We start from the raw sequence: 55,646 nt of genomic DNA, 5'->3' as shown, positions 1-55,646 counted from the left end.
CCATCGGCAACCTCGTGGAACAGCGGCTTGGTTGACAAAAACTCGGCCGACAATCCGTGCACCGCAAAGGCTTCCGCCGGCATGTCCCGTTCGGGATTGATGTAGACGTGATACGTCTGCCCGGTCGGCATGCGGTTGAACATCTCGACGCAGCCGATTTCAACCAGGCGATCGCCGCGAAGCGGATCGAGGCCGGTGGTTTCAGTGTCGAGGACGATTTCGCGCATGGTCTGAGAAGCCGTGTGAGGCGGCGAATCAGGCTCGCCGCTGCGGCATCTTAACGACCTCGGCCAGGATGTGCGCGATCTGCGCGCGCACCGGTTCAAGTCCGTGTGAGGTATCCACCACGAAATCGGCCCGCTTGCGCTTCTCGGCGTCGGGCGTTTGCTTGGCGATGATCGCGTCGAGTTTTGCCTCGTCCATTGTGCCCCGCGCCAGCACCCGCTCGCGCTGGAGTTCCGGCGAAGTCGAAACCACGACCACCGCATCGACCCGCTTCTCGCCGCCGGTTTCGAACAGGAGTGGGATGTCCAGCACGACGACCGGCGCTTTTGCTGCCTCTGCGTCGGCAAAGAATTTCTGCCGGGAGGCGCCGAGCATGGGATGAACGATCTGCTCAAGCTGCTTGATCGCCGCGGGATCGTGCACGACGCGCCCCGACAGCTTTGGCCGATCGACCTTGCCGTTCACGGTGGTGCCGGGGAAGGCGGCTTCGATCGCCGGCGCGGCCTCGCCCTCATAGAGCTGATGGACGGCGGCATCGGCGTCGTAGACGGGAACGCCGGCCTCCGCGAACAATTTTGCGGTGGTGGATTTGCCCATCCCGATCGAGCCGGTCAGTCCCAGGATCCGCATCAGCGCCCAGCCATGTCTATCATCTACACCGCAATTAGTTGTTCGCGCCGCAGGAACGCAAGCAGCGGCAGCAGCGGCAGGCCGAGAATGGTGAAATGATCGCCCTCGATCCGCGCGAACAGGTGAATGCCGAGGCCTTCGAGCTGATAGGCGCCGACACTGGTGGTTACGGCATCGCCGGCCGCGTCGAGATAGGCTGAAAGCTCGGGCTCGGTCATCGGCCGCATCGTCATGCGGGCAATCGAAACATCCTCGAAGACAATCTTGCCGTCATGCGCAACGGCCACGGCGGAATTCAGCTCGTGACTGTTGCCGGCGAGATCGCGCAATTGCGCCAGCGCCTGGGCGCGGCCGGCCGGCTTGTTGAAGAGGCGGCTGCCAAGAGCCAGCGTCTGGTCCGCCCCGATGACGTAGCTTCCACCGTGATCTGCCGAAACTGCCTTGGCCTTTTCTCGCGCCAGCAGCAGGGCAATCTCGCGCGGATCCGAAAGCCCGCAGGCGGCCTGGATACCGCGCTCATCGATATCGGCGGTAACAGCCTTGAACTTGAGCCCTGCATTGGCCAGCAGCATCTTTCGCGCGCCGCTTTGCGAAGCCAGGATCAACGAAGATTTGCCGAGCCACAGACTCATCGCGAAAACTATTCCCAAGACTATTGAGAAGGCCGATTACGCTGACGGTCACTGTAGAGCTTCATGATCGCCGCCGCGGTTTCCTCGATCGAGCGACGCGTGACGTCGAGCAGCGGCCAGTCGTGCTTGGCACTGAGCTTGCGCGCAAACGCGACCTCCTCGGCGACGGACTGCTTGTCAGTATAGGTGTCGCCGCTGGAATCGGCGCCCATCGAGAGCAGCCGGTTCTGGCGTACCTGGATCAGCCGCTCCGGCGTCGCATGCAGGCTCACCACCAGCGGGCGCGTCAGCGTCTCCAATTGTGCCGGCACCGGAATGCCCGGGACCAGCGGCACGTTGGCGGTGCGGATACCGCGATTGGCGAGATAAATCGACGTCGGCGTCTTCGAAGTCCGGGATACGCCGACGAGAACGACGTCGGCATCCTCGAGACCTTCGACGTGCTGACCGTCGTCATGAATCATCGTGTAGTTCAGCGCGTCGATGCGCTTGAAATACTCCGCATTGAGAACGTGCTGGGCGCCGACGCGGCCCGTCGTCGCAGCACCCAGATACGCCTCGAACAGCTGCATCACCGGGCCGATGATCGACAGGCTCGGAACGTTGATCTCCTTGCATTTGTCCTCGAGCCTGGAGACCAGATCCTTCTCCAGCAGCGTGAACAGCACGATCCCCGGTGCCTCCTCGATCTCGTCGAGCACGCGATCGAGCTGCTTCTGGCTGCGCACCAGCGGATAGACATGCTCGACCGGGGTCACGTTGGCGTATTGGGCCGCAACCGCGCGCGCGACGGTAATCAGCGTCTCGCCGGTGGAGTCGGAGACCAGGTGCAGATGGAAATAATTGTTCGAGGTCGGCACAAAAACCCTTTGTATGGAGACGGTGTGGTTTGTGGATTTCTGTGGACCTTAACCCCTCGGAAAGGGTTGCGCGACACCGGGGGCGGGACAAGTGCCAATTTTGTTCACACCGCTGCCCGTTGGGACAAGTCTGGCGCCCTGCCGACGCGGAAATGGAATTGTGCGGACAACCCTCTTGATAAGCGACCGATCGAGGGGCGCAAGTCATTGACGCTGGCCGCCTTATCGCAAGTCGCCACAGCCGTCCGGGAAATGTTGATAGATGTGAACAAGCGCGCGTGAGCGTGCGGATGGAATTGTGTGAGTCCAATCCACGGTCACATAGACTCAAACCTTAAGAATCTAAGATTCTTAGAGGTAGGAGGAGCGCTGCGGATGGACATGTGTGCAGGTAAGACCTTAACGAGGTGTTACTATCCCCAGCCTCCTCCGAGCTGGGCACCGGAACGCTGAAAATGTCTGAAGACGTCTATCTCTGGATCAAGGCGCTGCATGTGATCGCGGTCATCTCCTGGATGGCCGGCATGCTCTATCTGCCGCGGCTGTTCGTTTATCATTCCGAGACCGAGATCGGCTCGAAGCAGTCCGAAACGTTCAAGGTGATGGAACGCCGGCTTCTCAAGGCGATCATCAACCCCGCCATGATCGTCACGTGGCTGGCCGGGCTTTATCTCGCCTGGGCCGGCCACTGGTTTTCGTTCGGCTGGTTGCACGTAAAACTGGCACTGGTCCTGGCAATGTCGGCGGTCCACGGCTTTTTTTCGCGCTGGTGCAAGGACTTCGCCGCCGACCGACGCCTGCGGAGCCAGAGATTCTATCGGATTATCAACGAAGTACCGACCGTCCTGATGATCCTCATCGTCGTCATGGTGATCGTGAAGCCGTTCTAGGCAAGGATCGTGAACGATCGCTCAGCGCTTCGGCTTGCGGAGTGGGAAGCGATTTTCTATATTGGCGATATCCCACCCAACGCAGGCGGATGTGGTTCTGTCCGAGCTTTCCAGAGCCGGACACCGCATCAGGTTTGAAGCCTCACCGGCACTCTCCTTGCCAGACCTGCGGACCTTACCTTCTCGCGTCCGCAGTTCAGAGCCTCCTCGCACCCCCTCCCTAGGTTACCCCACAGGACCACCCCAATGCGGGAAATCAAACTTCAGGACCTCAAGTCGAAAACGCCGGCCGAGCTCGTCTCGTTCGCGGAAGAGAATGGGGTCGAGAATGCCAGCACCATGCGCAAGCAGGAGCTGCTGTTCGCCATCCTCAAGCAGCTTGCGCTCGCCGAAACCGACATCGTCGGCGAAGGCGTCGTCGAGGTGCTCTCCGATGGTTTCGGCTTCCTCCGCTCGCCCGATGCGAATTATCTGCCGGGTCCGGACGACATCTACGTCTCGCCTTCGCAGATCCGCCGTTTCGGCCTGCGCACCGGCGACACCCTCGAAGGCCACATTCGCAGCCCGAAAGAGGGCGAGCGTTATTTCGCGCTGCTGAAGGTCAACACGCTCAATTTCGAGGACCCGGAAAAGGCCAAGCACAAGGTCAATTTCGACAATCTCACGCCGCTGTTTCCGAATCAGCGTTTCCGCATGGAAATCGACGATCCGACGCGAAAGGACTTGTCTGCAAGGGTGATCGACATCGTCGCACCGATCGGCAAGGGCCAGCGTGCGTTGATCGTTGCGCCGCCGCGCACCGGTAAAACGGTGCTGATGCAGAACATCGCGCACTCGATCGCGCACAATCATCCCGAATGCTATCTGATCGTGCTGCTGATCGACGAACGTCCGGAAGAAGTCACGGACATGCAGCGCTCCGTGAAGGGCGAGGTGGTGTCGTCGACGTTCGACGAGCCGGCAGTGCGCCACGTCCAGGTCGCCGAGATGGTGATCGAAAAGGCCAAGCGCCTGGTCGAGCATGGCCGCGATGTTGTGATCCTGCTCGATTCGATCACACGCCTCGGCCGCGCCTACAACACCGTGGTGCCGTCATCCGGCAAGGTGCTGACTGGCGGTGTCGACGCCAACGCGCTGCAGCGCCCGAAGCGGTTCTTCGGTGCCGCCCGAAACATCGAGGAGGGCGGCTCGCTGACCATCATCGCGACCGCACTGGTCGATACCGGCAGCCGCATGGACGAGGTCATCTTCGAAGAATTCAAGGGCACCGGTAACTCGGAACTGATCCTGGATCGCAAGGTCTCGGACAAGCGGACCTTCCCGGCGATCGACATCTCGCGCTCCGGCACCCGCAAGGAGGAGTTGATCACTGATCCGGTGGTCCTGAAGAAGATGTACGTGCTTCGCCGCATTCTGAACCCGATGGGTACGATGGACGGCATCGACTTCCTGCTCGACAAGCTGCGCTCGACCAAGAGCAATTCGGAGTTCTTCGACTCGATGAACACCTGAGTGCGGTGCAGCATGGAATTGGAGGGCGCCTTCGGGCGCCCTTTTTGTTTGATGCGGCTTTGCTGCAGCAATTGCAGCATAGGAGGCGGCCTCGGCCGGTTCAATTTGGTGTAATAAGTATTTGTTTTTGCTAAGATATATTTTTAGCCGGGATTTTCGATCTGATCCGGCAAAGCCGCCGCAAAAATGCCGTGCGTCTTGTTGCGTTGCAGCACAAATATTTGCTGCGGGAATATTCCGCAGCAAACGAGGTACTCCGGGGTCACCAAACGATATTTGCCTTTTAGCCGGCGGCCGGACAAATAGGCCATGCATCCGCGGGATCAAACCATCTTTGCGCTGTCGTCGGGCAGGCCTCCGAGCGCGATCGCCGTCGTGCGGGTCTCCGGCCCACAGGCCGGCGCCGCGCTGATGGCGCTGGCGGGGAAGCTGCCCGAACCCAGGCTGGCGAGCCGCCGGCAACTCAGCGACGCGGAGGGCGGACCGATCGACGACGCGGTCGTGCTGTGGTTTCCGGGACCGGCCAGCGCGACCGGCGAGGACGTCGCCGAATTCCATGTTCACGGCGGCCGCGCGGTGCTGGCGGCGCTCGTCGGCGCTATTTCTAATATTCCGAATATGCGGGCGGCCGAGCCCGGCGAGTTCACCCGTCGCGCCTTCGAGAACGGCAAGCTCGATCTCACCGAGGCGGAGGGCCTCGACGATCTCATTCACGCCGATACCGACCGCCAGCGTCGCCAGGCACTGCGTCAGTTGCAGGGCTTGCTCGGCAATCGCGCGCGCGGCTGGCGTGAGCGCATCATCGAGGCGTCGGCGCTGATCGAGGCGGGCATCGATTTCTCCGACGAGGGCGACGTGCCCGCCGAGTTGATGGCGCCGGCGGTGAAGGCGATCAAAGCCCTGCATGACGAAATCACAGAAGTCCTTGCGGCACAGGGACATTCTGAACGCCTGCGTGATGGCTTGGTGGTTGCGATCGCAGGTAAACCGAACGTCGGCAAGTCGACCTTGATCAATCAGCTCGCGCGCCGAGAGGTCGCGATCGTCTCGCCGTATGCCGGCACCACGCGCGACGTGATCGAGGTGCAGCTCGATCTCGACGGCTATCCCGTCACGGTGATCGACACCGCCGGCATTCGCGAGACCGACGATCCCGTCGAACAGGAAGGCGTGCGCCGCGCCCGGGCGCGGGCCGAAGACGCCGACCTCGTGCTTTGGCTGGTCGAGGGAAGCCGCACGGTCGATCCGGACGCCATGCGGTCGCTTCGGAAATCCGCGGATGGCAGCGACCGGTCCGGCGGCTCGGTCTGGATCGTGCGCAACAAGATCGATCTCGACGGGGCCGGGGGTGGGGAGGTCACGCGACACGGCGAGTTCGGCATCTCGGCGAGCCGGGGCGACGGCATTCCCGAGCTGGTCGAGGCCCTCGTAAAATTCGCGGCCGATTTCTTTGGAACGAGCGAGGGCGCGTTGGTGACTCGGGCGCGTCAGCGGGATCTGCTGCGCCGGGCATCGGAGAGTTTGGGCCGGAGCCTGGAGCTTGTGGAGGACGGCGAAGAGCTTGCCGCCGAAGAGCTGCGCGCTGCGGCCTACGCACTGGGCCGGCTGCTGGGCCGGGTGGATGTCGAAGACGTCCTAGGCGCGATCTTCCAGAAATTCTGTATTGGAAAGTGACGTTGATTCTCGATTGTGGAACTGGCGCTTTGCTCCACCCTTTGTGTTTCACGTGAAACAACTGCGGGGGCCTGTCTAGACCTGGCGCTCTGGCGCAAGGCCTCTCGCAGTGGTTGCTTGATTTTGTTTCACGTGAAACAGCAGACCGAACAGCGCCTTCTCTACTGTGCATGGGGTTGTTTTCGCCAAATGCAGCTAACCCGGGGCTGTCCTGTTTCACGTGAAACAACCGCCTCACCCCAGTTTTGACTTCCGGGTTCTCTGCCGCTGAGCTAGAAGTCCGCCCATGCGAACAGAGCGAGAGAGTTTCGACGTCATCGTGATTGGCGGCGGCCACGCCGGCTGTGAAGCCGCCGCTGCCGCCGCCCGGGTGGGCGCAACGACCGCTCTGGTGACGCATCGTTTCTCCACCGTCGGCGCGATGTCCTGCAACCCCGCTATTGGCGGTCTCGGCAAGGGCCATCTGGTACGCGAGGTCGATGCGCTCGATGGCCTGATGGGCCGTGTTGGCGACGCCGGCGGCATCCAGTTTCGCGTCCTCAATCGCCGCAAAGGTCCGGCTGTCCGCGGTCCCCGCGCCCAGGCCGATCGGAAGCTCTATGCCGCGGCGATGCAGGCGGCGATCCGGCAGACCGAGGGTCTTTCCGTCATCGAGGGCGAGGCTGACGCGTTGATCGTGGTCGAGGGCCGCGTGACCGGACTGCGCATGGCGGACGGCCGCGAGCTCCGGGCGGGGGCCGTTGTCGTGACCACCGGTACCTTTCTCCGCGGCCTGATCCATCTTGGTGAGAAGAACTGGCCTGCCGGACGGGTCGGCGAGGCGCCCGCGATCGGCCTTTCGGGCTCCTTTGAGCGCGCTGGCTTTACCCTGGGGCGACTCAAAACGGGGACTCCGCCGCGTCTGGACGGCGCCACGATCGACTGGTCCGCGGTCGAAATGCAGCCCGGAGACGAGCCGCCGGAGCCGTTCTCGGTCATGACCGAGCGGATCACGACACCGCAGATCCAGTGCGGGATCACGCGGACCACGTCCGCGACCCATGAGGTCATCCGGGCCAACGTGCACCGCTCCCCGATGTACTCCGGCCAGATCAAGAGCTCGGGACCGCGCTATTGTCCCTCGATCGAGGACAAGATCGTCCGCTTCGGCGACCGCGACGGCCACCAGATCTTCCTGGAGCCGGAAGGTCTCGACGATAGTACGGTCTATCCCAACGGCATTTCGACCTCACTTCCGGAGGAGGTCCAGCTCGCGATCCTCGCCACCATCCCGGGCCTTGAGCGGGTCAGGATGGTCCGTCCGGGCTATGCCATCGAGTACGACCATGTCGATCCCCGCGAGCTCGATCCGACCCTGCAGACCAAGCGTCTGCGCGGCCTGTTCCTGGCCGGACAGATCAACGGCACCACCGGGTACGAGGAAGCTGCCGGCCAGGGTATCGTGGCCGGCCTGAATGCGGCGCTAGCCGCCAGCGGCGCCGCGCTGATGGTGTTCGACCGTGCCGATGGCTATCTCGGCGTGATGATCGACGACCTCGTCACCGGCGGGATCAGCGAGCCCTATCGGATGTTCACCTCCAGGGCCGAGTACCGGCTGACCCTGCGCGCCGACAATGCCGACCAGCGCCTGACGGAAAAGGGGATTGCGCTCGGATGTGTGGGCGCCGCCCGGACGCACCATCACCGCACCAAGATGGACGCTCTCAACGCGGCCCGGACGCTGGCGAAGTCGCTGACCATCACTCCGAACGGAGCGATCAAGCACGGAGTGTCCCTCAACCGGGACGGTCAGCGCCGGTCGGCCTTCGAGCTGATGGCTTATCCGGATATCGGATGGAGCCAGGTCCGTGCAATCTGGCCGGAGCTGTCCGCCATCGATCCTGTTATCGCCACCCACCTCGAGATCGACGCCAAGTACGATGTCTATCTCGAGCGCCAGAGTGCCGATGTCGAAGCCTTCCGGCGGGATGAGGGAATGGTGCTGTCGGAGGTCGATTTCCAGCAGGTCCCCGGCCTCTCCAACGAGGTTCGGGCCAAGCTGGAGAAGGCGAGGCCGTTCACGGTCGGCCAAGCCGGCCGGATCGACGGCATGACGCCGGCGGCGCTGGGCATCTTGGCGGCCTATCTCCGCCGCGAGGCACGGAAGACCTCCAAAGCAATCGCATAGGCGTTTCACGTGAAACAGCGCGGACCGGGCGGGGACAGGCCGCTAGTGCGACGACCCGGAGCGGGTGAGGGCGCCGCTCGTCAATCCGAGCCGGCGCCGCCCAAGCCGAAGATCGACAAGGCCAGCGCCAATGATCGGGCCTTGGACGGCATCATTGCCGCCGACAAGACCGCGGCGCTCAAGCTCGCCTCCGTTTCACGTGAAACCGAGGACCGGCTTGACCGCTACATCGCGCTGCTCCGGGAGTGGCAGGCCAAGACCAATTTGGTCGCGCCCTCGACCTTGCCGCATCTCTGGACCCGGCACATCGCCGACTCGCTTCAGCTTGTCGATCTCGCCCCGTCGGCCAAACGTTGGGCCGACCTCGGCAGTGGCGGCGGTTTTCCCGGCGTCGTGCTCGCCTGCGCCATGGCCGGGACGGCCGGCGCCAGCGTCCACCTCGTCGAGCGAATCGCGAAGAAGGCGGCGTTCCTGCGCGAGGCGATTCGCGTCACCACATCTCCGGGAGTCGTACATCTCGCTGAGATCGGGGATAATGTGGATAGAATCACCGGCCCCGTCGATTGCATCACCGCGCGTGCGCTGGCTCCGCTACATCAACTCATCGGCTTTGCGGAGCCGCTGATGCGCCAGGGCGCCAAGGCGCTATTTCCTAAGGGTCAAGATGTAGAAGCTGAATTGACCGAAGCCGCTAAATATTGGAATATTCAGCCTGTGCTCTACCAAAGCCGCACCGGCGACGGCTGGATCGTGGAGCTGACGTCCGTCGAACGGCGCAAGTGAGACGTTCAGGGGTGGATTGGGGAATTGGCGATGAGCGTGATTGACGAACCGCAGGAGCAAAAGACCGCTGAGGTCCCGCACGGCCACCCGCGCATCCTGGCGCTGGCAAATCAGAAGGGTGGCGTGGGAAAGACAACCACGGCGATCAATCTCGGCACAGCGCTCGCAGCGATTGGCGAGCGTGTCCTGATCGTCGATCTCGATCCGCAGGGCAACGCCTCGACCGGTCTCGGCATCGATCGCCGCAACCGCTCCTGCTCGACTTACGACGTGCTGATCGGCGAAGCGGCCTTGCGCGAGGCGGTGGTGTCGACCGCGGTGCCGCGGCTGCACATCGCCCCCTCGACCATGGATCTCTCCGGCCTCGAGCTCGAACTCGGCACCACGCCCGGCCGCGCCTTCAAGCTGCGCGACGCGATCGGCGCGCTCAACAACAACGTCTCGCCGGATGCCGACTATACCTATGTGCTGATCGACTGTCCGCCTTCGCTCAACCTGCTGACAGTGAACGCGATGGCCGCGTCCGATGCGATCCTGGTGCCGCTGCAGTGCGAGTTCTTCGCGCTCGAAGGTCTGTCGCAATTGCTGCAGACGGTGGAGCAGGTGCGCTCGACGCTCAACCCGAACCTGTCGATCCACGGCATCGTGCTGACCATGTTCGACTCGCGCAACAATCTCTCGAACCAGGTCGTCGCCGACGTCCGTCAGTTCATGGGCGAGAAGGTCTACAAGACCATGATCCCGCGCAACGTGCGCATCTCGGAAGCGCCGTCCTATGGCAAGCCGGTGCTGGTCTACGATCTCAAATGCGTCGGCAGCGAAGCCTATTTGCGGCTTGCCACCGAAGTGATCCAGCGCGAGCGCGAGTTGCGCACGACGCATTGAAGCGACGTTGCTCGTAGGATGGGTAGAGCGCAGCGAAACCCATCACCCTACGCACAAACAGCGATGGGTTTCGCTTCGCTCTACCCATCCTACAAGTTTTGAAATTCAGTTCTGGAGTGCTGCACCGTGAATCCAAGGGAGCTGGCGATGGCCGACGAAGCGCGTTCGCGACTGGGCCGGGGTCTTGCAAGTCTGATCGGTGACGTCGGCGGCGAGGCGCAGCACGTCGACCGTCCGCGCGCGCAGCGCAAGGTGCCGATCGAATTCATCAAGCCCAATCCGCGCAATCCGCGCCGCACGTTTTCGGACGCCGAGCTGAAGGAGCTCAGCGATTCGATTAGGCAGCATGGCGTGATCCAGCCGATCGTGGTGCGTCCGGTGAAGGGCGCGCAGGACCGCTTTGAGATCATCGCCGGCGAGCGGCGCTGGCGCGCCTCGCAGATGGCCGGCCTGCACGAAGTGCCGATCGTGCCAGTCGATATCAGCGACAGCGATGCGCTCGAATTCGCGATCGTCGAAAACGTGCAGCGCGAGGACCTCAACCCGATGGAGGAGGCGCAGGGCTATCACGCGCTCGCCAACGAGTTCAAACGCAGCCAGGACGACATTGCCAAGGTCGTCGGCAAGAGCCGCAGCCACATCGCCAACATGATGCGGCTGACGAAACTGCCGGCCGAGGTGCAGGCCTTGATCGCCACCGGCGAGCTGACGGCCGGCCATGCCCGCGCGCTGATCGGCGTGCCCGACCCGCTTGCTGCGGCCAAGCGCATCGTCGCGGAAGGCCTCAACGTCCGCCAGGCCGAGGCGCTTGCGCATGAAGAGGGCGTGCCTGAGCGCAAGCCGCAGAAGGCGCGCAGCACGGGGGGCAAGGAAAAGGATCCCGACACGGTCGATCTGGAAAAGCGCGTCAGCGATGCGCTCGGTCTCAAGGTCACCGTCAATCACCGCGACCCCGGCGGCTCGGTCCAGATCAGCTACCGCAACCTCGATCAGCTCGACGAGGTGATGAAGCGGCTGGCGAAGGGCGCGCTGTAGGCGCGCCGACCCTCCATCACCGTCACCCCCGCGCAACGGCGTAGCCGTTGTCGCTGGAGGTGGCCGCTTCTTCAGCGGCCCTCGAAGGGCGACGGCCCAGCCGTATCGAGGCCGTTCATCCTTCGAGGCTCTCCGCGTGCCCCGTTGCGCCGCGCGGCTCGCACCTCAGGATGACGGATTTGGCTATCCTGGATTGCTTCGTCGCAAGAGCTCCGCAATGACGTGGAGAGCGGTGGCCTAGCCCCGCCGCTTCGCGTTGGCGGCGATGGCCATCAGCGTGCGCTGGGCGATGGCGGCGGCGAGGGTGGATTGCTTGCGGGTGTCGAGCGCGGCGGTCGCGAGTTGCTCGATCACGGCGGCAAGCCGCGCCACGCTGAAATTGCGCAGCGCCGTTTCGACCGCGGGCTTTCGCGAAAAGTGCAGCCGCGGATAGCCGCTGTCGAGAACCGCGGAGGCCGGCGTGCCGTCGGCGATCGCGAGCGCCGATTTGTGCAGCCACGCGGCCTGGCGCTGCGCGGCGGAGATGATCACGCCTGGATAGGTGCCGGCGATCATTGCTTTGGCGAACTCGGTCTCGACGATGTCGGGCCGGCCGGCGAACGCGCCGTCGACGATGGGATCGAGCTTCAGCTCCGATGCATCGGCGACCACCGCCATCACGTCGTCGAGTGTGATCTCCCCCTTGCCATGCGCATAGAGCGTCAGCTTGCGCAGCTCGTTGCGCGAGGCCTGGCGGTCGCCGCCGAGGAACGACATCAGCGCTGCACGGGCATCCTGCGTGATGCGCAAATTGGCGATGCGCAGCTCGTCCTCCATCAGCTTGGTAAGGTCGCGCTCGGTGTCGGGATAGCAGCCGATCGCCACCGCTGTCTTGGCACGCTCGCAGGCTTTGCGCAGAGGCGATTCCGGGCGCAGCTCGCCGGCCTCGATCACGATGCGGCAATCCTTCACGCTCATCTCAGCCAGCGTGTCGACGCCACTGGCAAAGCTGCGCGAGCCGGCGCGGATGCGGATGGCGCGGCGGCCGCCGAACAGCGGGACCGTCATGGCCTCATCGACGAGCCGCGACGGTTCGGCGGAGAGCTCGTCACCGTCGAGCTTGACGAGCGAGAAGGGATCGTTGGGGTCGTCGACGGCCGAGGCGATCAGTGCATCGGCACGTTCGCGCACGAGGCCGGCGTCGGGACCATAGAGCAGGACGATCGGACGTCCCGCATCGGGCCGGGCGAGGAAGGCGTCGATCTCTTTTCCGCGCAGCGCGACCATGTTGCCCAAGCCTCGTCATTCCGGGGCGCGCGGAGCGCGAGCCCGGAATCTCGATTTACAATCTCTGGATTCCGGGTTCTCGCTTCGCGAACCCCGGAATGACGGGAAATGAATTACGTGCCCGCGGTGAAGAACGAGGCGAGCCGGGTCGTGATGTTCTCGGCGATCTCGTTGGCGGCACGGTCCTCCGCATCGCGATAGGCTCGATTGCGGGCGAAGCGCTGATAGGAGCCGGGCATGTCATAGGATACGCGCGAGAACGTGGTGCCGGTCATCACCGACTTGCCGCTCACGACTTCGATCAGATTGTACTGGCAGTCGATGCCGTAGTTCTCGCTGCTCGGCAGCCCGGTATTGGGATCGACGATCAGGGACGAACGGCTGGATGCGAAGCGGATCTCCAGACGGTGCGTCGGCGGCATGCCCGTGGCGGTGCCGTAGAGCTTGAAAGCCAGGGCGTTGCGGACCTCGACGCCGACGCGGGCCTCGCGGGAGGCGTTCGCCTTGGCGATCGGCGGAAGGTCGACCCCCATCAGCTTCTCGCGCAGGCCGGGGGTTCCGTCGGTACGCTCGGCGTACATCGGCTGGAAGCAGCCGGCCGTCAGCGCCGCCAGTGCGGCGACCGCCAGCAAGCGGGCTGCGATACGGATCCTAGCCGACAACATTCACGATCCTCTTGGGGACGATGATCACCTTGCGGACGGGCTTGCCGTCCAGGGCCAGTTTTACCGCATCGAGGGCCAAAACGGCAGCCTCGATTTCCGGATTCTGGGCCGCTGTTGCAACCGTGACATCACCCCGCTTTTTGCCGTTGACCTGAACCACCAGGGTCACGCTGTCTTCGACCAGCAAATCGCGTTCGATTTGGGGCCAATTGGCCTCCGAAACCAGCCCGCTCTGGCCCAGGACCTGCCAACACTCCTCGGCCAGATGCGGCATCATCGGCGAGAACAGCTGGACCAGGATCTGGCTGGCCTCCCGGATTGCCCAGGCAAGGTCCTCTGGCGGCTCGCCGCGGCGCTGCAGCACCTCCGAAAAGGCATTGGCGAATTCGCGGATATGGGCGAGGCAGACGTTGAAGTGCAATCGCTCGACGCCGGTGGTGACCTTGTCCAGCGCGCCATGGGCGGCCTTGCGTAAGGATGTTGCATCCGGTCCGAATGACGCCGGCCGTGCCGCCGGAGCGGCCTTGCCGAGTTCCACGGAGTCGTTCACCAGCCGCCACAGCCGCTGCACGAAGCGCGAGGCGCCCTGAACGCGCTCGTCGCTCCAGATCACGTCGCGGTCGGGCGGGGAGTCCGACAGCATGAACCAGCGGGCGACGTCGGCGCCGTAGGTCGCGATGATGTCGTCGGGGTCGACCGTGTTTTTCTTCGACTTCGACATCTTCTCGATCGGGCCGATCTGGATGTCTTCGCCTGACGTGAGCAGCGTGGCTCGGCGTCCATTGCCGCCGACCTCGACCTTCACCTCGGCCGGCTGCACATAGGTGCCGTCTGCCTTCTGGTAGGTCTCGTGCACCACCATGCCTTGCGTGAACATGCCGGCGAACGGCTCGTCCAGTGCGATGTGCCCGGTCGCCTTCATCGCGCGGGTGAAGAAGCGGCTGTAGAGCAGATGCAGGATCGCGTGCTCGACGCCGCCGATATACTGGTCGACCGGCAGCATCCGGTTGGCGACCCCGGGCGTCGTCGGCGCGTTCTCGTTCCAGGGATCGGTGAAGCGCGCAAAATACCAGGACGAATCCACGAAGGTGTCCATGGTGTCGGTTTCGCGGGTCGCCTTGCCGCCGCATTGCGGGCAGGCGACGTGCTTCCAGGTCGGATGATGATCGAGCGCGTTACCCGGCTTGTCGAAGGTCGCATCGTCCGGCAGCGTCACCGGCAGGTCGGCATCCGGCACCGGCACCACATCGCATTTCGGGCAGTGGATCACCGGAATCGGGCAACCCCAATAGCGCTGGCGCGAAATGCCCCAGTCGCGCAGGCGGAAATTGACTTGACGCTCGCCGACCGGCGCGTTGCCGCGCAGCTCGCTCTCGAGACGCTTTGCGACTTCCTCCTTGGCCTGATCGATGGTCATGCCGTCGAGGAAGCGCGAATTGATCATGCGGCCGTCACCGTCATAGGCGGTGTCGGTGATGATAAACGATTTCGGATCCTGGCCCTCGGGGCACACCACCGGCGTATTGCCGAGGGCGTACTTGTTGACGAAGTCGAGGTCGCGCTGGTCATGCGCGGGACAGCCGAAGATCGCGCCGGTGCCGTATTCCATCAGCACGAAATTGGCGACATAGACCGGCAGCTTCCAGCTCGGATCGAACGGATGCACCGCGCGGATGCCGGTGTCGAAACCCTGCTTCTCCGCGGTGTCGATGATCTCCTGCGCGGTACCGATCTTCTTGATGTCGGCGATGAACTTCGCAAGCTCAGGGTTCTTCGCAGCCGCGGCTTGAGCCAGCGGATGGTCCGCCGAGATCGCCATGAACTTCGCGCCGAACAGCGTGTCCGGGCGCGTCGTGAAAATCTTCAGCTCGCTTTCGCCGGCCGGCGTGGTCGCCTGGTCCAGCGCGAAGTGGATCAACAGGCCCTCGGACCGGCCGATCCAGTTGCGCTGCATCAGCCGCACCTTGTCGGGCCAGCGGTCGAGCCCATCCAGTGCCGACAGCAGCTCCTGCGCGTACTTCGTGATCTTGAAGACCCACTGGCTCATTTCCCGCTGTTCGACCACGGCGCCCGAGCGCCAGCCGCGGCCGTCGATCACCTGCTCGTTGGCGAGCACGGTCATGTCGACCGGATCCCAGTTGAGCTTGCGCTTCTCGCGCTCGGCGAGGCCCGCGGCGAGCATGTCCAAAAACATCTTCTGCTGATGCTTGTAGTAGCTGGGGTCACAGGTCGCGAATTCGCGCGACCAGTCCAGCGACAGCCCGATCGAGCGGAGCTGCTTCTTCATCGCGGCGATGTTGTCGTAGGTCCAGGCCTTCGGCGCGACCTTGCGCTCGATGGCGGCGTTCTCGGCCGGCAGGCCGAAGGCGTCCCAGCCCATCGGGTGCAGCACGTTGAATCCCTTGGCGCGCATGAAGCGGGCCAGCACGTCGCCGAGCGTATAATTGCGGACATGGCCGATATGGATGCGCCCGGACGGGTAGGGGAACATCTCAAGCACATAATATTTCGGCCGCGGATCGTCGTTCTTCGAGACGAAGATCGCCTGCTGGTCCCAGGCAGCCTGCCAGCGCGGCTCAGCGTCGCGGGCGTTATAGCGTTCGGAGGTCATGGAATCGTTGTGTTTTTCGTGGATTCGGCCGTCTAAAGACGGCGGACTAGGCCATAGAAGTCCTCAAGGGGTCAATGGGTTGCCGCAGGCGGCGGCGCCTCGCAAGGCTGCCCCGCAAAAGTACGGAGCGGCCTGTTCGGATCGGATTAAGGGGTCAGTGCGAGGTTGTCCGCCAACAGCACCCGCCAAGCGATGGATTCAAGCTTCGACAATCCTGATCACGACTACGCCGCGTCCATCGCCGGACGGGCGATGCGGAGCATGGCCGAACAGCGGATTCCGCCGACGCCGACCAATTTCGCGGTCTGGTTCCAGTATTTCGCGGGCAACCATGACGATTTGCGCAACGCAATCGATCTCCTGATCGATCACAACCGTCCCTTCGACGCCAGAACCAACCAGAATCTGTTCGAGACCTATGTCGCGCCCCAGGTGAGTGCCGTCGTCATCGACACATCCGAGCGGCTGCATGGCCTGATGGGCGCCGCGAAGGAGTTTCTGGCGACCGCGATTGCCGACAATCACTCCCAGATGCAGGCGATCAGCGAGGTTGCCGACCAGGGCAAGGCCGGCGTCGATCCGAAGGCGCTGGTCGGTCAGCTCATGAACGAGCTGGCGCGCGCCGCCACAAGAGCGACCCGGCTCGAAGCGGGCTTTGCGGAGAAGACCCGCGAGCTCGACGTGATCCGCGATTCGCTGTCCAAATCTGAGCAGCGCGCCCGCACCGACACGCTGACGGGCCTCGCGAACCGGCGGGCGCTCGACGAATTCCTGCGCAAGGCGCAGTCGACGGCCGACTGGGGCGAGCCGCTCAGCGTGCTCTTGCTCGACATAGACTACTTCAAGTCCTTCAACGACAATTTCGGCCACGGTGTCGGCGACCAGGTGTTGCGCCTGTTGGCCAAGGTGCTGCGCGAAAAAGTGCGCGAGCGGGATCTGCCGGCCCGCTATGGCGGCGAGGAGCTGATTGCGGTGCTACCGGACACCGATCTGGCCACGTGCGCCGACATCGCCGAACGCATCAGGCGCGCGATCGCCGAATGCACGATCACGCGGCGTTCGAGCGGCGAGGTCTTGCCAAGTATCAGTGTCTCGATCGGGGTGGCGCAGTACCGGACCGGCGAGACGCCAACCGACCTCATCGAGCGATGCGACCGTGCGCTCTATCTCGCCAAGGGCGGCGGCCGCAATCGCGTGGTGACGGAGATCGAGCTCGATCGGGCCGGAGCTGCGGGGTAGGCGCTAGCCGGCCAGCATCATGTCCGCCGCGCCGGGGTCGATCGCCTGCACGCCGTGCTCGACGACCTTGTTGCGGCCGCGATGTTTTGCGGCATAGAGCGCGGCGTCGGCGGCTTCGATGAGATCGCCGGGACGCAGGGCATCGTTGGGCTTCGTCGCAGCAACGCCGATCGAAACGGTGACGATCATGTGGGCGGAGGTGATGTGCGGCAGGCACAGCTTGAGCACGGCCGCGCGCACCTGCTCGCCGATCTCGACGGCGCGATTGACGTCGGTGTTCGGCAGCAGCAGGCAAAATTCCTCGCCGCCATAGCGCGCCGCAAAGCCCATCGTGTCGGCGGCGATGCCGGAGAGCGATTCGCCGAGCCTGGTGAGGCAGGAATCGCCTTCGAGATGGCCGTAGGTGTCGTTGAACAGCTTGAAGTGATCGACGTCGATCATCAGCAGCGCGAGCTCGCTGCCATATTGCTGCGCGCGCATCCATTCGAAATCGAGTCGGCTCTGGAAGCCGCGGCGATTGGCGAGGCCCGACAGCATGTCGATCGAGGCCATCACGGTCAGGCGGTCGTTACTCGCGATCAGCTCGCGCTCGCGCTGGCTGAGCTGCGCGGCCATTGCGTTGAACGCGCGGGCCAGCGGCACGAACTCGGCCGGCAGCCGGTTGCGCGCGGCGCGCGCCGACAGGTCGCCTTCGCCGAGGCGCTTGGCCATGTCGGCGAGCATCTCGATCGGCTTGATCACCAGCTTTTCGGCGGCGATCAACGCGCCGAGCAGAACGAATACGACGACGAAAGCGAGCTGGAGATAGGCGGTGCGGATGTCGCGGCTGACCGCCGCGGACACCTTGTCTTCGTCAATGCTGGCAATCAGGCGGGCATTGGTGCCGGCGATGCGGATGTAGCTGACCGCCCGGCGGGAGCCGTCGGCGGCAAGGAAAGAGAGCGAGCCCTCGTCCTGGTTCGACCGCAGCGCCTTGTCGGCGATCGCCGACATCAGCGGCATGTTGTCGAGCGGGCGGCCGATCGCGCTGTGCTGGTCGGCCGGTGCGGCGAGCACGGTGCCGGCGCTGTCGACCAGCACGGCTGTGATGCCGGCGCGGTCGCCGAGATTGCTCATGACCTTCGACATCCAGTCGAGGTTCACGGTCGCAAGCACGACGGCATCCGCGACGCCGCTGAAGGCAGACACCGGATAAACCGCCATCACGGTCGGTGACGGCACCGGCCGCGACAGGATGAAATCGCTCAGCACGAAGCGGCCGGTTTCCTGCGCCTGCTGGAAGTAAGGCCGGTCACTGAGATCGAGGCCGACATACATGTTGTTGGTGGCGCACTGGATACGTCCGTCCTGGCCGGCGATCAACAGTGTGCGGATCCAGGGAAGGTTCGACGGCACGCTCGCGCGCAGTACGTCGCAGCTCTTGCTGATGCCGCCGACGGAGGCGCGGATGAAGGCTTCCGATTTCAGGATGGTCTCGACCGACGAGATCACTTCGCGCTGGGCATCGGCGCTGTGTCTTGCGATGGTGGTGAATTCGGTCGCGGCCTGCGCGATCTGCCGCGCGCGCGTGTCCTCGAGCGAACGGATGCGCTCGAGCATCAAGGGCGCCACCAGAATCACCGCGAGCAACGCAAGCCGCGCCCGGATTCCGAGAACCTGCTTGAGTTTCGCTCGTTTGCGGTTGAAACTGACGTTTGCCATCTTCGCTGCCCACCCATGGGCCAAGGTAAAGCGAAGGGTTCAAAAACTCTTTCTTGAACTCGGTAAAATTGGACTTACCTCCGCCACGATCGCAGCCAATCGACGTCATGACAGAAGCCAATTCCGCGCCGGTAACCGGTCATTCACCAAACGCGCTTGCCGCGGTCGAAGCCGAAATTGCACGCGCCTGCAAGGAAGCGCGGCGCGACCGTGCCTCGGTGACGTTGATCGCGGTGTCCAAGACATTCGCGGCGGATGCAATTAGACCGATAATCGAGGCCGGACAGCACGTATTTGGCGAGAATCGGGTGCAGGAGGCCAAAGGCAAGTGGCCCGCGTTAACGTCCGCTTACTCCGGTCTCGCCTTGCATCTGATTGGGCCACTGCAATCCAACAAGGCGAAAGAGGCGGTCGCGCTGTTCGATGCCATCCATTCGGTTGACCGCCCGAGTATTTGCCAAGCGTTAGCCAAGGAAATCGAATCCCAGAACAAGCATCCGGAACTGTTCGTCCAGATCAATATCGGCGAGGAGCCGCAGAAGGCCGGTGTCACCCCCGCAGAGGCCGATGCGTTCATCGCGAGCTGCCGCGACACCTATGGGCTGACGATCTCCGGGTTGATGTGCATCCCGCCGGTGGACGAACCGCCGGCGGCGCATTTTGCACTCACCGCCAAGATCGCGGCGCGCAACGGATTGACAGGACTCTCGATGGGCATGAGCGCGGATTACGCGACTGCCATCATGTTAGGTGCCACCCATGTGCGCGTGGGGAGCGCGATCTTCGGGCATCGGTGATCGCCGTTAGCGAGACGTGCGTCCGGCAACGGCTCTTGAGTTCGTCATTGCGAGCGTAGCGAAGCAATCCAGACTGTCTCCGCAGAAAGATTCTGGATTGCTTCGCTACGCTCGCAATGACGGCGGAGTGTGAGGCGAGCTATTCGTGCCTCAGCGGCGGCGATCTGATCCCCGTCGGCCAGATAGATTCACCCGATGATGATCTTTGTGCGCGGGCCCAGCCGCCGCAGCAATTGCAGCATTGCCGCCCTGGTCATGGAGACGCAGCCCGCGGTCGGGCCGAAATTGTCGCGGGCGAGATGCAGGAACACCGCGCTGCCGCGGCCGGCGATGCGCGGTCTGGTGTTGTGGTCGATTTCGATGATGAAGTCATAGAGGTGGTCGGCCCGCTTCAGCCGGTCCCCGCCCTGCTCCCGATCGAGCCGGACCGGCTGATTGTAGTGGCGATCTCGGGGGTCCTCGCACCAGGCATCGGTGTCGCCGATTGCCCGCGCCGGCAAGAAGGTCTGCGGCCGGCGGTGCCGGTCGCCGCGCCACCATAATTGTCTGGGACGGAAGCATCCCCTGGGCGTGCCGCCGTCGCCCTCGCGCTTGTTGGCGAGAATGCCGCCCCGCCCCAACGCCACCGGGATCGTCAGCGCGCCGGCCGTCAGCCAGCCCCGGCGCGGATTACCGGCAGCAGGCTTAACGCGGATCGCAGACAGCGGTCCGGCAGCCCGATTCATGATGTAACTAGCTGATGCAGCTTTATTTTTCATGTGAACGTGCGATGTCGAATTCATTACAGGACATTCATCAAAACGCCCTGCTATTCTGGGTTAGAGTGGTTCTGGCTTGTGAATCGGTAACAGCCCACTACTTCAACACGAACAAGAATAATGACGGCGACCCCCTAAACTTCCCTCTCGGCTGGGCGCAGCATGCATGCGCGCTGAGCCGGACTCCAAAAGGATGACCCCCCATGGCCAATGCCCGCAAGATCCTCATCGTGGATGACGATACCGATCTGCGCGACACGTTGGTGGAGCAATTATCGCTGCACGAAGAATTTGAAGCCTCCGCCGTCGATACCGGCGCCAAGGGCGCGAGCGCCGCGAAGGCCAATTCCCCCGATCTCGTTCTGATGGATGTCGGTCTGCCCGACACCGACGGCCGCGAAGTGGTCCGCTCCTTGCGCAAGGGCGGGTTCAAGGCTCCTATCATCATGCTCACCGGCCACGACACCGATTCCGACACGATCCTGGGCCTGGAATCCGGCGCCAACGATTATGTCGCAAAGCCGTTCCGTTTCGCCGTGCTGCTGGCCCGCATCCGCGCCCAGCTCCGCCAGCACGAAGCCAGCGAGGACGCGGTGTTCTCGGTCGGCCCCTACTCCTTCCGTCCCGGCTCGAAGATGCTGACCGCGGCCAATGCGCGCAAGGTCCGGCTCACCGAGAAGGAAACCGCGATCCTCCGCTTCCTCTACCGGGCCGGCCAGATGCCGGTCTCGCGCGAGACCCTTCTCCAGGAGGTCTGGGGCTACAATTCCGGCGTCACCACCCACACGCTGGAAACCCACATCTACCGCCTCCGCCAGAAGATCGAGAAGGACGCCGCCAGCCCGGAGATCCTGGTCACGGAAGCCGGTGGCTACAAGCTGGTGCCGTGATACGCTTCAGGGGCGTGCGAATCGTTTTAGATCGCGCCCCTTGAGCCTCGGGTCTGAATGTCAATCGACGACGACGTAGCGCTTCTCGAGCGTGTCCCGACACTGCGCCTGTTGGGAGACTCGTCGTTGCGCATGCTGGCGATCGGATCCGAGCAGCGTAACTTCGTCCGCGGCGACATCCTGTTCAATCTCGGCGACGATGCCGATGCCGGCTTCGTGGTCCAGCGTGGTGCCTTCCGGGTCGATGACGGCGCCGGCGCCGAGATGATCGCGGGTCCCGGGGCACTGATCGGCGAGCTCGCGCTGGTGGTGCCGATGAAGCGGCCTTCGAGCGCGACCGCACTGGAGCATGCCTCCGTCATCCGCATCGCGCGCAGTCTGTTTCAACGCGTGCTCGAGAGCGATCCCGCCGCGGCCGTTCGCCTCCGCGACGAATTTGCGGTGCGATCCAGCCAGATTGCCAGCGATATATTGATGGCGGGCGCGAAGCTGACGTCCTGAGGGGCCGTAGCTCCATCCGGGCTACGCGCCGGACCGTTACACCTCCAGCGTCACCGTGACAGGCACGTGGTCCGACGGCCGCTCCCAGCTCCGCGCGTCGCGGAGAATCCTGAAATCGCTGACAGCATCCTTCAGCGCGCGCGAGACCCAGATGTGGTCGAGGCGGCGGCCGCGATCGCCGACGGTCCAGTCGGCGGAGCGGTAGCTCCACCACGTATAGACCTTCTCCGACATCGGGATGCGCTCGCGCGCGACGTCGATCCACTCTCCGGCTTCGAGCGCCGCCTTGAGTTTCTCGGTCTCTACAGGCGTATGCGAGACGACTTTCAGAAGCTGCTTGTGCGACCAGACGTCGTTCTCGTGCGGCGCGACATTGAGATCGCCGACCAGGATGTGGCGATCGTCGCCGCGCGGATGCAGCGGCTCGCATGCCTTCATCTCGTCGAGGAAGCGAAGCTTGTGGTCGAACTTCTCGTTCAGCGCGGGATCGGGAATGTCGCCGCCGGCGGGCACGTAGAAATTATGCAGCACCAGCGGCTTTGCGATGTTGGCTTTGTCGCCGAACGACACGGAGATGTGGCGCGAATCCACCTTGTCGCAAAAGGTGCGGATGTCGGTCGACTCGAACGGGATCTTCGAGACGATGGCGACGCCGTGATAGCCCTTCTGCCCGTTCAGCGCGACATGCTCGTAGCCGAGCCGCCTGAAACGCTTCAGCGGAAAGGCGTCGTCGATGCACTTGGTCTCCTGGAGGCACAGCACGTCGGGCCGCGCGCTCTTGAGGAATTTCGCGACCAGCTCGATGCGCAGCCGCACCGAATTGATGTTCCAGGTTGTCAGGGAAAGACGCATGGGATTGATCTAACAAACTCCATCCGTCATGGCCGGGCTTGACCCGGCCATCCACGCCTTTTTGTAGGTCCAGAACGTGGATGCCCGGGACAAGCCCGGGCATGACGATCGATGGAGCAGCGAGCAGGTCTCAACCCGGCGACGGGCCGTAATTGGTGAAATCGATCTTGAACATGTTGGGATCGAGCTTCTTGCTCGAATCCAGATTGTAGACCGCGATCGTGGTGTCGTAGCCCTGCGGGTCGGTGACGGTCCACTGCTTCAGCTGGCCGTCCTTGGCGCCGAACATCAGCAGCAGGCGGCTGGTGCCGACCAATGCCTGCTTCTCCTCGATGGTGACGCTGACGAAGACGTCATCGGCCGAGACGTTGACGACGTTGGTGTCCTTCATCAGGTCGATGCGGTCGGACAAGAGGAAGCGCAGCGGCGTCTGCGACAGCGGATAGACGTCCTGCGTCGCCAGCTTGCGATCGCGCACCACCAGGGACGATCCGTCGGCGACAATGTCGATCGGGCTCGGCGCGTCATATTCGAAGCGCACCTTGCCGGGCTTCTGGATGTAGAAGTCGCCTTGCGTCTTGCTGCCGTCGGGGCCGACCTGGACGAAATTCCCGACCAGCGTCGACAGCGACGAGAGATAAGCGCTGACCTTGGCGGCCTGCGCCTTTTGATTGGCATCGAAGGTCTGGAAGATGCTGCTCGGCACGTTGCGGCGCGGATCCGGGATGACCGGATTCGGCGGCGCCTGCGTTGCGCCGGTGACAGCGGGCCCGCCGCCGGCCGAACCGCCATCGCGGCCCTTCGGCGCGGGTTTTGGCACGGGCACGGTCTGCGCGAATGACGTCACGGTCACCATCGCGGCGGTGACGAGAAGCACGCCGACCACGCGCGCGCTACGCGCGGCGATGGTGGCAGCGAATCGAATGTCCGGATGTCTGATCAACGCGTCGTCCTAACGTGGCTGGGCGCCTTTTAGCGTGATTTCGGGCAAAAGCAGATATCGATTCTGCGTGAAATGATAGGTCGGGGCCCCCTCGCCTCACATATGGCTGTCTTCTTCCTCGACCAGGATCTCGCGCTTGCCGGCGTGATTGGCGGGGCCGACGATGCCTTCCAGTTCCATGCGCTCCATCAGCGATGCGGCGCGGTTGTAACCGATTTGCAGGCGGCGCTGGATATAGCTGGTCGAGGCCTTGCGGTCGCGTTTGACGATGGCAACGGCCTGTTGGAATAGATCGCCGCCGCCATCTGCACCCATGCCGCTGGCGTCGAACACGGCGCCGCCGTCCTCGTCCTCGGTGGGCTCCTCGGCAGTGACTGCTTCGAGATATTCCGGCTGACCCTGCGTCTTGAGGTGACGCACCACCTTCTCGACTTCCTCGTCCGATGCAAAAGGACCGTGCACGCGGCTGATGCGGCCGCCGCCCGCCATGTAGAGCATGTCGCCCTGGCCGAGCAGCTGCTCGGCGCCCATCTCACCCAGAATGGTGCGGCTGTCGATCTTGGACGTGACCTGGAAGGCGATGCGGGTCGGGAAGTTCGCCTTGATGGTGCCGGTGATGACGTCGACCGACGGACGCTGGGTCGCGAGGATCACGTGCAGGCCGGCGGCGCGCGCCATCTGTGCGAGGCGCTGCACCGCGCCTTCGATGTCCTTGCCGGCGACCATCATCAGGTCGGCCATTTCGTCGACGATGATGACAATGTAGGGCAGCGGGTCGAGCGAGAGCTTCTCTTCCTCGTAGATCGCCTTGCCGGTCTCCTTGTCGAAACCCGTGTGCACCGTGCGCGTCGGCTCCTCGCCCTTGGCTTTCAACTCGAGTAGGCGCGTGTTGTAGCCGTCGATGTTGCGCACGCCGAGCTTGGCCATGTTCTTGTAGCGCTCTTCCATCTCGCGCACCGCCCATTTCAGCGCGACCACCGCCTTCTTCGGATCGGTCACGACGGGCGTGAGCAGATGGGGAATGCCGTCATAGACGGAGAGCTCGAGCATCTTCGGATCGACCATGATCAGCCGGCACTGGTCCGGGCGCAGCCTGTAGACCAGGCTGAGGATCATGGTGTTGATCGCGACCGACTTGCCCGAGCCGGTGGTGCCGGCGATCAGCATGTGCGGCGTGCGCGCGAGGTCGATGATGACGGGATCGCCGCCGATGGTCTTGCCGAGGCAGAGCGGCAGCTTTGCAACCGTGTCGGTCGCTTCCTTTGCAATCAGCAGCTCGCGCAAATAGACCTTCTCGCGATGCGCGTTCGGCAGCTCGATGCCGATGGCGTTGCGGCCGGGCACGACGGCGACGCGTGCCGACAGCGCGCTCATCGAGCGGGCGATGTCGTCGGCCAGCCCGATCACGCGCGACGACTTGATGCCCGGCGCCGGCTCCAGCTCGTACAGCGTGACGACGGGGCCGGGATTGGATTTCACGATCTCGCCGCGCACGCCGAAGTCCTGCAGCACGCCTTCAAGCGCGCGCGAATTGGCTTCCAGCTCGTCCTTGCTGAGCGGCTGGCGATCGCCGGCCTTGGGTGCGGCCAGCACGGAGACGGACGGAAGCTCGAACTTGTCGGAGGATTTTTTGGAAGCGGCCCTCGGTGCGGCCTTCTTGCGCGGCGCGCGCGCGGCCGGCTCCTCCTCTTCCTCCTCCTCATCTTCCTGGGGCTCGTCCTCGTCGTCCTCGTCCTGGGACTGCGGCGAGATCGACGGCGCGGCGCGGCCGCCGCCGAGATTCGGTTCCTGGCGGCTGAATGAAACGGCCTTGGTCTTCGGTCCGCTCGAGACCAACGAGCGGTAGGCGGCACCACACAGCCAGATCAGCCGTGCCTTGGTGCTCATCAGCGCATGGAACAGCCAGCCCAGCGACACCGAGCCGCGATCGTTCTCCTCATCCTGGTCGAGCGGCTTGTCGTCGTCGATCTCGGAGAGCTCGTCGTCATGCTCGCGTGCGCCAAGACCGCAGGCGATCAGGAAGGTCGCCGCCATCGCGGCAAACAGGATCGTGCCCAGCACAATGCGATAGATCGTGCCGGCCGGTCCGAAAATCACGGCGGGCGCACGCACCAGGGCATCGCCGACCACGCCGCCGAGGCCGGTCGGCAGCGGCCAGGCGCCGCCATGCGGCCAGCAGCTGACAAAACCCGCGGCGATCACCGTGCAGAGAATCCAGGAGCCGAGCCGCAGCGCTTCGCGGTCGAACGGGCGATGGGTCATCATGCGCCAGCCCCAGACCGCGACGGTCAGCACCAGCATGATCGCGCCGAGCCCGAGGATCTGCATCGCAAGGTCGGCGCCGATCGCGCCGGCATAGCCGAGAATGTTGCGGATCGGCCGCGAGGTCGCGTGGCTGAGACTGGGATCCTGCACCGACCACGTCATCAGAGCAGCCGAGGCGACACCCGACAGCGCGACCAGGCCGAGACCTGCGAGCTCGCGCACGCGCCGCGTCGCAGCCTCGCGAATCGATGGCGGCAGATGACCGACCAGGGGAATGACACGTTCGATTGCCGACATGCTCATGGGCCCCGCCTAACCCAGAGTTTCGACCAGGCGGTGCAGCGCCTGCGCCGTGGCTTCGCCATCCTGCACCAGCGCGAGGCGAATATAGCCTGCGCCGGGATTGAAGCCGTCGGGCTGGAGCCGCGCCAAAAAGCTGCCGGGCACCACGCGCACGCCTGCTTCGGTGAAGAGTTTCAGACACACAGACACGTCGTCGCCGAGCGCGGAGGTGTCGAGCCAGACGCAGAAGCCGGCGTCGGGCCGGCGATAGCCGTAGCGGTTGCCGATGATCTGGTCGGCGAGATCGAACTTGGTCCGGTAGAGCTTGCGGTTCTCCTCGACATGCGTCTCGTCGCCATAGGCGACGGTCGCGACATGCTGGAGCGGCACCGGCACCTGCGGCGCCGCGATGTTGCGCAGCTCAAGGAACATGCCGATGAACTTCTTGTCGCCGGCGGCGAAGCCGACGCGCAGGCCCGGCAGGTTGGAGCGTTTCGACAGCGATTGGAACGCAACCACGCGGGTGAAGTCGGGGCCGGCGCATTCCAGCGCGCTGCCCGGGGCCTCGCGGGTGTAGATCTCGGAATAGCATTCGTCGCTGAGGATCACGAAGCCGTAGCGATCGGCGAGCTGTTTCAGGCGCTTGAAATAGTCGGGTGAAGCGACCGAGCCCTGCGGATTGGCGGGCGAGGCCAGATAGAACGCCACCGTGCGCGCCAGCGTCGCCTCGTCGATGGCATCGAGATCGGGCAGAAAACCGTTCTTGACGGTGGTCGGCAGATAGACCGGCTCGCAGGCGGCCGCGCGGGCGCCGGCGCCATAGACCGGATAGAACGGGTTCGGCATCAGGATCGCAGGCTTGCCGGGCCGCGGGCCGACATAGCGCGCCGCCGCGATCGCGGCGAGGAACAGCCCCTCGCGGCTGCCGTTGAGCACGAGAATCTCGTTCTCGGGATCGAGGGCGCGCGGCAGCTTGAAGCGCGATGACAGCCAGGCGCCCGCAGCTTTCCGGAACGGGTCGGTGCCCTTGTTGGCGGGGTAACGGCCGAAATCGGCGATGTGCTTGGCCAGCACAGGGCCGACGAAATCAGGCACGGGATGCTGGGGCTCACCGACGGCAAGCGTAATCAAGGGCTTACCCGGCTGATGGGGGGCCAGCAGTTCGTTCAGCCGGACGAAGGGCGAGCGTTCGCTATCGGGGCTTCCACCTTCCTGCGGTGCACGGGATGAAGCGGTCATGGCCATTCTGGGCGCCAGCACTCTTGGAACAGCCGGTCGCACGAAAGCGCCGGCGGGAAGCGGTTCAGTTCACCATAGATAGGGCGAGGTTAAGACGCGATTAACCATCGGCCGGCCGGCCCGTCCAGAGTGGGAATTATGAGGTCGGATAACAACGGGTGCGTGGCGCACCCGAGGCTCGTCATGGCCGGGCTTGTCCCGCCTGCCCGGGCCTTCGCCTCGCCGAAGCGGCTTCGGCCGCGCAGGCGGGACAAGCCTGGGCATGACGCGCTTCGTGACTAGGCGTGCCTAGCGTCCCGGCAGCTTGTCGAACGTCGCGATGCCCGCGGGGATCGCGTGAAATTCCTGCTTGTCGCAGGTGTAGATCGCCATTTGCGGATGGAACTGTTTTGGCTCGTCCAGCGTGCCGACCTTCAGGACCGCAGCGGGCAGGCCCGGAACTTTCGTGACTAGATGGGTGCCGCACTCGGCGCAGAATTCGCGCGTGACGGCGCGTTCGAGGTCCTTGCGCTTGAACTGCTTGGGTTGCCCGGTGATGTAGCTGAAGCCGGCCGCGGGCATCGCGATGAACGTGTTGGGCGCGCCGCCCGAGATGTACTGGCACTCGCGGCAATGACACTGGGCCTGCATCATCGGGTCGCCCTCGGCGACATAGCGCACTTGACCGCAATAGCATCCGCCTTCCAAACGCATGACGACCTCCCGATTGTTGTTCTTGTGGTCGATATTTCTGCGCGGACGGTGCGGAATGGCAATCCTTTTCTTTGGTAACGGCGGTCAAAAGAAAGGGGCTCCAACTTGCGCTGGAGCCCCTCAACGGTCAGGGCATTGCCGGGTATGTGCCCGAACCGTAGTTGTGGACGCGGTCCCCGAGGAGATCGCGCCCGGGAGGAGACCTACATGTTGTAGGCGCGCTCGGTGTGCTCGGTGATGTCGAGACCTTCACGCTCGGTTTCGACATTGGCGCGGAGGCCAACGATCACATCGACGACCTTGTAGAGGATCGCCGAACCGACGCCCGACCACACCAGCGTGGTACCGACAGCCTTGAGCTGGGCGAGCACCTGCACCGCGAAGTCGTAATCGGCGACCTTCGGCGGGATCGCGGTGTAGTCGACGATGCCAGCGCCGCCGAGAGCGGGGTTGACGAGAATGCCGGTGCCGATGGCGCCGACAATGCCGCCGACGCAGTGCACGCCGAACACGTCGAGGCTGTCATCGTAGCCGAGCGCGTTCTTCACGACGGTGCAGAAGAACAGGCAGACTACGCCGACGATCAGGCCGAGGACGATCGCGCCCATCACGCCGGCGAAGCCGGCGGCAGGCGTCACGGCCACGAGGCCCGCGACAGCGCCGGAGATGACGCCGAGCACCGACGGGTGACCCTTGATGATCCACTCCGCGAACATCCACGACAGCGCGGCGGCTGCGGTGGCGACGAAGGAGTTGGTCATGGCGAGGGCTGCACCGCCGTTGGCTTCGAGGTTGGAGCCGGCGTTGAAGCCGAACCAGCCGACCCAGAGCAGCGAGGCGCCGATCATCGACATGGTCAGCGAGTGCGGAGCCATCAGCTCCTTGCCGTAGCCGACGCGCTTGCCGATCAGGAGAGCGCCGACGAGACCTGCGATGCCGGCGTTGATGTGCACCACGGTGCCGCCCGCAAAGTCGATCGCGCCCATCTTGAAGATCCAGCCGGCGTCGGCGTTGATCTCGTCGAGCTTGGCTTGAGCCGCAGTCTTCGCTGCTCCGTCAGCCGCCGCAGCCAGAGCCTTGGCCGCATCCTGGATCATGTCCGGGCCGGGCCAGTACCAGACCATGTGCGCGATCGGGAAGTAGATCAGCGTGACCCAGAGCGGAACGAACAATGCGACCGCCGCGAACTTCATGCGTTCGGCAAAGGCGCCGACGATGAGGGCGGGCGTGATCGCCGCGAAGGTCATCTGGAAGCACATGTAGATGAGCTCCGAGATGTTGGCGTCGACCGAGAAGGTCGCGGCCTTCGAGTCGGTGGTGACGCCCATCATGAACGCCTTGGAGAAGCCGCCGATGAAGTCGGAACCGCCGGTGAAGGCAAGGCTGTAGCCGTACACGGCCCAGATCACGGTGACGACGCAGACGGTGTAGAACACCTGCATCAGAACCGAGAGCATGTTCTTGGAACGGACGAGGCCGCCGTAGAACAGCGCGAGGCCGGGGATCGTCATCAACAGCACGAGCACTGTCGATGTCAGCATCCAGGCGTTGTCTCCCTTGTTGACCGTTGGCTCGGCATAGGCCGCGGTCGCAGCGAACATGCCGACTGCGAGAGCCGCCAATCCCGCGCCATAGGGACGCTTAAACGTCATTTTATTCACTCCTGATTGGTAAATGTTGAGCGCGAAATCAAAGGGCCGCGGCATCGGCCTCGCCGGTGCGGATGCGAACCGCATGGTCGAGGTTGATGACGAAGATCTTGCCGTCGCCGATCTGCCCGGTTTTCGCGGCGGACGTGATGGCTTCGATGGTCTTGTCGACCTGGTCGGAGGCGACAGCGACCTCGATCTTGATCTTGGGCAGGAAGCTCACGGCATATTCCGCACCGCGATAGATTTCCGTATGGCCTTTCTGGCGGCCATATCCCTTGACTTCCGTCACCGTAAGACCGTGAACGCCGATGGCGGTCAGGGCGTCACGGACTTCTTCCAGCTTGAATGGCTTGATAATCGCCATAACAATTTTCATGGGTCCTATCCCCGCTTGGCCCGGTCCGGACGTGGCCGGGCGTTTCTCGACTGGTTCGCCACGAGGGAGAGTTCACTACGCGGGCACAGCCAGGACCCTTAGAATCAAATGCCGTGCCAGATCGGGCGGCTTGCCTAACGGACTATGAAAACGGGTGTTTTCGCGTTTGACGCGTATTGCGCCGCAGTGCGCCATTACGTCGCGCTCAAAACGTGGTCACATATGCTCAAAGCGCAGGCACACCAGACTGCCGACACAATGCTGCTCACGTGTCGGGCAGCAAAACGGTATCCAATTACGGAGCGGGCCACTTCGTGCGACGAAATATCGGGGTCCTTCGCGTCTCTGCCCACGAGATACGCGCCGCCGATCATTCAGCCTGAGCAGAACGAGGCTCGGCCGGTATCCGGCTGAAGGTCGCTGTTGCAGGCATCACGCGGCGTCGCGCTCTGCAAAAACCCTGTCGATCAGCCCCCATTCGACCCCCTGCTGCGCGGTCATGAAGTGGTCGCGATCCAGGGTCCGTTCCACCTCTGCTTCAGAGCGCCGGCAATGCTGCGCATAGAGCCGGATGATGCGCCGCTTGGTTTCCTGCATTTCGGTGGCATGGATCAGGATGTCGGAGGCCTGGCCTTGAAAGCCGCCGAGCGGCTGATGCACGTGAAGGCTTGCATTGGGCAGCGCGGCGCGGTGACCGGGCTCGCCGGCCATCAGCAGGAAGGATCCCATCGAGCGCGCGGTGCCCATGCACAGCGTGTGGACCGGCGCCTTGATGAATTGCATCGTGTCGTACATCGCAAGGCCGCTGGTGACCACGCCGCCATAGGAATTGATGTAGAGATTGATCGGCTTTTGCGGATTCTCAGCCTCCAGGAACAGGAGCTGCGCGCAGACCAGTCCGGACATCGCATCATTGACCTCGCCATTGAGGAAGATGATGCGCTCGCGCAGCAGCCGCGAGTAGATGTCGAAGGACCGTTCGCCGCGCGCGGATTGTTCGACGACCATAGGGACGAGCTGAAGCATGTCGCGCATCGGCGACCTCCATGTCTGCCTGTGATGAAGTCTGTTTGCTGTTAAGCCGCTAGCATCAGGCAGCGATTGGTATTGGCAGCTTGCGGTAGCGCTACGTCGCAGGCCCGCTGGATGATGCGAACGCGGGTGCCGCCGTCCTCGTTCGGTTCGATCCGGAAGATAACGTGGCTTTCGCGATACGGCGGTTCGGAATCGCGAAGGCGGTAGCGCACCTCTTCGCCCGCAATCGACGATTCAGGTTCGGCGCCCGCAAGATCGCAATCCGGCAACCAACGTTCGCGCAGGGCCGGAATGGTCACGGCGCGCCAGACCTTTGCTGGCGGCGCATCGAGTTCATATTCGAGCACCAAGGCCGGGTCGGGATGATCAGGCTTCCCTGCGTCGCTCATTGATCCATATCCTTCAACAAACCGGCAAGCGCTTCCATGCGCTTCGGCCAGTAGGCGCGGTAGCGCGCAAGCCATGTCCCGATGGTGGCGATCCCGTCCGGGTCGACCTCGTAATTCACAAAACGGCCCTGCCGCTGCTCGCGCACCAGCCCTGCCGCGCGCAGCACCGCAAGATGCTGCGACATCGCCGGTTGGCTGATCTCGAGTCCGTCGCGCAAGGCGCTGGCATTCAAGCTTCCGCCAGCGAGCTTTTCAAAGACCTTTCGGCGCGTCGGGTCGGCCAGCGCCTTGAAGATGTCGGCCTCGATCATGGCAATACATAAGCACGTGCTTATGTGCTGCGCAAGCCCCTACTGCAACGCCTCGCCGTGCTGCGAAATATCAAGCCCTTCGAGTTCGTGCTCGCGGGATACGCGCAAGGGCACGAACAGCGCGACCAGCTTGAGCAGGATGAAGCTCACACCGGCCGACCAGACGAAGGTGACGGCAACCCCGTAGAGCTGGATCAGGAGTTGCTGCGGATGGCCCTCGATCAGCCCGGCGGTGCCGCCGATCGCGCTGGTGGCGAACACGCCGGCCAGCAGCGTACCGGTCAGGCCGCCGATGCCGTGGACGCCGAACACGTCGAGCGAATCGTCATAGTCGAAGCGATGCTTCAGCCAGGTGCAGGCCCAGTAGCAGACCGCCCCGGCGATGATGCCGATCACGATGCCATGCCACGGCGCGACGAAGCCGGAGGCCGGCGTGATGGTGCCGAGGCCGGCGACCGCGCCGGAGATCATGCCGAGCACCGAAGGCTTGCGCCGGGTCGACCATTCGATTGCGCCCCAGGTCAGCGCGCCGGAGCAGGCCGCAAGATGCGTTGCGATGATGGCCAGCACCGCGCGCGAATTGGCAGCGCCCGCCGAGCCGCCGTTAAAGCCGAACCAGCCGACCCACAACAGCCCGGTGCCCATCACCGCAAGCGACAGGTCGAACGGCGAGAGATTCTCGGTGCCGTAGCCATGCCGGCGTCCCATCACCTTGGCTGCGACGAGGCCGGCGGTGCCGGCCGACAGATGCACGACGAGGCCACCGGCAAAATCCAGCACGCCCATGCCGGCGAGGAAGCCGCCGCCCCACACCCAATGCGCCAGCGGAATGTAGACGAACATGAACCAGGCGACCGAGAACACGAGATAGGCGGAGAACCGCATCCGGTCGGCGACCGAGCCCGCGACCAGCGCCACCGTGATGATCGCGAACGTCATCTGGTACAGCATGAACAGCGCTTCCGGGATCGTCTTCGCCGCCGGGTTGACGCTGTCCATGGTCATGCCGGCGAGGAACCAGCGATCGAGCGTGCCGATCCACGGACCATCGCCGACGAAGCACAGCGAATAGCCGAACGCGACCCAGAGAATCGAGATCATCGTCACCGCGGCAAGGCTCTGCGCCATGGTGGCGAGCACGTTCTTCTTGCGCACCATGCCGGAATAGAACAGCGCAAGGCCCGGGATCGTCATCATCAGCACCAGCGCGGTGGCGACGATCATCCAGGCGGTGTCGGCGGTGCTGATCTCGGAGCTGGCGGCATGCGCCGGCGAAGCCATGATCAACGCAAATCCGAGCGGCGCAGCCATACAGGCCGCGCGGCGCAACAATCCCGCCATGTCGTTTCCCCCAGCAGTGATGACGTCGCACGCTGTGGCGTCGTTGCCCGGTGCGATCGAACAAATCGAAGAAGTCTTAGAGCGCGTCGCTGTCGGTTTCGCCGGTGCGGATACGCAGCGCGTGGTCGATCGGCGTGACGAAGATCTTGCCGTCGCCGATCTGCCCGGTGCGCGCGGTTGCGGTGATCACAGCGACCGCCTTGTCGGCGACGTCGGAGGCGACCGCGATCTCGATCCTCAGCTTCGGCAGGAAGTTCACGACATATTCGGCGCCGCGATAGATCTCGGTGTGGCCCTTCTGGCGGCCATAGCCCTTCACCTCGGTCACGGTCATGCCGTGGACGCCGATCGCCGTCAGCGCCTGGCGGACTTCATCGAGCTTGAAGGGTTTGATGATCGCGACGACGAGTTTCATGGTCAGGCCTATTCCCCGGCTGCGCCGCACCGGTATGTCCCCGGCGCAGCGTCAATCTGGCATCTTTCCGGGCAAATGGCATAAAAATGTTGCAGGTTGAAGCGGAAAAACGTTTGGCCGTGTGAACGGCCGCCTCTGTACAGGGCAGCCGTTCATCCTCCACAATGCATTTTTGGCATGGATGCGCTGAACCGAAGCGTCCCGGCCGGGACAAAAGTATGTTTGAGGGGGGACGGTCCATGGCGAGTTGGTTCTACGCATCCGAGGGCAAGCAGCAGGGGCCCTATCCGGAAGGGCAATTTCGCGACCTGGTCGCGCAAGGAATTGTGCGCCCGGATACGCTGGTGTGGACCGAGGGCATGGCCGGCTGGCAGAAGGCCGCCGAAATCCCTGGCCTGATCGGCGGCGGCGCACCCCCGATGATGCCGGGCGGCGGGCCGCCGATGATGAGTGGCGGTGGTTATGCCGGCGGCTACGCCGGTGGTGCCGGAGGCAGCGGAGGATCGCTGGCCGTCGATTTCGGCATCCTCGAGTTCACCTGGCGCACGCTCGTGCTGGTGATCGGCTCGTGCTTCGTCATTCCGGTGCCGTGGCTGTTCGTCTGGTACACGAAATGGATCGTGCCCTGCGTGAAGGTGCCCGGCCGGCCCAATCTCAGCTTCACCGGCAATGCGATGACGCTGGTGCCCTGGTTCTTCGGCTTCATCGTACTGGCGATCGTCCTCGGCTTCATCGGCAGCCAGTTGCTGAGCAATTTGCTGTTCATCGTCCAGATCGTGCTCTACTGGCTGCTGATCAAATGGATGGTCGCGAACCTTGCCTCCAACGGGCAGCCGCTGGGTCTCAACTTCTCCGGCTCGGTCTGGGCCTATATCGGCTGGAACCTGCTGTTTGCGATCTCGATCATCACGATCATCGGCTGGGCCTGGGTCGCCGCGGCCCAGATGCGCTGGTTCTGCCGCAGCATCGAAGGCACGCGGCGTGAAATCGTGTTCAACGGCAGCGGTCTCGGCATTCTCTGGCGCGGCATCGTCGCCGGTCTCCTGTTCAGCCTGATTATCCCGATTCCCTGGGTGTATCGCTGGATCATGAACTGGTTCGCCTCGCAGACCGAACTCGCTCCGCGCGGCTCCGTCGGAGCGTGATCGATCCAGAGACCTCGAGCGCGATGAACTCGCGCTTGAGGATCTAGGACTTGCGCTCGCGTACGGAGCCTTCCTGCGCGACGGAGGCCACCAGCGTGCCGTCGGGCTTGAAGATGGAGCCGCGGGTCAGGCCGCGGCCGCTTTGTGCGCTCGGCGAATCCTGCGCGTAGAGCAGCCATTCGTCGGCGCGGAACGGGCGGTGAAACCACATCGCGTGGTCGAGGCTCGCCGGCATCATGCGCTTGTCGAACAGCGTGCGGCCGTAGCGCGCCATGATGGCGTCGAGCAGCGAGAAGTCCGATGCGTAGGCGAGCGCGCACATATGCAGCGCGGGATCATCAGGCAGTTTCGCTGCGGTCCTGATCCAGACGTGAATGCGGCCATCCTCGATCTTCTGGCCGAAATAGCGGCCGAGCTCGACCGGGCGCAGCTCGATGGGGCGGTCGGATTCATAGTAGCGGCGGATGAATTCCGGCATCTCGCGGAACATCGGCTGCTTCGCCACCTCTTCCGCCGTGAGTTTTTCCGGCGGCGGCACATCGGGCATCTTGTCCTGATGGTCGAACGCGGTCTCCTCGTCGGCGTGGAACGACACCATGATCGAGAAGATCGCGTTGCCGTGCTGGATCGCGGTGACGCGCCGGGTCGAATAGCTCTTGCCGTCGCGCAGGCGCTCGACCTGGTAGATGATCGGGATCTGCGGATCGCCCGGCAGGATGAAATAGCAATGCAGCGAATGCGGCAGCCGGCCCTCGACGGTACGACAGGCCGCAACCATGGCCTGCCCGATCACCTGGCCGCCGAACACCCGCTGCCAGCTCGTCTTCGGGCTGTTGCCGCGGAATAGATTCACCTCGAGCTGTTCGAGGTCGAGGATCGAGATCAGGTCGATCAGGCTTTTGGACATGCTGGTGCTTTCAAAATGCCTTGTCATTCCGAGGCGCACGGAGTGCGAACCCGGAATCTCGAGCTGACGACCTCTGGATTCCGGGTTCGCGCTCGCGCGCGCCCCGGAATGACGGAATGAGGCCGTTCCGCCCTTGTTTCACCACCCTGTTTCGCCCACCTCAAGTCTGCTAGCAAGACCAAGAAAAGGCGAAGTATTAGCCGGGAATTTGGATATGTCGGGACAGGGTAGCATTGTCATTGGCGGCGGCGCGTTTGCGGGCCTGGCGCTGGCCCTGGCGCTGCGCCAGGGTCTCGGGCCCGAGATCCCCGTCGTCGTCGCCGATCCCGCGCTCGGCACACGGCCGAGCCGCGACCCGCGCGCGACCGCGATCGTGGCGGCCTGCCGCCGCCTGTTCGAGGCGATCGGCGCCTGGGACGACGTCAGGGCCGAGTCGCAGCCGATCCTCGATATGGTCGTGACCGACTCGAAGCTGGAGGACGCCACCCGTCCGGTGTTCCTGAACTTTGCCGGCGACGTCGCGCCTGGCGAGCCCTTTGCCCACATGGTCGAGAACCGCCGCCTGATCGATGCGCTGGTGGTGCTTGCCGAGGCCGAGGGCATCGATCTACGCGCCACCACGGTCGCCTCCTACGACGCGCGTTCCGACGGCATCGGCGTGACGCTCGGCGACGGCAGCGTGGTCGCCGCGAGTCTTCTGGTCGCTGCCGATGGCGCGAAGTCGAAGCTGCGCGAGCGCGCCGGCATAGCCACCCATGGCTGGGAATACGACCAGTCCGGCATCGTCGTCACCGTCGGCCATGAGCGCGATCACCAAGGCCGCGCCGAAGAGCACTTTTTGCCCGCAGGTCCCTTCGCCATCCTGCCGCTCTCGGGCAAGCGCTCCTCGCTGGTCTGGACCGAGCGCCGCAGCGAGGCCGCGCGCATCGTTGCGCTGAGCGAGGACGAATTTCACGGCGAGCTCGAGCGGCGCTTCGGCCTGCATCTCGGCGAGGTGAAGGCGCTCGACAAGCCGCGCGCGTTCCCGCTGTCCTATTTCGTCGCGCGCTCCTTCATCGCCGAGCGTCTCGCGCTGGTCGGCGATTCCGCGCATGTCATTCACCCCATTGCGGGCCAGGGCCTCAACATGGGCCTGAAGGATGTCGCAGCATTGGCCGAGGTCGTCGTGGATGCCGCGCGGCTCGGCATGGATCTCGGCGGCGCCGACGTGCTCGAGCGCTACCAGCGCTGGCGCCGCTTCGACACCATGGCGATGGGTGTTGCCACCAACTCGCTGAACTTCCTGTTCTCAAACCAGTCGACGTTGCTCCGCACCGTCCGCGACATCGGCCTCGGCCTCGTCGACCGCGCCCCGCCGCTGAAGAACCTCTTCATCCGCCAGGCTGCGGGGCTGACCGGCGAGATACCGCGCTTGTTGAAGGGCGAGGCGTTGTAGCGGGAGATTGCGCGCTGGTGCTTCGTAGCCCGGATGGAGCGGAAGCGTAATCCGGGGCCGCTGCCTCATCAGTTCCAGAAGTCCCGGATTGTGCTGCGCTCCATCCGGGCTACAAGATCCTCAATCGATCTTGCGCGCCTCTTCCGGCAGCATGATCGGGATGCCGTCGCGGATCGGATAAGCGAGCTTGGCGCTGCGCGAGATCAGTTCCTGCCGTGCGGAATCGAACTCCAGCGGGCCCTTGGTCAGCGGGCAGACCAAGATCTCCAGCAGCTTGGGATCAACGCTGTTTTCGGGGCGTTCGGTGGGCGCGTTCATGGTGGTCTCCGACAGTCCGATCGCTCTAGCACAGAAAATGATGCCCGCCCATCGTCGCCGTTCAGGCGGAAACCATCCGCAAGATCTCGTCGAGCAGGTCCCGGAGCCGGGCCGCCGGCACCGGCGTGCCCGACAGGGCAAAGCCGAGAAACGTCCAGTACAGGATCTGCGCACGCGTCTGCGCCGTCGCCGGCTCGAGCCCCCGCTGTGCCAGCAGCGTCTCGATATAGTCGATCCTGCGGCGGTCGATCGCGCGGACCGCGCCTTGCGCGGCCGCATCGAACGCCGCCCAGTTGCGCACCGCGCGCTCGAGGTCGAGCCGCGCGCCAAACGAGCGCCGCAGCAGCGCCTGCAGCGGTTCGTCATCGGCGGCCTCGACGTCAGCGATGATCTGCTCGGCGGCGATCTCGCGCCAGCGTTTCAGCACGGCCGCGTGGAAGGCGCCGAGATCGGCGAAATGCCAGTAGAAGCTGCCGCGCGAGACGCCCATCGCCCTTGCGAGGGGATCGGCCTTCAGGGCCGTGAAGCCGCTCTTGGCGAGCGCCTTCAGGCCTGCCCTGATCCAGTGGTCGGCGGAGAGCTGTTCGGTCATTGAGGCTTCCAAAATCAGACCATACAGTAGTGTATTGACAGGCGGCGGGCCAGTCCCTATCTCACCATACATAAATGTATGAAGGTGACGATGCGGGATATTCTGCTCCAGTGCGCCGGCGTCCTGACCATCGTCGTGGCTCTCATCCATGGCATTCTCGGCGAGACCAAGGTCTTTGTCCGCGCCCGCATCGAGCCGGAACGGCTGCGCACCCTGATCCGGCTGGTCTGGCAGGCCTCGACCGTTGCCTGGATCGGCGGCGGTGTGCTCCTGATCGCGGCGCCCTGGATGGAATCGGAGCCGGCGCGCCACTGGATCGTCGTCACCACGGCCGGTGTGTTCGGCTTCTCCGCGTGCGCCAACGCATGGGCCACGCGCGGCCGGCATTTCGGCTGGATGGCGCTCAGTGCGGTCGTCGCGATGGCGGTTGCGGGCTACTAGCAACGCCTCCAGCCGTGAGGCGTAAGGCCGCAGTGGCTATCCAAACACGTTCTGCACACCGAGCGGGCTGATGTTTTTCGCATCGTTAGAACGACTCTAAGGCCTGTTGGCCCCGAACCGGATTGACTTCGTCATCGCCTTTGCTTCCTTCGGTCTCACTTCGCGCCACGTGCGCACACGACAGAGGAGGAGACGTTCGTGAAGGTCATTCGTGTTGTTGCAATTGCACTGACGGTCGGCATTGGTATGAGCTCGGCGGCCATGGCCGACGGGTTCAAGGACTGCACCAAGCTCGACAAGGCGTCGTGGAAGCCGGCCGCCGAAGCCGAAGCCAAGGCCAAGGCGCTGGGTTACGAAGTGCGGCGCTCCAAGATCGAAGGCTCGTGCTATGAGGTCTACGGCGTCAAGGAAGGCAAGCTCTACGAGCTGTTCTACAGCCCGGAAGATCTCAGCCTGAAGAAGACGGTTGCCAAGTAAGGCTTGTTGCCAAGTAAGACTTGAGGATAGTCACGGCTTGATCAACGAAGCGGTGCCAGAAGCGCGCGGGGCGTCCGACAGGGCCCCCGCGGATCGAACGGCTTCGCGGACGGTCGCGGTCTGGGACCTCCCGCTACGCCTCTGGCACTGGGCTTTCGCGGCCAGCATTCTTGCCGCCTGGTTCACCCCCACCGTCTACGACAGCCTGCATCGCATCCTTGGCTATACGGTGCTCGCGCTCCTGGCGTTCCGCCTGGTCTGGGGCTTTTGGGGAAGCCGCTATTCGCGCTTCCGCATGGTCGGCGTCAGGCTGCGTGCCGCGCCAAGTTATCTCTGGAATCTGCGCCGCGGCATGACGGGGCGCTATATCGGACTCAATCCGGCCGGCACCTTGATGCTGGTGGCGCTGTTGCTGGCGATCGCCGTCTCGACGATCACGGGCGCGATGTCGGTGACCGTGACCTTCTTCGGCGTTTGGTGGGTCGAGGACACCCACCACTATTCATCGGACGCGGTCATCATCCTGGTCGTGCTGCACGTACTGGGCGTGCTGCTGATGGGGATTCTCCAGCGCGAGAACCTGATCCGCGCCATGATCACCGGACGCAAGCGCATCCGCAGGCACCTCTAAGCAGCAGCGGGCTACTCGAACTGACAGAGCCTCGGGCTCGCCGAACCGTCGTGCCACGGGAAATAAGCCCTGCCCGCACAGGCTACCTCTATACGGCGCCAACTTTCGAGATCGGGTTTACTTCCCGGTAAGTACGCAACCGAACATTGCACAAAATTAACGCAGCGAAAGGCCCATCCGGTCAATCGTCGAGAATATTGACGAGGGAGCGATTTCGATGTTCCGCGTTTTTACCTGTCTCACGGCAGAGCACGATTGGCGGCTTGTCTTGCTCGCCGGTCTGGTTTGCTTCGCTGCGAGTATTACGGCGATCAGCATCTTTCATCGCGCGATCGCATCGCGAGCATGGGCGCGGCTGATCTGGATCGCGATTGCCGGCGCCGCCATCGGATATGGAATCTGGGCAACGCATTTTGTTGCAATGCTCGCCTACGAGCCCGGCGTCCCAACTGGTTACGGCATCGCTCTTACGGCTCTGTCGCTCGTTGCGGCGATGATCCTGACCTCCAGCGGTTTTGGCGTTGCAGTCAGCAATTTCGGCCGGTGGCGTGCGGCTGCCGGCGGCGGCATCATTGGCGCCGGTATTGCGAGCATGCACTATCTGGGCATGTGGGCCCTCGAAGTGCCGGGTCGCGTGACCTGGTCGCCAGGGCTGGTGTTCATCTCGGTCGTCCTCGGCATGGTTCTGGGTTACGCTGCCCTCGCGGTCGCCCTGGGTCGCAAGGACAAGCGGGCGGCCTTGGTCGCGGCGCTCCTGCTGACTCTCGCAATCGTGTCGCATCATTTTACAGCCATGGGGGCCGTGCAGATCGTCCCAGACCCGACGCTGAACAGCGATGCCTCATTGCTTTCTCCTGCCTTCCTCGCCGTGGCAATTGCGGGGGTAGCTCTGTCGGTGCTCGGGATGAGCCTTGTCGGCGTGTTGGCGGATCGCCGGCTTGCGACCAGAACCAGCAGATTCGAGGAGATCATCAGCGAGCTTTCGCTGGCCAGGCAACAGGTCGAGGATTCGCAAAGGGAAATACGGGACCAGAAAATCAGGCTGGACACGGCCATTAACAACATGGTCGAGGCGCTTTGCATGTTCGATGCAGAGAAGCGACTTGTCGTCTGCAACGAGCGCTACGCCCTGCTCTATCGGCTGCCGGCGGAGCTGCTGCGCACCGGGACGCCGCACACCGATATCATCAGGCATCGTGTTGTGAACGGCATCCTCAAGGGCGACGCCAGCGAGGGCGCTGCCGATCGATTCATCTCGAAACTGGGCGCGTTGCCGTTTGACGCCGTCTCGAGCAGAATCGACGAGTTTGCGGATGGCCGCCTGATCTGCGTCACGCGGCAGCCAATGGCCGACGGCGGGTGGGTGGCCACGCATCTTGATGTTACGGAGCAACGCCGGTCCGAGGCCAAAATCATCCATATGGCGCAACACGATGCGCTGACCGACTTGCCAAATCGGGTGCTGCTCAGAGAGCGGATGGAGCATGCCATTGCAGTGACGCGCAATGGCGGTCTTGATCTTGCCGTGCTCATGCTTGACCTCGATCGCTTCAAGGAAGTCAACGACACGCTTGGACATCCGGCGGGCGATGCCCTGCTGCGCGCCGTCGCGGTGCGTTTGCGCGAATGCACCACGGAAACCGCGTTGATCGCTCGACTGGGCGGCGACGAGTTCGCGGTGATCGACTACGTGACCAGCCCGGCCGTGGAGGCCGCGACCCTCGCCGAGAACATCAGAAAGGCGCTTTGCGAACCCTTCGATCTCGGCGATCACCGGGTCACCGTAGGCACCAGCATCGGCATTGCCATCGCGCCGCGCGACGGCAATGATCCCGACGCGATCATGAAGTGCGCCGATCTCGCCCTCTACTCGGCCAAGAATGGTGGACGTGGCGCATTCCGCTTCTTCGAGCCGGAACTCGACGAGATCATGCATGCGCGACGTAATCTGGAGCGCGACTTGCGCGATGCGCTTGCCGGCGGTCAATTCGAGCTCTACTACCAGCCGTTCGTCGATGCCGCGACCGGCAAGACCAGGGGCTTCGAGGCCCTGCTGCGCTGGCATCACCCGCAGCGAGGTCTGGTCATGCCGGGCGAATTCATCCCGCTTGCGGAGGAGACCGGCTTGATCGTGCCTCTGGGGGAATGGGTCTTGAGGACCGCCTGTGCGGAAGCCGCAAAATGGCCTGTCGATCTCAGCATCGCGATCAACCTGTCTCCCGCTCAATTCAGGAGCAAGGAGCTTGTGCCGGTCATTGTCGGCGCGCTGGCGAGTTCGGGCGTTGCGCCGCACAGGCTCGAGCTCGAAGTTACGGAGACGGTGATCATGCACGACAGCGAGGCTGTATTCGCGGCCCTCGCTCAACTGCGCCAGCTCGGTGTGCGAATCGCCCTGGACGATTTCGGCACCGGCTATTCTTCACTGAGTTTTCTGCAAAGATTCCCGTTCGACAAGATCAAGATCGACCGCAGCTTCGTCAGCGAACTGACCAGCGCGAAGGCAGAGGCGCACCATCTCGCGCGAGCAGTGGTTCGTTTCGCAGTCAGCTTGAGCAAGACCACGACCGCCGAAGGCGTCGAAACGAAAGAGCAGCTGGACATCCTGCGTGAAGAGGGGTGCGCCGAAACGCAAGGCTATTATTTCAGCCGGCCGGTGCCTGCATCCGGCATCCCGAAAATGCTGCCGCGAGATGCTAAAGCAGCCGTCTGTGCTGCGTGAGCGTTCAGGCCCTCACTGCAGCGGCGGATCGCCTGAGGTGCGCTTCTTGGCGAGGTCCATCTCGGTCACCGCGATCAGGATCTCGGCGCGGGTTTTCAAGTCGGGTGCTTCCAGCATGGCCTGCTTTTCCGCCGGGCCATAGGGCGACATCATCGCCAGCGCGTTGACCAGCGCTTCGTTCGGCGCGCTCTCGACGCCTTCCCAGTCGACCTTGAGATTGTTCGCCTTCAAAAAGTCGGCCAGCACGGAAAGCAGCGCCTCGCGATCGACTTCGTCCTCACCCATGCGCGCGGTGAAGTCGTCGACGAAGGCGAAGAAGTCCACCTTGCACTGCCGGTAGGCGGTGAGCACGTCCAACTCCTCGACCACCTTGAAGCGCGAGACGCCGGTGAGCTCGAGGATGTAGCGGCCGTCGCCGGATTCGGCGAGCTGGGTGATGCGGCCGACGCAGCCGACGCGGAACAGTGCCGGCTTGTCGGAATTTTTCGGCGAATGCGCGATATCAGGCTGGATCATGCCGATCAGGCGATGGCCGTCGCGCAAGGAATCGTCGACCATCGAAAGATAGCGCGGCTCGAAGATGTTGAGCGGCATCTGGCCGCGCGGCAGCAGCAGCGCGCCCGGCAGCGGAAACACCGGAATGATCTCCGGAAGGTCGGCGGGGCCGCGATATTCGATGTTGATCGGCATCTGGTCCCCGCTAACCGCGTGAGTTCATAGCGCTTACGAAAACAGGATCGTCGACAAGCGCTTGCGTCCCTCGATGGTTGCATCGTCCGTGCTGCCCCAGGCCTCGAAGAACTGCACGAGCTGCTTGCGGGCGCCGTCGTCGTTCCATTTGCGGTCGCGCTTGATGATCGCGAGCAGCTGCTCGGTCGCGGCTGCGCGGTTGCCTTGCGCGTTGAGAGCGGTGGCGAGGTCGAATCGCGCCTGATGATCGAGCGGGTTTGCGGCGACTTTCTGTTCGAGCTCGGCGACGGGCCCGAGCTGCTCCGCCTGCTCGGCGAGATCGATCGCGGTCTGCACGGCCTTCACCGCGGGGTCGTTGCGCTTGGATTCCGGCACCATGGCCAGCGTCTGCTTGGCCTGCTCCATCGCGCCGGAGACGGCGTAACACTTCGCAAGGCCGGCGAGCGCCGCGATGTTGGTCGATTCATGCTGCAGCACTTCGGCATAGATTTGAGCGGCCGCGGCCGCATCGCCCTCGGCGAGCACGGCCTCGGCCTCCTGCAGGATCTCGGCGACATTCGGCTCGCCGGGTGCGGTGACGCCCTTGGTCAGCTTGTCGATGAAGGCGTTGAGCTGGCTCTCGGGCACAGCGCCCATGAAGCCGTCGGCCGGCTGGCCGTTGACGAAGGCGATCACGGCCGGGATCGACTGGATGCCCATCTGGCCCGGAATCGCCGGATGCTGGTCGATGTTCATCTTGACCAGCTTGACCTTGCCCTTGGCCGCCCTGACCGCCTTTTCCAGCAGGGGGGTGAGCTGCTTGCAGGGGCCGCACCACTCCGCCCAGAAGTCGATCAGCACCGGCTGGCGCTTCGATTCCTCGATGACGTCCTTCACGAAGGACTGTGTGGTCGTGTCCTTGATCAGATCGGCCGCAGCGGGACCCGCCGCTCCGTTACCCTGGTCGATGATCGTCACGGGATCCCCTCGTCTGATGTCTGGAATGGCGGGTCTTTAGCACGCCGCCAATTCATATGCTTGTGGTCGGCTCCTAAATTGGGCCGGGACGGCCGAATTTCAATCCATGGGGACTGATTCGGCGGTTCCGGGGTATTTTCGGGCGGTTCGGCCGGAATCGGGGTCCTGGATGGGCTCCCGAAACCGAATCTATGCCGCCGGTAGCTGTTGCATTCGCGCTCCGCTTTTGGCATACGACAGCCGTTGCCGGCGCAGTCATGCGACCGACACAGGATGCGGGTGTAGCTCAGTGGTAGAGCACGACCTTGCCAAGGTCGGGGTCGAGGGTTCGAGCCCCTTCGCCCGCTCCAATTTTCTCCCAAGCATCCAGTCTATCCGGACGGAATCGTGGTTTTCCACGCCGCTGGCGGCTGAATTGGGTCTCACATGACAACTCTGGTCACCGGCAGCGCAGGCCACCTCGGGGAGGCCATCATCAGGACGTTGCGGGCGCGGGGTTCCGCTCTGCGCGGGGTCGATCTCAAGCCATCGCCCTTCACCGATGCTGTCGGCTCGATCGTCGATCCCGACTTCGTGCGGCGCCAGATGGACGGCGTCACCGCCGTGATCCACACCGCGACGCTGCACAAGCCGCATGTGGCAACCCACAGCAGCCTGGATTTTGTCGATACCAACGTCACCGGCACGCTCAATCTGCTCGAGTCGGCCACCGCCACAGGCGTGCGCAGCTTCGTCTTTACCAGCACCACCAGTGCGTTCGGCTCGCAGCTCCGGCCGGAAGCCGGACAGGCCGCGGTGTGGGTCACCGAGGACCTGCCGCCGGTGCCGAAGAACATCTACGGCACCACCAAGCTGATGGCGGAACATCTGTGCGAGCTGTTCTTTCGCGAGCGCGGCCTGCCGGTCGTGGTCCTGCGGACCTCGCGCTTCTTTCCCGAGGACGACGACGATCCGGCGATGCGGTCGGCCTACGCGCTGGACAACGCGCAGGCCAATGAGCTGCTCTATCGCCGGCTGGATATAGCGGACGCGGTGAGCGCCCATCTGCTCGCCGCCGAACGCGCGCCTGACATCGGCTTCGCCCGCTACATCGTCTCGGCCACGAGCCCGTTCGAGCCGCGCCACCTCGCCGCGCTCGCGCGCGACGCGGCGGGTGTCGTGCGCGAGCTCTATCCGGATTGCGCGGAACTCTACGCCGCGCGCGGCTGGCGGCTCCTTCCCGAAATCGACCGCGTCTATGTCAACGAACGCGCGCGGCGTGAGCTGGGCTGGCGGCCCGAATTCGACTTTGCCCATGTTTTGAACAGCCTGCGCGATGGCCGCGATTTTCGCAGCGCGTTAGCTCGGAAGGTCGGGTCGAAAGGCTATCACGATGCGCCATTCGACGATGGACCTTACCCCGTCGCCCCGTAATCGCCGCGTTTGCTGTTTTGCTCGACAACCGGGATGAGCCGTTCTACTGTGCATGGGGTTGTTTTCGCACTTTGTGTGGCGGCCCCTCTCGCCGTCCGCGAATGAGCCGCGCGCCATCTTGATTCCGCGTTGCAGCGAGAGCGTCGTCGCCGCCGCGGAGGCCGCTCAGAGAAAATCCGCCTTATCTTTATTGAGCGCAACTGCAGCAGGCGCAGCGCGCTTCTCAGCGCTCGCAGATGTGCTAACCTTTTGCCTCTGCCGTTTCGACGGACAGCAAACCTCGCCTCTCGACGAGCCATAACAAAATAAACGTGCAGCTTTTGACGGCTGCCTTAGGGGAGTGACGCGATGACATCAATGTTCCATCGGTCCGTGTTGGCGCTTGCAGCCGTGGCCCTTCTTGCGGGAACCAGCGCCGGCAATGCGCAACAACAGGACAAGAACCGGGCGCTGAAGAAATACGAATCCGGCACCAAGGAATTCTGGACCCATCCACCGGATGACTGGTTCCTCGGCGATGAGACCGAGGCACAGAAGGGCCTGGCGCCGCCATCGGGCCCGCCGACCGGCGCTTCCGACGCCGAGCTCGCCAACATCGTCAAGAAGATCAAGCTGCCGCCGGGCTTCAAGATCGAGGTCTATGCCTCGGGCGTGCTGGCCGCGCGGCAGATGGCCTGGGGTGACAAGGGCACGCTGTTCGTCGGCTCGTTCGGCCTCGGCAACGTCTATGCCATCAAGGACAACAACGGAAAGAAGGAGGTCAAGACCATCCTGAAAGGGCTGAACATGCCCACCGGTCTCGCCGTCAAGGACGGCGCGCTCTATGTCATCGCGGTCGACAAGCTGATCCGCTACGACGACGTCGAGAACAAGCTCGACAATCCCGGCGAGGGTAAGGTCGTCTACGACGACATGCCGTCCTATGCCGCGCATGGCTGGAAGTACATCGCGGTCGACAAGGAAGGCTGGTTCTTCTTGCCGTTCGGACCACCGTTCAACGTCGGCATCCCGCCGACCAGCGTGTCGCAGATCCGGCGCGTCGATCCCAAGACCGGCAACGCCGAAATCTGGGCGCTCGGCGTTCGCAACTCGGTCGGGGGCGACGTCGATCCGCGCACCGGCAAGCTCTGGTTCACCGAGAATGCGCGCGACTGGATCAGCGACGATAAGCCGAGCGACAAGCTGAACATGATCAACAAGATAGGCGAGCATTTCGGCTATCCCTATTGTCACCAGGGCAATTTGCCGGACGACAAGTTCGCGATGGGCCACAAATGCTCCGAGTTCACGCCGCCGGTGCTGAACCTCGGCGCACATGTCGCCCCGCTCGGCATGAAGTTCTATACCGGCGACCAATTTCCGCCCGAGTACAAGAACAACATCCTGATCGCCGAGCACGGCTCCTGGAACAGGCACAAATATCAGGGCGCGCGCATCGTGCGCGTGATCGTCGGGCCTGACGGCAAGAACCCGAAGGAAGAGGTGTTCGCGTCCGGCTGGCTCGAGGGCGACCAGAACTATCTCGGCCGTCCCGACGACATCATCCTCGCCAAGGACGGATCGATCCTCGTCGCCGACGACTGGGCCGGCGCGATCTATCGCATCAGCTACAGCAAGAAGTAGCGCGACGAAGAAACGGAGGCTGCGGTGGCCGAGAGGTGCCGCAGCCTCTTTCATTTCAAGGTCCAATGCTGCCGTTCCGGATCGCGCGCCACTTGCATCCAAGTCCGGAACCCATATCCCCGAACCGGGGTTATGGATTCTCGCTCGTGCTTCGCACGCGCCTGAATGACGAACTCGACAGATCGGAATCTCTATCATGCGCCGGCAGCTTATCTCGCACGCAATCAGCGCGGTTGCGTTCCTCGCGCTCGGCGCTCTCCCCGCAGGTGCCGCCGACAATGCCGCGATCAAGGAGAAGGCCGCGGTCTGCTCCGGCTGTCACGGTGAGAACGGCATTTCGCAGACCGAGAACATCCCCTCGCTGGCCGGCCAGCCCGATCAGTTCATCCAGTGGCAGCTCGTATTCTTCCGTGCCGGATCGCGCAAGAATGACCAGATGCAGCCGATCGTCGAGGAGATCACCAATGAGGACATCCGCAATTTCGGCGCCTATTTCGCGGCGATGACGCCGCCGACGGCGGCGGAGGACGGGGATCCGGACCTGTCGAAAAAGGGCGCGCAAGTTGCCGTCGGCCGTCGCTGCGCCTCATGCCATACCGATAGCTTTGCCGGCACCAAGGCCGTCGCGCGGCTCGCGGGCCAGCGCGAGGAATACCTCATCAAGGCGCTGCACGACTACAAGAGCAGCCAGCGCGTCGGCGGGGGTGGCGCTGCAATGGCCGATGTCGCCTATCACATGAGCGATGAGGAGATCACCGCCGTCTCGCACTATCTCGCGTACTTCAAATAGCCGCGCACCCCACCGTCGTCCCGGATCTGCGCTTACGCTTGTCCGGGACGACACCGAGTGTGTGGCTGGTTACCTACCCCGCCCGCTGCTTCTCATACGCCTTCAAATGCGTATAGGCGATGCGCAGCTTCGGCACCGGGACCTTGGCGGCATCGGCGCGCGCGATGAGGTCGCCGATCACGTGATCGGCCTCGACCGGCAGGCCGGCTTTGACGTCGCGGAACATCGAGGCGGTCATCGGCGAGCCCTCGGTGGTGAGATTGCCCTTCACGCGCTCGAAGAACGGTCCGCCCGGCGTGTAGCCCGACGCGGTGGCGATTGCGCTGGTCTCGTCCAGCATGCCGAGCAGAAAATCCCGCCCGCCGGGGGCGGCGAGGATGTTGCCGACGGAGGTTCGCATCAGGCTGGTGCTTGCGGCGAGCGAGGACAGGAACACCCACTTCTCCCACATGTCCTGCATGATGTTCTGGCTGGCGGCGGCGCCATTGATGCCTCTCTTGAAGGCCTCGTCGATCGCCCTGACCCGGTCCGACAGCTTGCCGTCGCGCTCGCCGTAATTGATCGACTGCATCGGCTGCAGCTGCACCACCTCGCGCTTCTCGTTGAGCGTTGCGGCGATGGCGCAGAGGCCGCCGAGGACGCGCTCGGCGCCGAATTTCTGGTCGAGGATGTCGAGATGCTTCATGCCGTTGAGCATCGGAATGATCGCCGTATTCGGCCCGACCGCCGCCGCGAAGGATTTCATGGCGTCGTCGAGGTCGAACGCCTTGCAGCTGAGCAGCACGACGTCGAACTTGTCCTTGAGCTTGTCGGCCTCGACCCGCGGCGGGTCCTTCAGCGTCACGTCACCATTCGGGCTCTTGATGACGAGGCCGGCGCTGGCAAGCTCACTGGCGCGCCGCGCCCGGACCAGGAAGGTGACGTCGCGGCCGGCCTGCAACAGCCTGCCGCCAAAATAGCCGCCGATGGCGCCGGCGCCGACCACGAGGATACGCATTGTAGAGCTCCGCTGAACGAGGCGAATGGCGAGTAGGGAATAGCGAATAGGGCGAGAGGCCGCAAATGACGAGTCACAATTTCACGACTCGCTATTCGCCCACTCGCTATTCGCCCCCTTTCAGCATCATCTCCTCGACCTCGCGCAGCTGCTCCTTGCCGAAGAACATCTCGTTGCCGACGAAAAAGGTCGGTGATCCGAACGCGCCGCGGGCGACCGCCTCCTCGGTGTTCTTGATCAGTCTGCCCTTCACTTCCGGCTCCTGGGCGCGGGCGAACAGCTTTTGAGCATCGAGACCGGAGGACGCCAGCGCCTTTGCCGCAACGTCCAGATCATCCATCTTCTTCGGCTCGCGCCACATATGGTGGAAGGCGGCCTCGACGTATTTCTCGAACACGCCTTCGAGCTGCGCCGCAATCGCCGTCCGCATCAGGTTCAGCGTGTTGACCGGAAAGTGCGGATTGGACACGTAAGGCTGGACCTTGAAGCGCTTGACGAAGCGCTCGGTCTCGATCGCCTGAAATTCGGGCTTGTTCTTGACGCCTGCGAGCGTCTCGGCCGGCGATTTGTTGTTGGTCGATTTGAAGATGCCGCCGAGCAGAATCGGCACGTACTCGAATTTGACGCCGATGCGTTGCTCGATCGCCGGGATCGCCAGATGGCTGAGATAGGCGTTCGGGCTGCCGAAATCGAACAGGAACTGCGGGGCTGTGCGGGCCAAAATCGTTCTCCCTGAAGGCGCTTTTCGCCCATTGTGGCGCAGGGCGCGCCACAGGTCCACCGTTTAATGATGATCATAATACCTTGAGGATTCCGTCAGATCAGACGCCGGATCGCGCGCTTGCGCCACACCAGGAGGTAATAGCCCATCTGCAAAATGAACATGGCGCAGAACACGATCGGATAGGCAGCCCACACGCCCCCAAGGCCGATGGCGCGGCTCAGGATCACAGCGGCAGGAAGTTCGATCGCGACAATCGCGAAGATCGAGAGCAGCATCGGCGTGAAGGCGACACCCGCCGCGCGCATTGCGCCCGAAAATACCGTGGCGAGGCCGAACGGCACGGAGCTCCACAAGGCGATATGGAGTAGCCCTTTCGCGAGTTCGAGCACGGTGCCGTCAGTGATGAAGACGCCGAGCACGGCGCGCGGCGCCAGGTAGATCAGCCCCACCAGGCCGCCGGTCAGCACGATGTTGAACACGAGGCCGGTGCGCACGATTGCGTCGAGCCGCGCCCTGTCACCGCCGCCGATCGCCTGCGCGCCGAGGATCGAGACCGCGATCGAAATCGACATCGCCGTGAACTGCGCCCATCACCTGGTTGACCGCACCATAAGCGGCGGCGGCCTCGGATCCATAGCCGTTGACGAGGCCGAGCAGCACCAGCTCGGCGATCGCCATCACCACCATGCCGATTGCACTCGGCAACCCGATGCCGAGGACTTTTCCGAGCACGGCGCGATTGAGGCGCAGATGACGCAGCAGTGCGGCGTCCGGAGCCAGCGCGTGTTGCTTCCGCCTCAGATAGACGGCCAGCACGAGCAGCGTCACTATGTTGGCAATCGCAGCAGCCCATGCCGGACTGGTGACGCCGGCCGCAGGCAATCCGAACACGCCGCGGATCAGCATTGGCGTCAGGATCAGGCCGATCGTGGTCGACAAGGCCAGCGCCAACAGCGGCGTCAGTGCGTCGCCGACGCCGCGGATCATCGCTGTCATCAGCAGGAAAACGAAGCCGAGCGGCATCGTCAATAACGTGATCCGCGCATAGGCTCCGGCCTGGTCGAGGATGTCCGCCGGCGTCGCGAGCGCCATCATCAATTGCCGGCTGAAGAGGCCGCCGGCCGTTGCAACAGAAAGCGAGAGCAGCAGGCCGATCCCGAGCGTCGTGCCCGCGACGCTCTTGATCCTGCCGAGTTCGCCCGCGCCATACGCCTGCCCGATCAGCACGGTGGCGCCGGTGCTCAGGCCCATGACGAAGGCGAACAGGAAGAACATCACCGGGAAGAACGCAGATACCGCGGCGAGCGCGTCGACGCCGATCATCTGGCCGAGATAGACGTTGCTGATCGTCCCGAACAGCGATTGCAGCGCGTTGCTCAGCACCAGCGGGGCAAGGAAGCGGAGAAACGTCGTCCAGAGCGGCTTTGGAGCGGACATGGCTTGGCCTTTCATTGGAGCGTGCGAAGCCGTCGCCGCGCGAGGAGCGTGCGGCTTGGCCGTCGATGGGGGTATGAGAGATCGCGCCTTAAGCGCGGTCGCTGTAGGCGAGCTTGACGATGTGGTCGCGGATGTCGGTCGGCCAGTCCGCGATCAGTCCGGTGAAGCGTCGCCGGTCATCTGCAAACAGCGCACGGGAGGCCTCCTCGAACTGCGGCAGGTTGCCGGCCATGGTCGACATGAAGTGATAGGCCGCATCGCGCGCCTGCCGCTCGCGATCCCTGTCGCCGCTTGCGCGCCTGGCTTCTTCAACGAGCTTTCGCAGCGCGACCGAGGCGCCGCCCGGTTGCGCGTTGAGCCACTCCCAATGTCGCGGCAGCAGTGTCACCTCCCGTGCGACCACGCCCAACTTCGGCCGGCCGCGGCCGCGCGGCTCGGCCGGCGATTCAGCCGTCTCGGCCGGCAGCGGTGGCATCAGCGTCGCCAGCCGCGCCAGCACCTCGCGATCCCCGCCGCGCAGATCGAAGTCGATCGACCGGCCCGTGCTGTCCTCGAAGATGATGATGGGTTCGTCCGGCCGCGATGGCATCCGCTTGACCACCAGTGCGACCTCTCCTGCCGGTCCCGACGCCAGGCGGCGCTGGCCCTGGAAGGCGGTGAAAGTCTTCTGCATCGGAATCATTGCCATATTGATGAGGTCGGCAATTTAATACCCGGGTAAATTGTCAACGTCAATATGCCCGGGTAAAAATAATCGACCGGAGCGCTCGACATTGCGTTCCCGGGCTGGCACGAAACACGCGGCCGACCGACCCGCAGCCCTAAGGACCACGCGATGCTGACCGTTCACCACCTCAACAATTCCCGCTCGCAGCGCGTGCTGTGGCTGCTCGAGGAGTTGGGCGTGCCCTACGAGATCGTGCGCTACCAGCGCCAGCCGGACATGCGCGCGCCCAAGGAGCTGTACGCCATCCATCCGCTCGGCAAGTCGCCCGTCATCACCGACAACGGCAACACCATCGCCGAATCCGGCGCGATCATCGAATATCTCATCGCGACCTACGGCAACGGCCGGCTGATCCCCCCGCCGAACACGCCGGAGCGGCTGCGTTTCACTTACTGGCTGCACTATGCGGAAGGGTCCGCGATGTCGCCGCTGCTGCTGAAGCTGCTGTTCACGTTGATGCCGAAGCGCGCGCCGGCGCTGCTGCGCCCGTTGGTGCGCAAGGTCTCGAATCAGGCGCTGACCGCGCTGGTCAATCCGCAGCTCAAGCAGCACATGGATTATTGGGAAGGCGAGCTTGCGAAGAGCGAGTGGTTTGCCGGCAACGAGTTCACTGCGGCCGACATCCAGATGAGCTTCCCGCTCGAAGCCGCGCAAGCGCGTGGCGGGCTCGAGCTGGGCCACCCCAAGGCGATGGCGTTCCTGGAGCGCATCCACGCGCGGCCGGCCTACGCGCGCGCGTTGGAAAAGGGCGGGCCGTATCAGGTGGGGCGGTAAGTTTCCTCACCGCCTCGGCGAGGCTACTGTCCCGCGGCTTCCGCGCCCCGCGTGCGTGGATCGGGCGCGCCGAGCGGTCCGGTCGCCGTCACGAGAATCGAATTGGCTGACGTCTGTCCCATCGGCTCTACGATCACGTGATCCATCGCCTTCAGTTGGGACAGCACATCGTCGGGAAAGCCGCGCTCGACGCGGACCTCGTCCGGCAGCCATTGATGATGCAGCCGTGGCGCTGCGACGGCGGCGGCCACATCCATCTTGTAATCGAGCACGTTGACGATCACCTGGAGCACCGTCGAGATGATGCGGCTGCCGCCGGGCGAGCCCGTCACCAGCACCGGCTTGCCGTCCTTCAGCACGATGGTCGGCGACATCGACGAAAGCGGCCGCTTGCCGGGTCCAGGCAGATTGGGCTCGAAGCCGACCAGGCCGTAGGCATTGGAAGCGCCGACGGCCGCGGTGAAATCGTCGAGTTCGTTGTTGAGCAGCACGCCGGTGCCATCGGCAACGAGGCCGACGCCATAGCTGAAGTTCAGCGTGGTGGTGTTGCTGACCGCGTTGCCGCTGCTATCGACGACGGAGAAATGCGTGGTGTTGGTGCCCTCGCGCGGCGCGGCAGGAGCGGACGCGAGCTGCTTCGACGGCGTGGCGCGATCGGTGGAGATACCGGCGCGCAGCTTGGCGGCGTAGTCCTTCGCGGTGAGCGTCTCTGTTGGTGCGTTGACGAAGGCGGGATCGCCGAGATAGCGCGCACGGTCCGCATAGGCTCGCTTCATGGCTTCGATCAGCAGATGCAGCGATGCCGGCGAACCCTGCTTCAGGTCGGCGAGCTGAAACCCTTCGAGGATATTGAGCGTCTCCACCAGCACCACGCCGCCGGAGGAAGGCAGCGGCATCGAGACGATGTCGTAGCCGCGATAGGCGCCGCGTACCGGTGCGCGGATCACCGGCTGATAGGATTTCAGATCGGCTGGCGTCATGATGCCGCCGGCATCGGAGATGGCCTTGGCGAGCTTGTCCGCAACCGGTCCCTCGTAGAAGCCGCGCCGACCTTGCGCCGCGACATTCGACAGCGTCTCGGCGAGATCGCTCTGCACCAGCCTGTCGCCTTCGCCAAGCGGCGTGCCATCGGGCCGGGAGAATATCTTGGCCGAGGAGGGCCAGCGCGCGAGCCGTCGATGCCAGCCCGGCAAGGTGTCGGCGATGTCGTCGGTGACGATAAAGCCGTCGCGGGCAAGCGCGATGGCCGGCTCGATCAGTTGCGCCAGCGTGAACCTGCCCGAGCCGTGCTTCTCCAGCGCAAGTGCGAGACCCGCGACGGTGCCGGGCACGCCGACACCGAGTGCGGAATCCCGCGACTTCGCCGGATCAGGCTTACCGTCGGGTCCGAGAAAGATTTGCGCCGTGGTCGCAGCCGGCGCGGTCTCGCGATAGTCGATCGTGATGTCTTCGTTGCGTTGGGCCGAGTGGATCACCATGAAGCCGCCGCCGCCGATATTGCCGGCGCGCGGATAGGTCACGGCCATCGCAAAGCCGGTCGCGACCGCGGCATCGACGGCATTGCCGCCGCGGCGCAGGATGTCGGCGCCGACTTGCGCAGAAATCTTCTCCTGCGCGACCACCATGCCGTGCTCGGCGGAGACGGCATGCACCGTGTCGAGCGCGGGTGGGGCATAGGCCCGTCGCGCATCCTGTGCGGTGGCAGGCGCAAGACCAAGCGCCAGAACGGCAATGAAGGCGAAAAATGCCCGCCGTGTCGAATATGACGACATCATCAAGCTTCCGTCGTGGCCTCTGGCCCGTTCACACGCGTCGCTTCAATGCTATACGGTTTGCCCCAAGACAGGCAAAACTGTTCGTGAAGAGGACTGCGGAATGACGACGATCGCCCCGGATGCGCTCATGGCCGTCGCGCAGCGGACCTATCCGCCGCGCGCAGCCGTCGTCAGCTGGATCTTCTTCGACTGGGCCGCGCAGCCCTATTTCACGTTGATCACGACCTTCGTCTTTGCGCCCTATTTCGCCACCAGCATCGCGCCAAATCCCGCCACCGGCCAGTCGCTGTGGGGGTTTGCGATGGCCGCGGCCGGTCTTGCGATCGCGCTGATGTCGCCGCTGTTAGGGGCCATCGCCGATGCGTCAGGTCGCAGGAAGCCATGGATTGCAGGGTTTGGGACGCTGCTGGTGCTGGCGGCCTGTACGCTGTGGATCGGCAGGCCCGGTGATCCCTCCATCATTCCCCCTCTGTTGCTGGCGGTTGCGCTCGCCAGCGTCGGAGCGGAATTTGCCACCGTCTTCAACAACGCGATGATGCCGACCCTGGTCCCGCCGGAGCGCATCGGCCGGCTCTCCGGCACCGGCTGGGCCACTGGTTATATCGGCGGCATCGTCAGCCTGATCATCGTGCTCGGCTTCCTCGCCGCCAATCCCGAGACCGGCCGAACCCTGCTCGGCTTCAAGCCGCTGTTCGGGCTCGATCCCGTCAGCCATCAGGGCGATCGCATCGTGGGACCGCTGACGGGGCTGTGGTTCATCATCTTCGTGACGCCGCTATTTCTGTTCACGCCGGACTATCCCGCGAAGCGCCCGGTGCGCGCGGCGCTGCACGAAGGCCTGTCGGAGCTGAAGCAATCGATCAGGAGCTTGCCGCAGCAGAAATCGCTCGCGGCGTTTCTGCTCGCCAACATGATCTACACGGACGGCCTTGTGTCGCTGTTCGCCTTCGGCGGCATCTATGCCGCCGGCACTTTCGGCTGGCACACGCTCCAGATCGGCACCTTCGGCATCATGCTCGCGATCGCCGGCACGTTCGGCGCATGGTTCGGCGGCAAGCTCGACGACTCCCTGGGGCCGAGGCGCGTCATCGCCGGCAGCCTACTGCTCCTCCTGCTCGCAGTGGCGGCGATCCTTCTCGTCGACAAGGACAGCGTGCTGTTCGTCAAGGTCGCAGCTCCGCTGCCGGGCGCTCCGCTGTTCTCGAGCGCCGGCGAGCGCGCCTATCTGGTGCTGGGTTGTCTCATCGGCGCGGCCGGCGGCCCGCTGCAAGCCGCCTCGCGCACGCTGCTGATCCGTCTCGCGCCGAAGGATCGCATTGCGCAGTATTTCGGCCTGTTCGCACTGACCGGGAAGGTGACGTCCTTCATCGGCCCGCTGCTGATCGGCACGATCACCGCCGTGACGGCGAGCCAGAAGGCCGGCATGGCCGTGCTGGTGGTGTTCTTCGTCGCGGGACTGGGGCTGTTGATGCGGGTAAGGGATTAAAGCGGGATGAGTTTAGTCTGAATCGATTTGGGATTCCCAAATCAGTGTATTTCTGATTCACCATGCTGGCTGGG

53 protein-coding genes, 1 tRNA gene and 1 pseudogene (1 of these 55 running past the window's edge) are annotated in these 55,646 nt (G+C 64.0%); 23 read left to right on the top strand and 32 right to left on the bottom strand.

Features of this window, described 5'->3' with window-relative positions; all coding sequences use genetic code 11:
- The 4 genes in view from dnaQ to QSV46_RS17800 are tightly spaced (at most 28 nt apart) and all read right to left on the bottom strand, a layout consistent with a single transcriptional unit that may run on beyond the window.
- A protein-coding gene (dnaQ, locus tag QSV46_RS17815; RefSeq protein ID WP_314953636.1) for a DNA polymerase III subunit epsilon crosses the window boundary here: on the bottom strand, positions 1-227 show its beginning. It extends 490 nt beyond the left edge of the window; the window shows 227 of its 717 coding nt (coding positions 1-227); it begins with the start codon at positions 225-227; its stop codon lies beyond the left edge, outside the window.
- A 28-nt stretch (positions 228-255) separates the two neighbouring features.
- Entirely contained in the window at positions 256-855 is a 600-nt protein-coding gene (gene coaE, locus QSV46_RS17810; RefSeq protein ID WP_314953633.1) for a dephospho-CoA kinase, read from the bottom strand.
- Positions 856-878: 23 nt separating this feature from the next.
- Positions 879-1,487, bottom strand: coding sequence for a Maf family protein (locus QSV46_RS17805; protein ID WP_314953630.1), 609 nt, complete (start codon positions 1,485-1,487; stop codon positions 879-881).
- A gap of 20 nt (positions 1,488-1,507) precedes the next feature.
- Complete coding sequence (locus QSV46_RS17800; RefSeq protein WP_314953626.1) at positions 1,508-2,347, bottom strand: pyruvate, water dikinase regulatory protein; 840 nt, start codon at positions 2,345-2,347, stop codon at positions 1,508-1,510.
- Positions 2,348-2,802: 455 nt separating this feature from the next.
- On the opposite strand from QSV46_RS17800, the gene hemJ reads away from it, so the two are divergent.
- On the top strand, positions 2,803-3,237 hold the full coding sequence (gene hemJ, locus QSV46_RS17795) for a protoporphyrinogen oxidase HemJ (RefSeq protein WP_314953622.1): 435 nt from the start codon (positions 2,803-2,805) through the stop codon (positions 3,235-3,237).
- Between the two features lie 246 nt (positions 3,238-3,483).
- A complete protein-coding gene (gene rho, locus QSV46_RS17790; RefSeq protein WP_275198084.1) occupies positions 3,484-4,749 on the top strand; it encodes a transcription termination factor Rho in 1,266 nt (421 codons plus the stop codon).
- A gap of 143 nt (positions 4,750-4,892) precedes the next feature.
- On the opposite strand, the gene QSV46_RS17785 is transcribed toward rho, so the two are convergent.
- Entirely contained in the window at positions 4,893-5,060 is a 168-nt protein-coding gene (locus QSV46_RS17785) for a hypothetical protein (RefSeq protein WP_314953615.1), read from the bottom strand.
- On the opposite strand from QSV46_RS17785, the gene mnmE reads away from it, so the two are divergent.
- From mnmE to QSV46_RS17760, 5 genes are all read left to right on the top strand, one after another.
- Complete coding sequence (gene mnmE, locus QSV46_RS17780) at positions 5,059-6,423, top strand: tRNA uridine-5-carboxymethylaminomethyl(34) synthesis GTPase MnmE (RefSeq protein WP_314953612.1); 1,365 nt, start codon at positions 5,059-5,061, stop codon at positions 6,421-6,423. The genes QSV46_RS17785 and mnmE overlap by 2 nt on opposite strands.
- A gap of 286 nt (positions 6,424-6,709) precedes the next feature.
- The gene (mnmG, locus tag QSV46_RS17775; RefSeq protein WP_314953609.1) at positions 6,710-8,590 is read left to right on the top strand and encodes a tRNA uridine-5-carboxymethylaminomethyl(34) synthesis enzyme MnmG; all 1,881 of its coding nucleotides are present in this window, start codon (positions 6,710-6,712) and stop codon (positions 8,588-8,590) included.
- A 45-nt stretch (positions 8,591-8,635) separates the two neighbouring features.
- A complete protein-coding gene (gene rsmG, locus QSV46_RS17770; RefSeq protein ID WP_409997178.1) occupies positions 8,636-9,373 on the top strand; it encodes a 16S rRNA (guanine(527)-N(7))-methyltransferase RsmG in 738 nt (245 codons plus the stop codon).
- A gap of 30 nt (positions 9,374-9,403) precedes the next feature.
- Positions 9,404-10,258 carry a ParA family protein gene (locus QSV46_RS17765; protein WP_314953603.1) on the top strand — a complete coding sequence of 285 codons (855 nt, stop codon included), beginning with the start codon at positions 9,404-9,406 and terminating at the stop codon, positions 10,256-10,258.
- Between the two features lie 147 nt (positions 10,259-10,405).
- The gene (locus QSV46_RS17760; protein ID WP_314953600.1) at positions 10,406-11,293 is read left to right on the top strand and encodes a ParB/RepB/Spo0J family partition protein; all 888 of its coding nucleotides are present in this window, start codon (positions 10,406-10,408) and stop codon (positions 11,291-11,293) included.
- A gap of 237 nt (positions 11,294-11,530) precedes the next feature.
- Here QSV46_RS17760 and holA read toward each other — a convergent pair whose 3' ends face one another.
- The 3 genes from holA to leuS form a co-directional block, all read right to left on the bottom strand.
- Positions 11,531-12,559, bottom strand: coding sequence for a DNA polymerase III subunit delta (gene holA, locus QSV46_RS17755; protein ID WP_314954430.1), 1,029 nt, complete (start codon positions 12,557-12,559; stop codon positions 11,531-11,533).
- A gap of 113 nt (positions 12,560-12,672) precedes the next feature.
- Positions 12,673-13,224, bottom strand: coding sequence for an LPS assembly lipoprotein LptE (lptE, locus tag QSV46_RS17750; RefSeq protein ID WP_314953597.1), 552 nt, complete (start codon positions 13,222-13,224; stop codon positions 12,673-12,675).
- The gene (gene leuS, locus QSV46_RS17745) at positions 13,211-15,835 is read right to left on the bottom strand and encodes a leucine--tRNA ligase (protein WP_314953593.1); all 2,625 of its coding nucleotides are present in this window, start codon (positions 15,833-15,835) and stop codon (positions 13,211-13,213) included. The genes lptE and leuS overlap by 14 nt, the downstream gene beginning before the upstream one ends.
- A gap of 192 nt (positions 15,836-16,027) precedes the next feature.
- Between leuS and QSV46_RS17740 the strand changes: the two genes are divergently transcribed.
- Positions 16,028-17,074, top strand: coding sequence for a GGDEF domain-containing protein (locus QSV46_RS17740; protein WP_314953590.1), 1,047 nt, complete (start codon positions 16,028-16,030; stop codon positions 17,072-17,074).
- A gap of 3 nt (positions 17,075-17,077) precedes the next feature.
- Here the strand turns inward: QSV46_RS17740 and QSV46_RS17735 are convergent, their stop codons facing one another.
- Positions 17,078-18,775, bottom strand: coding sequence for a diguanylate cyclase domain-containing protein (locus tag QSV46_RS17735; protein WP_314953587.1), 1,698 nt, complete (start codon positions 18,773-18,775; stop codon positions 17,078-17,080).
- 107 nt (positions 18,776-18,882) lie between these two features.
- On the opposite strand from QSV46_RS17735, the gene QSV46_RS17730 reads away from it, so the two are divergent.
- Positions 18,883-19,572 carry a YggS family pyridoxal phosphate-dependent enzyme gene (locus tag QSV46_RS17730; RefSeq protein ID WP_314953584.1) on the top strand — a complete coding sequence of 230 codons (690 nt, stop codon included), beginning with the start codon at positions 18,883-18,885 and terminating at the stop codon, positions 19,570-19,572.
- Positions 19,573-19,760: 188 nt separating this feature from the next.
- Here QSV46_RS17730 and QSV46_RS17725 read toward each other — a convergent pair whose 3' ends face one another.
- A complete protein-coding gene (locus QSV46_RS17725; RefSeq protein ID WP_314953580.1) occupies positions 19,761-20,297 on the bottom strand; it encodes a L,D-transpeptidase in 537 nt (178 codons plus the stop codon).
- A gap of 236 nt (positions 20,298-20,533) precedes the next feature.
- On the opposite strand from QSV46_RS17725, the gene QSV46_RS17720 reads away from it, so the two are divergent.
- Positions 20,534-21,220 carry a response regulator transcription factor gene (locus tag QSV46_RS17720; RefSeq protein ID WP_314953577.1) on the top strand — a complete coding sequence of 229 codons (687 nt, stop codon included), beginning with the start codon at positions 20,534-20,536 and terminating at the stop codon, positions 21,218-21,220.
- Positions 21,221-21,277: 57 nt separating this feature from the next.
- Entirely contained in the window at positions 21,278-21,721 is a 444-nt protein-coding gene (locus tag QSV46_RS17715) for a cyclic nucleotide-binding domain-containing protein (RefSeq protein ID WP_314953575.1), read from the top strand.
- A gap of 36 nt (positions 21,722-21,757) precedes the next feature.
- Here QSV46_RS17715 and xth read toward each other — a convergent pair whose 3' ends face one another.
- The 12 genes from xth to QSV46_RS17655 form a co-directional block, all read right to left on the bottom strand.
- Positions 21,758-22,573 carry an exodeoxyribonuclease III gene (gene xth, locus QSV46_RS17710; RefSeq protein WP_314953572.1) on the bottom strand — a complete coding sequence of 272 codons (816 nt, stop codon included), beginning with the start codon at positions 22,571-22,573 and terminating at the stop codon, positions 21,758-21,760.
- A gap of 130 nt (positions 22,574-22,703) precedes the next feature.
- Positions 22,704-23,459, bottom strand: coding sequence for an outer membrane lipoprotein carrier protein LolA (locus QSV46_RS17705; protein ID WP_314954427.1), 756 nt, complete (start codon positions 23,457-23,459; stop codon positions 22,704-22,706).
- 153 nt (positions 23,460-23,612) lie between these two features.
- Positions 23,613-26,084 carry a DNA translocase FtsK gene (locus tag QSV46_RS17700; protein ID WP_314953569.1) on the bottom strand — a complete coding sequence of 824 codons (2,472 nt, stop codon included), beginning with the start codon at positions 26,082-26,084 and terminating at the stop codon, positions 23,613-23,615.
- Positions 26,085-26,093: 9 nt separating this feature from the next.
- On the bottom strand, positions 26,094-27,308 hold the full coding sequence (locus tag QSV46_RS17695) for an aminotransferase class I/II-fold pyridoxal phosphate-dependent enzyme (protein WP_314953565.1): 1,215 nt from the start codon (positions 27,306-27,308) through the stop codon (positions 26,094-26,096).
- 282 nt (positions 27,309-27,590) lie between these two features.
- Positions 27,591-27,995: a GFA family protein gene (locus QSV46_RS17690; RefSeq protein ID WP_314953562.1), complete on the bottom strand. Its 405-nt coding sequence runs from the start codon at positions 27,993-27,995 to the stop codon at positions 27,591-27,593.
- A 203-nt stretch (positions 27,996-28,198) separates the two neighbouring features.
- Positions 28,199-29,647, bottom strand: a complete 1,449-nt coding sequence (locus QSV46_RS17685) for an ammonium transporter (RefSeq protein WP_314953559.1) — start codon at positions 29,645-29,647, stop codon at positions 28,199-28,201.
- A gap of 37 nt (positions 29,648-29,684) precedes the next feature.
- Positions 29,685-30,023, bottom strand: a complete 339-nt coding sequence (locus tag QSV46_RS17680; RefSeq protein WP_213735856.1) for a P-II family nitrogen regulator — start codon at positions 30,021-30,023, stop codon at positions 29,685-29,687.
- 432 nt (positions 30,024-30,455) lie between these two features.
- Positions 30,456-31,058 (bottom strand): ATP-dependent Clp protease proteolytic subunit, encoded by a 603-nt coding sequence (locus QSV46_RS17675; RefSeq protein WP_314953553.1) that lies wholly within the window; start codon positions 31,056-31,058, stop codon positions 30,456-30,458.
- A gap of 41 nt (positions 31,059-31,099) precedes the next feature.
- The gene (locus QSV46_RS17670; RefSeq protein ID WP_314953550.1) at positions 31,100-31,447 is read right to left on the bottom strand and encodes a hypothetical protein; all 348 of its coding nucleotides are present in this window, start codon (positions 31,445-31,447) and stop codon (positions 31,100-31,102) included.
- Positions 31,444-31,758: an ArsR/SmtB family transcription factor gene (locus QSV46_RS17665; protein ID WP_157331599.1), complete on the bottom strand. Its 315-nt coding sequence runs from the start codon at positions 31,756-31,758 to the stop codon at positions 31,444-31,446. Before QSV46_RS17665 ends, QSV46_RS17670 begins: the two co-directional genes overlap by 4 nt.
- A 39-nt stretch (positions 31,759-31,797) precedes the next feature.
- On the bottom strand, positions 31,798-33,099 hold the full coding sequence (locus QSV46_RS17660; protein ID WP_314953546.1) for an ammonium transporter: 1,302 nt from the start codon (positions 33,097-33,099) through the stop codon (positions 31,798-31,800).
- Between the two features lie 76 nt (positions 33,100-33,175).
- Positions 33,176-33,514 carry a P-II family nitrogen regulator gene (locus QSV46_RS17655; RefSeq protein ID WP_008142802.1) on the bottom strand — a complete coding sequence of 113 codons (339 nt, stop codon included), beginning with the start codon at positions 33,512-33,514 and terminating at the stop codon, positions 33,176-33,178.
- 239 nt (positions 33,515-33,753) lie between these two features.
- On the opposite strand from QSV46_RS17655, the gene QSV46_RS17650 reads away from it, so the two are divergent.
- Positions 33,754-34,659, top strand: a complete 906-nt coding sequence (locus QSV46_RS17650; RefSeq protein WP_314953441.1) for a DUF4339 domain-containing protein — start codon at positions 33,754-33,756, stop codon at positions 34,657-34,659.
- Positions 34,660-34,702: 43 nt separating this feature from the next.
- Here QSV46_RS17650 and tesB read toward each other — a convergent pair whose 3' ends face one another.
- Positions 34,703-35,566 carry an acyl-CoA thioesterase II gene (tesB, locus tag QSV46_RS17645; protein WP_314953438.1) on the bottom strand — a complete coding sequence of 288 codons (864 nt, stop codon included), beginning with the start codon at positions 35,564-35,566 and terminating at the stop codon, positions 34,703-34,705.
- 214 nt (positions 35,567-35,780) lie between these two features.
- Between tesB and QSV46_RS17640 the strand changes: the two genes are divergently transcribed.
- Entirely contained in the window at positions 35,781-37,001 is a 1,221-nt protein-coding gene (locus QSV46_RS17640) for a ubiquinone biosynthesis hydroxylase (protein ID WP_314953435.1), read from the top strand.
- Between the two features lie 120 nt (positions 37,002-37,121).
- On the opposite strand, the gene QSV46_RS17635 is transcribed toward QSV46_RS17640, so the two are convergent.
- Complete coding sequence (locus QSV46_RS17635) at positions 37,122-37,319, bottom strand: Trm112 family protein (protein ID WP_074117933.1); 198 nt, start codon at positions 37,317-37,319, stop codon at positions 37,122-37,124.
- A 61-nt stretch (positions 37,320-37,380) separates the two neighbouring features.
- Entirely contained in the window at positions 37,381-37,911 is a 531-nt protein-coding gene (locus QSV46_RS17630) for a TetR/AcrR family transcriptional regulator (protein ID WP_314953423.1), read from the bottom strand.
- Between the two features lie 90 nt (positions 37,912-38,001).
- Between QSV46_RS17630 and QSV46_RS17625 the strand changes: the two genes are divergently transcribed.
- The 4 genes from QSV46_RS17625 to QSV46_RS17610 all read left to right on the top strand — a co-directional run bounded on the left by QSV46_RS17625 (position 38,002) and on the right by QSV46_RS17610 (position 42,179).
- On the top strand, positions 38,002-38,352 hold the full coding sequence (locus QSV46_RS17625) for a hypothetical protein (RefSeq protein ID WP_314953420.1): 351 nt from the start codon (positions 38,002-38,004) through the stop codon (positions 38,350-38,352).
- 198 nt (positions 38,353-38,550) lie between these two features.
- Positions 38,551-38,829: a PepSY domain-containing protein gene (locus QSV46_RS17620; RefSeq protein ID WP_314953418.1), complete on the top strand. Its 279-nt coding sequence runs from the start codon at positions 38,551-38,553 to the stop codon at positions 38,827-38,829.
- Between the two features lie 37 nt (positions 38,830-38,866).
- Positions 38,867-39,460 (top strand): cytochrome b/b6 domain-containing protein, encoded by a 594-nt coding sequence (locus QSV46_RS17615; protein WP_314953415.1) that lies wholly within the window; start codon positions 38,867-38,869, stop codon positions 39,458-39,460.
- 217 nt (positions 39,461-39,677) lie between these two features.
- Positions 39,678-42,179: an EAL domain-containing protein gene (locus QSV46_RS17610; RefSeq protein ID WP_314953413.1), complete on the top strand. Its 2,502-nt coding sequence runs from the start codon at positions 39,678-39,680 to the stop codon at positions 42,177-42,179.
- A gap of 12 nt (positions 42,180-42,191) precedes the next feature.
- Here QSV46_RS17610 and QSV46_RS17605 read toward each other — a convergent pair whose 3' ends face one another.
- Positions 42,192-42,869: an LON peptidase substrate-binding domain-containing protein gene (locus QSV46_RS17605; RefSeq protein ID WP_314953410.1), complete on the bottom strand. Its 678-nt coding sequence runs from the start codon at positions 42,867-42,869 to the stop codon at positions 42,192-42,194.
- Positions 42,870-42,902: 33 nt separating this feature from the next.
- Positions 42,903-43,826, bottom strand: a complete 924-nt coding sequence (gene trxA, locus QSV46_RS17600; protein WP_314953407.1) for a thioredoxin — start codon at positions 43,824-43,826, stop codon at positions 42,903-42,905.
- 275 nt (positions 43,827-44,101) lie between these two features.
- Between trxA and QSV46_RS17595 the strand changes: the two genes are divergently transcribed.
- The 4 genes from QSV46_RS17595 to QSV46_RS17580 all read left to right on the top strand — a co-directional run bounded on the left by QSV46_RS17595 (position 44,102) and on the right by QSV46_RS17580 (position 47,652).
- Positions 44,102-44,176, top strand: a tRNA-Gly gene (locus QSV46_RS17595).
- 76 nt (positions 44,177-44,252) lie between these two features.
- The gene (locus QSV46_RS17590) at positions 44,253-45,239 is read left to right on the top strand and encodes an NAD(P)-dependent oxidoreductase (RefSeq protein ID WP_314953404.1); all 987 of its coding nucleotides are present in this window, start codon (positions 44,253-44,255) and stop codon (positions 45,237-45,239) included.
- Positions 45,240-45,587: 348 nt separating this feature from the next.
- Entirely contained in the window at positions 45,588-46,862 is a 1,275-nt protein-coding gene (locus QSV46_RS17585; protein ID WP_314953401.1) for a PQQ-dependent sugar dehydrogenase, read from the top strand.
- Positions 46,863-47,058: 196 nt separating this feature from the next.
- Entirely contained in the window at positions 47,059-47,652 is a 594-nt protein-coding gene (locus QSV46_RS17580; RefSeq protein ID WP_314953399.1) for a c-type cytochrome, read from the top strand.
- Between the two features lie 73 nt (positions 47,653-47,725).
- Here the strand turns inward: QSV46_RS17580 and panE are convergent, their stop codons facing one another.
- From panE to QSV46_RS17560, 4 genes and pseudogenes are all read right to left on the bottom strand, one after another.
- Entirely contained in the window at positions 47,726-48,649 is a 924-nt protein-coding gene (gene panE / locus QSV46_RS17575; protein ID WP_314953397.1) for a 2-dehydropantoate 2-reductase, read from the bottom strand.
- 106 nt (positions 48,650-48,755) lie between these two features.
- Positions 48,756-49,370 carry a 2-hydroxychromene-2-carboxylate isomerase gene (locus tag QSV46_RS17570; RefSeq protein WP_314953394.1) on the bottom strand — a complete coding sequence of 205 codons (615 nt, stop codon included), beginning with the start codon at positions 49,368-49,370 and terminating at the stop codon, positions 48,756-48,758.
- 95 nt (positions 49,371-49,465) lie between these two features.
- Positions 49,466-50,810 (bottom strand): annotated as a pseudogene (locus QSV46_RS17565) (MATE family efflux transporter).
- Between the two features lie 88 nt (positions 50,811-50,898).
- Positions 50,899-51,498, bottom strand: coding sequence for a DUF2239 family protein (locus tag QSV46_RS17560; protein ID WP_314953391.1), 600 nt, complete (start codon positions 51,496-51,498; stop codon positions 50,899-50,901).
- A gap of 147 nt (positions 51,499-51,645) precedes the next feature.
- Between QSV46_RS17560 and QSV46_RS17555 the strand changes: the two genes are divergently transcribed.
- Entirely contained in the window at positions 51,646-52,311 is a 666-nt protein-coding gene (locus tag QSV46_RS17555) for a glutathione S-transferase (RefSeq protein ID WP_314953387.1), read from the top strand.
- Between the two features lie 23 nt (positions 52,312-52,334).
- On the opposite strand, the gene ggt is transcribed toward QSV46_RS17555, so the two are convergent.
- Complete coding sequence (ggt, locus tag QSV46_RS17550) at positions 52,335-54,086, bottom strand: gamma-glutamyltransferase (protein WP_314953384.1); 1,752 nt, start codon at positions 54,084-54,086, stop codon at positions 52,335-52,337.
- 100 nt (positions 54,087-54,186) lie between these two features.
- Here ggt and QSV46_RS17545 point away from each other — a divergent pair, with 100 nt between their 5' ends.
- Positions 54,187-55,572 carry an MFS transporter gene (locus tag QSV46_RS17545; protein ID WP_314953381.1) on the top strand — a complete coding sequence of 462 codons (1,386 nt, stop codon included), beginning with the start codon at positions 54,187-54,189 and terminating at the stop codon, positions 55,570-55,572.
- Positions 55,573-55,646 lie beyond the last annotated feature (74 nt).

The organism is Bradyrhizobium cosmicum, assembly GCF_032290525.1.
In the GTDB taxonomy this organism is placed as follows: Bacteria; Pseudomonadota; Alphaproteobacteria; order Rhizobiales; family Xanthobacteraceae; genus Bradyrhizobium; species Bradyrhizobium cosmicum_A.
The sequence above is the reverse complement of the archived record's forward strand: the minus strand, read 5'-3'. Positions and strand labels throughout refer to the sequence as shown.

What these genes read in the sequence shown, in the direction of transcription:
- coaE (WP_314953633.1), bottom strand. Translation starts at nt 855, where the DNA reads ATGCGGATCCTGGGACTGACCGGCTCGATCGGGATGGGCAAATCCACC.
- QSV46_RS17805 (WP_314953630.1), bottom strand. Translation starts at nt 1,487, where the DNA reads ATGAGTCTGTGGCTCGGCAAATCTTCGTTGATCCTGGCTTCGCAAAGC.
- hemJ (WP_314953622.1), top strand. Translation starts at nt 2,803, where the DNA reads ATGTCTGAAGACGTCTATCTCTGGATCAAGGCGCTGCATGTGATCGCG.
- rho (WP_275198084.1), top strand. Translation starts at nt 3,484, where the DNA reads ATGCGGGAAATCAAACTTCAGGACCTCAAGTCGAAAACGCCGGCCGAG.
- mnmE (WP_314953612.1), top strand. Translation starts at nt 5,059, where the DNA reads ATGCATCCGCGGGATCAAACCATCTTTGCGCTGTCGTCGGGCAGGCCT.
- QSV46_RS17785 (WP_314953615.1), bottom strand. Translation starts at nt 5,060, where the DNA reads ATGGCCTATTTGTCCGGCCGCCGGCTAAAAGGCAAATATCGTTTGGTG.
- mnmG (WP_314953609.1), top strand. Translation starts at nt 6,710, where the DNA reads ATGCGAACAGAGCGAGAGAGTTTCGACGTCATCGTGATTGGCGGCGGC.
- QSV46_RS17765 (WP_314953603.1), top strand. Translation starts at nt 9,404, where the DNA reads ATGAGCGTGATTGACGAACCGCAGGAGCAAAAGACCGCTGAGGTCCCG.
- QSV46_RS17760 (WP_314953600.1), top strand. Translation starts at nt 10,406, where the DNA reads ATGGCCGACGAAGCGCGTTCGCGACTGGGCCGGGGTCTTGCAAGTCTG.
- holA (WP_314954430.1), bottom strand. Translation starts at nt 12,559, where the DNA reads ATGGTCGCGCTGCGCGGAAAAGAGATCGACGCCTTCCTCGCCCGGCCC.
- lptE (WP_314953597.1), bottom strand. Translation starts at nt 13,224, where the DNA reads ATGTTGTCGGCTAGGATCCGTATCGCAGCCCGCTTGCTGGCGGTCGCC.
- leuS (WP_314953593.1), bottom strand. Translation starts at nt 15,835, where the DNA reads ATGACCTCCGAACGCTATAACGCCCGCGACGCTGAGCCGCGCTGGCAG.
- QSV46_RS17740 (WP_314953590.1), top strand. Translation starts at nt 16,028, where the DNA reads ATGGATTCAAGCTTCGACAATCCTGATCACGACTACGCCGCGTCCATC.
- QSV46_RS17735 (WP_314953587.1), bottom strand. Translation starts at nt 18,775, where the DNA reads ATGGCAAACGTCAGTTTCAACCGCAAACGAGCGAAACTCAAGCAGGTT.
- QSV46_RS17730 (WP_314953584.1), top strand. Translation starts at nt 18,883, where the DNA reads ATGACAGAAGCCAATTCCGCGCCGGTAACCGGTCATTCACCAAACGCG.
- QSV46_RS17725 (WP_314953580.1), bottom strand. Translation starts at nt 20,297, where the DNA reads ATGAATCGGGCTGCCGGACCGCTGTCTGCGATCCGCGTTAAGCCTGCT.
- QSV46_RS17720 (WP_314953577.1), top strand. Translation starts at nt 20,534, where the DNA reads ATGGCCAATGCCCGCAAGATCCTCATCGTGGATGACGATACCGATCTG.
- QSV46_RS17715 (WP_314953575.1), top strand. Translation starts at nt 21,278, where the DNA reads ATGTCAATCGACGACGACGTAGCGCTTCTCGAGCGTGTCCCGACACTG.
- xth (WP_314953572.1), bottom strand. Translation starts at nt 22,573, where the DNA reads ATGCGTCTTTCCCTGACAACCTGGAACATCAATTCGGTGCGGCTGCGC.
- QSV46_RS17700 (WP_314953569.1), bottom strand. Translation starts at nt 26,084, where the DNA reads ATGAGCATGTCGGCAATCGAACGTGTCATTCCCCTGGTCGGTCATCTG.
- QSV46_RS17695 (WP_314953565.1), bottom strand. Translation starts at nt 27,308, where the DNA reads ATGGCCATGACCGCTTCATCCCGTGCACCGCAGGAAGGTGGAAGCCCC.
- QSV46_RS17690 (WP_314953562.1), bottom strand. Translation starts at nt 27,995, where the DNA reads ATGCGTTTGGAAGGCGGATGCTATTGCGGTCAAGTGCGCTATGTCGCC.
- QSV46_RS17685 (WP_314953559.1), bottom strand. Translation starts at nt 29,647, where the DNA reads ATGACGTTTAAGCGTCCCTATGGCGCGGGATTGGCGGCTCTCGCAGTC.
- QSV46_RS17680 (WP_213735856.1), bottom strand. Translation starts at nt 30,023, where the DNA reads ATGAAAATTGTTATGGCGATTATCAAGCCATTCAAGCTGGAAGAAGTC.
- QSV46_RS17675 (WP_314953553.1), bottom strand. Translation starts at nt 31,058, where the DNA reads ATGCGCGACATGCTTCAGCTCGTCCCTATGGTCGTCGAACAATCCGCG.
- QSV46_RS17670 (WP_314953550.1), bottom strand. Translation starts at nt 31,447, where the DNA reads ATGAGCGACGCAGGGAAGCCTGATCATCCCGACCCGGCCTTGGTGCTC.
- QSV46_RS17665 (WP_157331599.1), bottom strand. Translation starts at nt 31,758, where the DNA reads ATGATCGAGGCCGACATCTTCAAGGCGCTGGCCGACCCGACGCGCCGA.
- QSV46_RS17660 (WP_314953546.1), bottom strand. Translation starts at nt 33,099, where the DNA reads ATGGCGGGATTGTTGCGCCGCGCGGCCTGTATGGCTGCGCCGCTCGGA.
- QSV46_RS17655 (WP_008142802.1), bottom strand. Translation starts at nt 33,514, where the DNA reads ATGAAACTCGTCGTCGCGATCATCAAACCCTTCAAGCTCGATGAAGTC.
- QSV46_RS17650 (WP_314953441.1), top strand. Translation starts at nt 33,754, where the DNA reads ATGGCGAGTTGGTTCTACGCATCCGAGGGCAAGCAGCAGGGGCCCTAT.
- tesB (WP_314953438.1), bottom strand. Translation starts at nt 35,566, where the DNA reads ATGTCCAAAAGCCTGATCGACCTGATCTCGATCCTCGACCTCGAACAG.
- QSV46_RS17640 (WP_314953435.1), top strand. Translation starts at nt 35,781, where the DNA reads ATGTCGGGACAGGGTAGCATTGTCATTGGCGGCGGCGCGTTTGCGGGC.
- QSV46_RS17635 (WP_074117933.1), bottom strand. Translation starts at nt 37,319, where the DNA reads ATGAACGCGCCCACCGAACGCCCCGAAAACAGCGTTGATCCCAAGCTG.
- QSV46_RS17630 (WP_314953423.1), bottom strand. Translation starts at nt 37,911, where the DNA reads ATGACCGAACAGCTCTCCGCCGACCACTGGATCAGGGCAGGCCTGAAG.
- QSV46_RS17625 (WP_314953420.1), top strand. Translation starts at nt 38,002, where the DNA reads ATGCGGGATATTCTGCTCCAGTGCGCCGGCGTCCTGACCATCGTCGTG.
- QSV46_RS17610 (WP_314953413.1), top strand. Translation starts at nt 39,678, where the DNA reads ATGTTCCGCGTTTTTACCTGTCTCACGGCAGAGCACGATTGGCGGCTT.
- QSV46_RS17605 (WP_314953410.1), bottom strand. Translation starts at nt 42,869, where the DNA reads ATGCCGATCAACATCGAATATCGCGGCCCCGCCGACCTTCCGGAGATC.
- QSV46_RS17590 (WP_314953404.1), top strand. Translation starts at nt 44,253, where the DNA reads ATGACAACTCTGGTCACCGGCAGCGCAGGCCACCTCGGGGAGGCCATC.
- QSV46_RS17585 (WP_314953401.1), top strand. Translation starts at nt 45,588, where the DNA reads ATGACATCAATGTTCCATCGGTCCGTGTTGGCGCTTGCAGCCGTGGCC.
- QSV46_RS17580 (WP_314953399.1), top strand. Translation starts at nt 47,059, where the DNA reads ATGCGCCGGCAGCTTATCTCGCACGCAATCAGCGCGGTTGCGTTCCTC.
- panE (WP_314953397.1), bottom strand. Translation starts at nt 48,649, where the DNA reads ATGCGTATCCTCGTGGTCGGCGCCGGCGCCATCGGCGGCTATTTTGGC.
- QSV46_RS17560 (WP_314953391.1), bottom strand. Translation starts at nt 51,498, where the DNA reads ATGGCAATGATTCCGATGCAGAAGACTTTCACCGCCTTCCAGGGCCAG.
- QSV46_RS17555 (WP_314953387.1), top strand. Translation starts at nt 51,646, where the DNA reads ATGCTGACCGTTCACCACCTCAACAATTCCCGCTCGCAGCGCGTGCTG.
- ggt (WP_314953384.1), bottom strand. Translation starts at nt 54,086, where the DNA reads ATGATGTCGTCATATTCGACACGGCGGGCATTTTTCGCCTTCATTGCC.
- QSV46_RS17545 (WP_314953381.1), top strand. Translation starts at nt 54,187, where the DNA reads ATGACGACGATCGCCCCGGATGCGCTCATGGCCGTCGCGCAGCGGACC.